Source organism: Dactylosporangium sp. NPDC000521, from assembly GCF_042898305.1.
In the GTDB taxonomy this organism is placed as follows: Bacteria; Actinomycetota; Actinomycetes; order Mycobacteriales; family Micromonosporaceae; genus Dactylosporangium.
In genome coordinates, this window is the sequence record NZ_JBIAYW010000010.1 from 1 (window position 1) to 57150 (window position 57150).

The 57150-nt window shown below is 70.8% G+C and carries 51 protein-coding genes, 3 tRNA genes and 1 pseudogene (1 of these 55 only partly in view); 30 read left to right on the forward strand and 25 right to left on the reverse strand.

Annotated elements, in window-relative coordinates:
* Nucleotides 1-635: 635 nt before the first annotated feature.
* Both ACFY3L_RS30185 and ACFY3L_RS30190 read left to right on the forward strand, forming a co-directional pair.
* On the forward strand, nt 636-1193 hold the full coding sequence (locus ACFY3L_RS30185) for a lipopolysaccharide assembly LapA domain-containing protein (RefSeq protein WP_389331413.1): 558 nt from the start codon (nt 636-638) through the stop codon (nt 1191-1193).
* 242 nt (nt 1194-1435) lie between these two features.
* Nucleotides 1436-1927, forward strand: coding sequence for a DUF5994 family protein (locus tag ACFY3L_RS30190; RefSeq protein WP_389331416.1), 492 nt, complete (start codon nt 1436-1438; stop codon nt 1925-1927).
* A 215-nt stretch (nt 1928-2142) separates the two neighbouring features.
* Here the strand turns inward: ACFY3L_RS30190 and ACFY3L_RS30195 are convergent, their stop codons facing one another.
* On the reverse strand, nt 2143-2463 hold the full coding sequence (locus tag ACFY3L_RS30195) for an ATP-binding protein (RefSeq protein ID WP_389331419.1): 321 nt from the start codon (nt 2461-2463) through the stop codon (nt 2143-2145).
* 363 nt (nt 2464-2826) lie between these two features.
* On the opposite strand from ACFY3L_RS30195, the gene ACFY3L_RS30200 reads away from it, so the two are divergent.
* The gene (locus tag ACFY3L_RS30200; protein ID WP_389331422.1) at nt 2827-3033 is read left to right on the forward strand and encodes a hypothetical protein; all 207 of its coding nucleotides are present in this window, start codon (nt 2827-2829) and stop codon (nt 3031-3033) included.
* A gap of 146 nt (nt 3034-3179) precedes the next feature.
* Here ACFY3L_RS30200 and ACFY3L_RS30205 read toward each other — a convergent pair whose 3' ends face one another.
* From ACFY3L_RS30205 to ACFY3L_RS30215, 3 genes are all read right to left on the reverse strand, one after another.
* A complete protein-coding gene (locus ACFY3L_RS30205; RefSeq protein WP_389331425.1) occupies nt 3180-3563 on the reverse strand; it encodes a DUF5994 family protein in 384 nt (127 codons plus the stop codon).
* A gap of 184 nt (nt 3564-3747) precedes the next feature.
* Entirely contained in the window at nt 3748-4878 is a 1131-nt protein-coding gene (locus ACFY3L_RS30210; protein WP_389331428.1) for a glycosyltransferase, read from the reverse strand.
* Between the two features lie 225 nt (nt 4879-5103).
* Nucleotides 5104-5385: a hypothetical protein gene (locus ACFY3L_RS30215; RefSeq protein WP_389331431.1), complete on the reverse strand. Its 282-nt coding sequence runs from the start codon at nt 5383-5385 to the stop codon at nt 5104-5106.
* 389 nt (nt 5386-5774) lie between these two features.
* Between ACFY3L_RS30215 and ACFY3L_RS30220 the strand changes: the two genes are divergently transcribed.
* Nucleotides 5775-6893, forward strand: a complete 1119-nt coding sequence (locus tag ACFY3L_RS30220) for a glycosyltransferase (RefSeq protein ID WP_389331434.1) — start codon at nt 5775-5777, stop codon at nt 6891-6893.
* A 316-nt stretch (nt 6894-7209) separates the two neighbouring features.
* On the opposite strand, the gene ACFY3L_RS30225 is transcribed toward ACFY3L_RS30220, so the two are convergent.
* Both ACFY3L_RS30225 and ACFY3L_RS30230 read right to left on the reverse strand, forming a co-directional pair.
* The gene (locus tag ACFY3L_RS30225) at nt 7210-8196 is read right to left on the reverse strand and encodes an Acg family FMN-binding oxidoreductase (RefSeq protein ID WP_389331437.1); all 987 of its coding nucleotides are present in this window, start codon (nt 8194-8196) and stop codon (nt 7210-7212) included.
* 333 nt (nt 8197-8529) lie between these two features.
* On the reverse strand, nt 8530-9561 hold the full coding sequence (locus tag ACFY3L_RS30230; protein WP_389331440.1) for a fatty acid desaturase family protein: 1032 nt from the start codon (nt 9559-9561) through the stop codon (nt 8530-8532).
* A gap of 227 nt (nt 9562-9788) precedes the next feature.
* Here ACFY3L_RS30230 and ACFY3L_RS30235 point away from each other — a divergent pair, with 227 nt between their 5' ends.
* The 9 genes from ACFY3L_RS30235 to ACFY3L_RS30275 all read left to right on the forward strand — a co-directional run bounded on the left by ACFY3L_RS30235 (nt 9789) and on the right by ACFY3L_RS30275 (nt 19528).
* The gene (locus ACFY3L_RS30235) at nt 9789-10223 is read left to right on the forward strand and encodes a hypothetical protein (protein WP_389331443.1); all 435 of its coding nucleotides are present in this window, start codon (nt 9789-9791) and stop codon (nt 10221-10223) included.
* Between the two features lie 90 nt (nt 10224-10313).
* Complete coding sequence (locus tag ACFY3L_RS30240; protein WP_389331446.1) at nt 10314-10448, forward strand: hypothetical protein; 135 nt, start codon at nt 10314-10316, stop codon at nt 10446-10448.
* Nucleotides 10449-10671: 223 nt separating this feature from the next.
* Nucleotides 10672-11313 carry a GAF and ANTAR domain-containing protein gene (locus ACFY3L_RS30245; RefSeq protein ID WP_363392625.1) on the forward strand — a complete coding sequence of 214 codons (642 nt, stop codon included), beginning with the start codon at nt 10672-10674 and terminating at the stop codon, nt 11311-11313.
* A 49-nt stretch (nt 11314-11362) separates the two neighbouring features.
* A complete protein-coding gene (locus tag ACFY3L_RS30250) occupies nt 11363-12091 on the forward strand; it encodes a GAF and ANTAR domain-containing protein (protein ID WP_363392627.1) in 729 nt (242 codons plus the stop codon).
* Nucleotides 12092-12365: 274 nt separating this feature from the next.
* A complete protein-coding gene (locus ACFY3L_RS30255) occupies nt 12366-14765 on the forward strand; it encodes a LuxR C-terminal-related transcriptional regulator (protein ID WP_389331451.1) in 2400 nt (799 codons plus the stop codon).
* A gap of 127 nt (nt 14766-14892) precedes the next feature.
* Nucleotides 14893-15102 (forward strand): hypothetical protein, encoded by a 210-nt coding sequence (locus tag ACFY3L_RS30260; protein ID WP_363392633.1) that lies wholly within the window; start codon nt 14893-14895, stop codon nt 15100-15102.
* A gap of 332 nt (nt 15103-15434) precedes the next feature.
* Nucleotides 15435-17123: a cation:proton antiporter gene (locus tag ACFY3L_RS30265; protein WP_389331454.1), complete on the forward strand. Its 1689-nt coding sequence runs from the start codon at nt 15435-15437 to the stop codon at nt 17121-17123.
* A gap of 221 nt (nt 17124-17344) precedes the next feature.
* Nucleotides 17345-18856, forward strand: coding sequence for a GAF domain-containing sensor histidine kinase (locus ACFY3L_RS30270; protein WP_389331457.1), 1512 nt, complete (start codon nt 17345-17347; stop codon nt 18854-18856).
* A gap of 120 nt (nt 18857-18976) precedes the next feature.
* On the forward strand, nt 18977-19528 hold the full coding sequence (locus tag ACFY3L_RS30275) for a hypothetical protein (protein WP_389331460.1): 552 nt from the start codon (nt 18977-18979) through the stop codon (nt 19526-19528).
* Nucleotides 19529-19838: 310 nt separating this feature from the next.
* On the opposite strand, the gene ACFY3L_RS30280 is transcribed toward ACFY3L_RS30275, so the two are convergent.
* Both ACFY3L_RS30280 and ACFY3L_RS30285 read right to left on the reverse strand, forming a co-directional pair.
* Nucleotides 19839-19911, reverse strand: a tRNA-Arg gene (locus tag ACFY3L_RS30280).
* A 44-nt stretch (nt 19912-19955) separates the two neighbouring features.
* Nucleotides 19956-20046, reverse strand: a tRNA-Ser gene (locus tag ACFY3L_RS30285).
* Between the two features lie 182 nt (nt 20047-20228).
* On the opposite strand from ACFY3L_RS30285, the gene ACFY3L_RS30290 reads away from it, so the two are divergent.
* Nucleotides 20229-21863 (forward strand): hypothetical protein, encoded by a 1635-nt coding sequence (locus tag ACFY3L_RS30290; protein ID WP_389331463.1) that lies wholly within the window; start codon nt 20229-20231, stop codon nt 21861-21863.
* A gap of 57 nt (nt 21864-21920) precedes the next feature.
* Here ACFY3L_RS30290 and ACFY3L_RS30295 read toward each other — a convergent pair whose 3' ends face one another.
* From ACFY3L_RS30295 to ACFY3L_RS30305, 3 genes are read right to left on the reverse strand one after another with little or no spacing between them, the layout of a single operon-like run.
* On the reverse strand, nt 21921-25034 hold the full coding sequence (locus ACFY3L_RS30295) for a S8 family peptidase (RefSeq protein WP_389331466.1): 3114 nt from the start codon (nt 25032-25034) through the stop codon (nt 21921-21923).
* A gap of 28 nt (nt 25035-25062) precedes the next feature.
* The gene (locus ACFY3L_RS30300) at nt 25063-25800 is read right to left on the reverse strand and encodes a CPBP family intramembrane glutamic endopeptidase (RefSeq protein WP_389331469.1); all 738 of its coding nucleotides are present in this window, start codon (nt 25798-25800) and stop codon (nt 25063-25065) included.
* A gap of 57 nt (nt 25801-25857) precedes the next feature.
* Complete coding sequence (locus tag ACFY3L_RS30305) at nt 25858-26970, reverse strand: globin domain-containing protein (protein WP_389331472.1); 1113 nt, start codon at nt 26968-26970, stop codon at nt 25858-25860.
* A 244-nt stretch (nt 26971-27214) separates the two neighbouring features.
* Between ACFY3L_RS30305 and ACFY3L_RS30310 the strand changes: the two genes are divergently transcribed.
* A complete protein-coding gene (locus tag ACFY3L_RS30310) occupies nt 27215-27661 on the forward strand; it encodes a pyridoxamine 5'-phosphate oxidase family protein (RefSeq protein ID WP_389331475.1) in 447 nt (148 codons plus the stop codon).
* A 118-nt stretch (nt 27662-27779) separates the two neighbouring features.
* Here the strand turns inward: ACFY3L_RS30310 and ACFY3L_RS30315 are convergent, their stop codons facing one another.
* Complete coding sequence (locus tag ACFY3L_RS30315; protein ID WP_389331478.1) at nt 27780-29333, reverse strand: peptide deformylase; 1554 nt, start codon at nt 29331-29333, stop codon at nt 27780-27782.
* A gap of 358 nt (nt 29334-29691) precedes the next feature.
* Between ACFY3L_RS30315 and ACFY3L_RS30320 the strand changes: the two genes are divergently transcribed.
* The 5 genes from ACFY3L_RS30320 (at nt 29692) to ACFY3L_RS30340 (ending at nt 33233) form a co-directional block, all read left to right on the forward strand.
* Entirely contained in the window at nt 29692-30483 is a 792-nt protein-coding gene (locus tag ACFY3L_RS30320; protein WP_389331481.1) for a hypothetical protein, read from the forward strand.
* A gap of 94 nt (nt 30484-30577) precedes the next feature.
* Nucleotides 30578-31387 (forward strand): MEDS domain-containing protein, encoded by an 810-nt coding sequence (locus ACFY3L_RS30325; RefSeq protein ID WP_389332518.1) that lies wholly within the window; start codon nt 30578-30580, stop codon nt 31385-31387.
* Nucleotides 31384-32307 carry an anti-sigma factor RsbA family regulatory protein gene (locus ACFY3L_RS30330; protein ID WP_389331484.1) on the forward strand — a complete coding sequence of 308 codons (924 nt, stop codon included), beginning with the start codon at nt 31384-31386 and terminating at the stop codon, nt 32305-32307. Before ACFY3L_RS30325 ends, ACFY3L_RS30330 begins: the two co-directional genes overlap by 4 nt.
* 91 nt (nt 32308-32398) lie before the next feature.
* On the forward strand, nt 32399-32905 hold the full coding sequence (locus ACFY3L_RS30335; protein ID WP_389331487.1) for an NUDIX domain-containing protein: 507 nt from the start codon (nt 32399-32401) through the stop codon (nt 32903-32905).
* A gap of 142 nt (nt 32906-33047) precedes the next feature.
* Complete coding sequence (locus ACFY3L_RS30340; protein ID WP_389331490.1) at nt 33048-33233, forward strand: hypothetical protein; 186 nt, start codon at nt 33048-33050, stop codon at nt 33231-33233.
* Between the two features lie 79 nt (nt 33234-33312).
* Here the strand turns inward: ACFY3L_RS30340 and ACFY3L_RS30345 are convergent, their stop codons facing one another.
* Nucleotides 33313-35349 (reverse strand): hypothetical protein, encoded by a 2037-nt coding sequence (locus ACFY3L_RS30345; protein ID WP_389331493.1) that lies wholly within the window; start codon nt 35347-35349, stop codon nt 33313-33315.
* A 206-nt stretch (nt 35350-35555) separates the two neighbouring features.
* Between ACFY3L_RS30345 and ACFY3L_RS30350 the strand changes: the two genes are divergently transcribed.
* The 5 genes and pseudogenes from ACFY3L_RS30350 to amcA all read left to right on the forward strand — a co-directional run bounded on the left by ACFY3L_RS30350 (nt 35556) and on the right by amcA (nt 40290).
* Complete coding sequence (locus ACFY3L_RS30350) at nt 35556-35909, forward strand: sterol carrier family protein (RefSeq protein WP_389331496.1); 354 nt, start codon at nt 35556-35558, stop codon at nt 35907-35909.
* 182 nt (nt 35910-36091) lie between these two features.
* Nucleotides 36092-37651: an amidophosphoribosyltransferase gene (gene purF / locus ACFY3L_RS30355; RefSeq protein WP_389331499.1), complete on the forward strand. Its 1560-nt coding sequence runs from the start codon at nt 36092-36094 to the stop codon at nt 37649-37651.
* A 57-nt stretch (nt 37652-37708) separates the two neighbouring features.
* Complete coding sequence (gene purM, locus ACFY3L_RS30360; RefSeq protein WP_389331502.1) at nt 37709-38863, forward strand: phosphoribosylformylglycinamidine cyclo-ligase; 1155 nt, start codon at nt 37709-37711, stop codon at nt 38861-38863.
* A gap of 154 nt (nt 38864-39017) precedes the next feature.
* Nucleotides 39018-40119 (forward strand): annotated as a pseudogene (gene amcB / locus ACFY3L_RS30365) (cyclophane-forming radical SAM peptide maturase AmcB); the annotation flags it as partial.
* A 33-nt stretch (nt 40120-40152) separates the two neighbouring features.
* A complete protein-coding gene (amcA, locus tag ACFY3L_RS30370; RefSeq protein WP_389332521.1) occupies nt 40153-40290 on the forward strand; it encodes a multiple cyclophane-containing RiPP AmcA in 138 nt (45 codons plus the stop codon).
* Nucleotides 40291-40428: 138 nt separating this feature from the next.
* Here amcA and ACFY3L_RS30375 read toward each other — a convergent pair whose 3' ends face one another.
* Both ACFY3L_RS30375 and ACFY3L_RS30380 read right to left on the reverse strand, forming a co-directional pair.
* A complete protein-coding gene (locus ACFY3L_RS30375; RefSeq protein ID WP_033365009.1) occupies nt 40429-40659 on the reverse strand; it encodes a DUF3073 domain-containing protein in 231 nt (76 codons plus the stop codon).
* A 197-nt stretch (nt 40660-40856) separates the two neighbouring features.
* A complete protein-coding gene (locus ACFY3L_RS30380) occupies nt 40857-41915 on the reverse strand; it encodes a Glu/Leu/Phe/Val dehydrogenase dimerization domain-containing protein (protein ID WP_389331505.1) in 1059 nt (352 codons plus the stop codon).
* A gap of 99 nt (nt 41916-42014) precedes the next feature.
* On the opposite strand from ACFY3L_RS30380, the gene ACFY3L_RS30385 reads away from it, so the two are divergent.
* Both ACFY3L_RS30385 and ACFY3L_RS30390 read left to right on the forward strand, forming a co-directional pair.
* A complete protein-coding gene (locus ACFY3L_RS30385) occupies nt 42015-42854 on the forward strand; it encodes a hypothetical protein (protein ID WP_389331508.1) in 840 nt (279 codons plus the stop codon).
* Between the two features lie 680 nt (nt 42855-43534).
* Complete coding sequence (locus ACFY3L_RS30390; protein WP_033365012.1) at nt 43535-43744, forward strand: BldC family transcriptional regulator; 210 nt, start codon at nt 43535-43537, stop codon at nt 43742-43744.
* Nucleotides 43745-43864: 120 nt separating this feature from the next.
* Here the strand turns inward: ACFY3L_RS30390 and ACFY3L_RS30395 are convergent, their stop codons facing one another.
* Nucleotides 43865-44245, reverse strand: coding sequence for a PPOX class F420-dependent oxidoreductase (locus tag ACFY3L_RS30395; RefSeq protein WP_389331511.1), 381 nt, complete (start codon nt 44243-44245; stop codon nt 43865-43867).
* A 102-nt stretch (nt 44246-44347) separates the two neighbouring features.
* Here ACFY3L_RS30395 and ACFY3L_RS30400 point away from each other — a divergent pair, with 102 nt between their 5' ends.
* Both ACFY3L_RS30400 and soxR read left to right on the forward strand, forming a co-directional pair.
* On the forward strand, nt 44348-45046 hold the full coding sequence (locus ACFY3L_RS30400) for a glycosyltransferase family 2 protein (RefSeq protein WP_389317454.1): 699 nt from the start codon (nt 44348-44350) through the stop codon (nt 45044-45046).
* A gap of 5 nt (nt 45047-45051) precedes the next feature.
* A complete protein-coding gene (gene soxR, locus ACFY3L_RS30405) occupies nt 45052-45507 on the forward strand; it encodes a redox-sensitive transcriptional activator SoxR (RefSeq protein ID WP_389331514.1) in 456 nt (151 codons plus the stop codon).
* Here the strand turns inward: soxR and ACFY3L_RS30410 are convergent.
* The gene (locus ACFY3L_RS30410; protein ID WP_389331517.1) at nt 45488-46438 is read right to left on the reverse strand and encodes an NAD(P)H-quinone oxidoreductase; all 951 of its coding nucleotides are present in this window, start codon (nt 46436-46438) and stop codon (nt 45488-45490) included. The two genes, soxR and ACFY3L_RS30410, sit on opposite strands and share 20 nt — an antisense overlap.
* Nucleotides 46401-47030: a hypothetical protein gene (locus ACFY3L_RS30415; protein WP_389331520.1), complete on the reverse strand. Its 630-nt coding sequence runs from the start codon at nt 47028-47030 to the stop codon at nt 46401-46403. Before ACFY3L_RS30415 ends, ACFY3L_RS30410 begins: the two co-directional genes overlap by 38 nt.
* Nucleotides 47031-47238: 208 nt before the next feature.
* On the opposite strand from ACFY3L_RS30415, the gene ACFY3L_RS30420 reads away from it, so the two are divergent.
* A tRNA-Ser gene (locus ACFY3L_RS30420) sits at nt 47239-47326 on the forward strand.
* A 1255-nt stretch (nt 47327-48581) separates the two neighbouring features.
* Here ACFY3L_RS30420 and ACFY3L_RS30425 read toward each other — a convergent pair.
* The 7 genes from ACFY3L_RS30425 to ACFY3L_RS30455 form a co-directional block, all read right to left on the reverse strand.
* Complete coding sequence (locus tag ACFY3L_RS30425) at nt 48582-49337, reverse strand: 2-phosphosulfolactate phosphatase (protein ID WP_389331523.1); 756 nt, start codon at nt 49335-49337, stop codon at nt 48582-48584.
* A 2-nt stretch (nt 49338-49339) separates the two neighbouring features.
* Nucleotides 49340-51847, reverse strand: a complete 2508-nt coding sequence (gene purL, locus ACFY3L_RS30430; RefSeq protein WP_389331526.1) for a phosphoribosylformylglycinamidine synthase subunit PurL — start codon at nt 51845-51847, stop codon at nt 49340-49342.
* Nucleotides 51844-52524, reverse strand: a complete 681-nt coding sequence (gene purQ / locus ACFY3L_RS30435) for a phosphoribosylformylglycinamidine synthase subunit PurQ (RefSeq protein WP_389331529.1) — start codon at nt 52522-52524, stop codon at nt 51844-51846. Before purQ ends, purL begins: the two co-directional genes overlap by 4 nt.
* Nucleotides 52521-52781 carry a phosphoribosylformylglycinamidine synthase subunit PurS gene (purS, locus tag ACFY3L_RS30440; protein ID WP_389331532.1) on the reverse strand — a complete coding sequence of 87 codons (261 nt, stop codon included), beginning with the start codon at nt 52779-52781 and terminating at the stop codon, nt 52521-52523. Before purS ends, purQ begins: the two co-directional genes overlap by 4 nt.
* Before the next feature lie 174 nt (nt 52782-52955).
* Nucleotides 52956-54374 carry an adenylosuccinate lyase gene (gene purB / locus ACFY3L_RS30445; RefSeq protein WP_389331535.1) on the reverse strand — a complete coding sequence of 473 codons (1419 nt, stop codon included), beginning with the start codon at nt 54372-54374 and terminating at the stop codon, nt 52956-52958.
* Nucleotides 54375-54401: 27 nt separating this feature from the next.
* On the reverse strand, nt 54402-55988 hold the full coding sequence (locus tag ACFY3L_RS30450) for a sugar ABC transporter permease (RefSeq protein WP_389331538.1): 1587 nt from the start codon (nt 55986-55988) through the stop codon (nt 54402-54404).
* Between the two features lie 33 nt (nt 55989-56021).
* Nucleotides 56022-57150: the 3' portion of an acetyl-CoA C-acetyltransferase gene (locus tag ACFY3L_RS30455; protein ID WP_389331541.1), read on the reverse strand. Its footprint extends 146 nt past the window's final position; only the last 1129 of its 1275 coding nucleotides appear in the window; the start codon falls outside the window, past its right edge — the gene reads right to left on this strand; it ends in the stop codon at nt 56022-56024.

The window sequence follows — 57150 nt, forward strand, 5'->3', positions numbered from 1 at the left end:
CCGCCCGCCCCCGCCGCCGGGGTGGTGGGGGGGGGGGGGGGGGGGGGGGGGTCCGCTTTTTTGGGGGGGGGGGGGGGGGGGGGGGGGGGGGCCCCCCCCCCCCCCCCCGACCGCATTTTCACGACGCACGACTGCCCGCGCGGCAAGGATCGCCACCGCGTCACCAGCCCCCAGGGACGAACAAACAGGGCGTCACCGGCCATGACAGCTGGTGACGCCCTGTTGATGCTGCGCGCCCGAAGGGACTCGAACCCCTAACCTTCTGATCCGTAGCCAGATGACCAGGAATTCCACTCTCCCACGAGTACCCTTCTCACCGAACATGCTGTTTCGCAAGACCTTGTACTCCAGACGCGCGGCGCGTATCCGCAAGTCCACGCGATCTCGCACCGGAGCTCCTCGCGCCGTACACACCGTGGCTTCGCCCCTGTGCTGGATCAGTGCCGGTTGTGCTCGACAGTTGCGGTACATCCGATCACCACAGGAACACAACGCGATCACCGCGCCCCGCCAGCCGGCGGACGATCTCGACACGGCCGCAGCCGCCCCAGTGAGCCATTCCGCGCAAGGACGTGATCATTGAGAGCCGGACGAAGCTCCTGCCTCAAGAACCCGACAACAGTTGTTGACCCGCGATGCGCAGGTTTCTGGCATCGCTCGCGTATGTGCTGGCTACGTTGACGGCTACGCACGGCGCGCATCGGGCGGCGACAGACAGTCGAGCACATCCGACCGAACACGAGTACGATGCAGGTATCCCGGACTCGACGACATCACTTCCTGAGGTGCCCGCCATACCGGCCCACCCCCCAAAGGGGGATGTCATGTCGAACGACTTCCATCCGGCCCGAACGGTGCCCGCCAACCCGAGCGGCACGGGCCCGTTGGCCCGCCCGGCGACTCTTACCCAGCAGGATCCCACCGACCAAGCGGCCCCGCCGGCCGGCAGTATGCCCCGCACCGGCGCCGTCTGGTTCGGCATCTGCGCCGCGGCGTTGTTCCTCGTCGTATTGATCGTCTTCATGTTGCAGAACACCCGCAGCATCGAGGTCACCTTCCTGTGGATGCACGGCAACCTGCCCTTGGCCATGGCCCTGCTGGTCGCCGCTGTCGGCGCCGCGATCGTGACCATGACCGTCGGCGCAGCCCGGATCACCCAACTCCGCCGCCTCTCCCGCCGCCAGCGACGCTGAGCACGACACGCGCGCGGCCCATTGCTCCGCAACAGCCCTGCATCGTGATCTTGCATCAACGACGGACGGACGCCTGACCGCCGGCGTTCGATCCGCATCGTCGGTCCCACCTCACCGATGCGAGCCCTCACGAGATTCAAGGTCAGCTGGTGGCGGTGAAACGTCGGCACCTGGCCGGCCCATCGCATTCGCCAGGCCCCCGCATGACGGTCCGTCGTGCATGTCGTTCAGAACGGTCGATCATGCTCACCAAAGCCCAGCGTGCCACTATCACCCCTTCCGGCCCGCCGTCGTCGCCGCGGCTCCGCCTCGCCCCCACCCGCGCCGCCAGCGCCGTCCTGGACGGCGGATGGTGGCCCCGCTCCTGGGATCCGGTGGCCGAGCTCCCCGGCCTCGTCGCCGCCCTCGACGCCCGGTACGGTCCGATCCGCCTGCTGATGCTCAACAGCGACACCTGGGACGTCCGCTTCCGGCGGCTTGCGATGCCCACACACGTCGTGCGGACCGGGTGGTTCGCCAACGTGGACCCCGGCATCGTCGTTGCCACCACCGAACGGGGCGACCAGATCGACCTGCTCGTCGTACCGCCGGACACCCTGACAGCCCTCGCCGAGGCAGCCATGACCGCAGCCGCGGATCCGAGCAACCACCTGCACCCCGCCGAGATTCTCAACGATCCGCCCGCCACACCGCAGCCCCGCCGTACCGGAGCCGAAGAAGCGCCCGCAAGCTGAGTCGAGGCGGCCACCGGCCTCAGGTACGGGCCCGTCCGCGCTGTTCGGCCATCCGACAGCGACCTCCGCCGCGCAGACCCCGAGACGCACCAGCACATAGCAGCCGTCGCGCATGGCGGGCACGACGCAGCGCGCCACGGCACGCCGATCGTGGGCCATGCGCCGCTCCATCAGGGAGTCTTCGCCGCTGCCATGACCGTCGGGCCGAAGGCGCCCTACAACGGCGCGGTGGACAGCTCCAGCCAGACGCACTTCCCGGTGACGGGGTGGCGGCGCTCGACTCCCCACCTGGTGGCGAGCGCCGTGACCAGTGCCAGACCTCGACCGTGCTCGTCATCGGGTTCGGTGTTGCGCAGGGCGGGCACGGCGGTGACATGATCGCAGACGGTGACGCGAAGGATCTCGCCGGCGAGGCGCAGCCGGATGGTAGTGACGCCGCCGGCGTGCAGGACGGCGTTGGTGACGAGTTCGGACAGCAGCAGTTCGGTGTCCTCCTGCAACCGGACGCATGAGCCGAGTTCGACAAGCCGCGGCAACGACCGACCCAACCAGTTGCGTGCCCGGGCCACGACAGCGACCCGCTCGCCATCAGCCGGCTGCCAGACGAGCTGACGCACTCGCCGCTGGTCACCCCGGCGTACGCCGGTAGCCTCAGGGCGAGCTGCGATCGCAGCGACCGCGTCGGGTCGTTCGTGGCCGGTTGCCGAGTCGTCGGTCATGATCCTCGCGCCTCCCTCGGCGTGATGCGCTCCACCTCCTGATACCCGCAGCATCAAGCCTCAAGCAGCACATGGCGACTGCATCGACGCCGAGGCTCGCGAACGTAGATCCATTGGATCGAACGTTCGCGCAGAGCCTCGATGCCGGCTCATTCCGCAGCGCTGGTTCCGGGTTCGCCGGTGACCGTGCACCAGGAACGGGGCCGCTGCAGCGCAGCGGACGCCGACGATGGGCTGCAGCCCACGATCGCGGCTGGGACCCGTGAACTCGGCGTGCTCAGCGAGATGGCCGAAGGCCGTTCCAACTCGGTCGCAATTGAGAAAGCTTTGAGCAAACACCTCAACAGCATCCTCGCCAAGCGCGACCTGCCTACCTCCTGCAGCTGAGGACGACGCCGCGTCCAGGGCTGAATGGGACTCGACGCTGAGCGAAGCGGTCAACGGCCGGAACCGGCGGCCGTAGACCCTGTGTGAACTCATCGTTCGCACGCCGGCCCGCGTGGCGAGGCGTCGCGCCTCCGCCGCTTAGCGGATCACCGGATCCGCGACCGCGTCGACCCCGCCGCTGTCGGCCGACACATCAGTTGCAGGTCGATCCGGACGCCTCGAGCGGTCGCGCCGATCACGACGGACCGGTCGAGCATCGGTATCCAGGCGATCCGGACGCTTCGATCCGCCACGTCGATCCGGTGGGGATGGCCGTGCCAACCTTGAGGATTGAGCATGAGCAGCCTGACCGGTGCCTGGCGCGCGTCCAGCGCGCCGATGAGTGCGACGAGCTCGCCCACGCTGTCCCGGCTCCGCGGCCACCACGCACCGTCGAGTGCGGCGGCCCAAGGGGCCGGGAATGTGGTGCGCAACTCCAGCCGGGAGCCGCGGCGCCCGGTGGGGGCGGGTTCGTGAATGTCATCGGTCATGCGGGCCTTCTCTCGGGAGCAGGCGCATCCCCTCAAATGACGAGAACGGGCGATCGAGATGCTGCCCTGCGGCGATCAAGACCTGCGGGACGCGTGGGTGGCGTACGCCGGAAGCGGCTCGAGCAGACCGGTGTCATCGCCGAGCCACAGCAGGTGCTCGGATGACGACGCCGGTGTCGCCCGGTCACAGCGGAACCGGCGCCCGGCTCAGCAGTGTCGCCGCGAGCGCCCGGTAGCGCTCGGCGACGGCGCTCCATTGCGTACCGTGCGCGATCTGTTTGGCCCTGTCGTGCATGTCGGCGACCAGATCAGGCTCGGTGAGCACGCGCTTGAGCGCGGCGCCGATCGCCGAAGCGTCCTGATGCGGCACGAGGATTCCGGCGCCGTCGCCGAGCAACTCCTGCGCATGGGGAAAAGCGGTGGCGATGACGGGCTTGTGCGCCGCCAGCGCCTCGACGAGCACGCCGGAAGTGGCCTGATCGGGGGAGTCGTACGGGAGCAGCACCACGTCGGCGCGCCCGATCAGCCGGTCTAGGCGGACCTGATCGAGGTAGGCGCGCTCGAACGTGACCAGGCCGGCTACGCCGAGTGCCCGGGTCCGGGCGTACAGCATGAGCCGGTATGTCTCGCCCTGCTCGATGAGCACCTTGGGGTGTGTCTGTCCGGCGATGACATATCGGGGGCGCGGCAGCAGATGCCGTACCAGTCGCAGCCCACCGATCGCCCACTCGATTCCCTTGCCCGGGCCGAGGAGCCCCCACGTCAGGATCGTCAGTTCGCTCTTGGGGTTGAGCAGACGCAGCGGCGGCCGCTCGGGCGCGCCGTGCGGAATGACGGTGACCTTGTCCGGGTCCACGCCGTACTGCAGGACCAGCCGCGCGCGGGCCGCTTCGGTCATGGTCACGGCGGCGCCGGCCAGCGCGACGACCTGCTCCAGCACCTCCCTCTGGTGCACGGTGGGCTCAGCCAGCACGGTGTGCAGTACGACGATCACCGGGGTGCGGAGCAGGCACAGCAGCGGTATCAGGTGCTCTCCGTCGGCCCCGCCGAAGATTCCGTACTCGTGCTGGACGATGACGACGTCGTGGCGATTGAGCGCGGCGGCCGCCGGACCCTCGGCCCCCGGCGCGTTCACCAGCAGGTGGCCGATGACCTCGGGGCGGTCCGCGTATGCCGTGGACTCCACCAGCCGTATCACGCCCGCGCGGTCACCGCCGACCGGCGAGGTGAGCGCGCCCAGCAGCGATGCCGTGAACGTCGCCAGGCCACACTGGGTCGGTGGATAGGTGCTCAGAAACCCGTAGGAAATCGTCATGCGACACCGTCGGGCCGGGGATCGGTGCGGACGGAGCGGTAGCCGTGCATTCCTGGCATGACCCACCCTTCATGGCGGGTGCGGCGCCGGCCGGCGAGCGCAGATGGCTTACCCGGCGCTGGTCATTCGGTGCGGACACCATCGAGACGACGATCCGCCGTCACCAACCCGGGACTTCGATCGAGGCGGGCAAGTGTTACCCACCGTAGCACGCAGCCTGACGACTCAGAACGAACCAGTTCGTGTATCGCTGTACGGCGCGAGCCGCGCGCCGACCACGTGCCGGAAGTTCAGCAGCAGCGTCGACGTCTGCTCGTCACCGAACCGTGACACCGTCAGCGGGTGCACGGACTCCTCGGTCATCCATGCCGTGAGCTCTTCCAGCGAGAGATCGGTGCCGTGTACACGAAGCACGAGCTCCTTCTCCCGGCCGACGGTGAGCAGATACAGCAAACAGGTCGGAGGCTCGACGGTCATGGCGCGTTTCCCTTCGGCGGGTCGCGGCACCGGTCTACCGTCTACAATGGACGCACCATGGCGGCGCCGGTCGGGCCACCCGATGGGCGGCACCTTTCCACGCTACATCTCCGGGCCCGGCCAGTCGATCACACTGAGTCGCCGAGCTCTTCGACGGTTACCTGTACGGGGCCGGTACCAGCTCCGGCTGCGTGGCACGGTCGGCCGAGTGGCGCTCATCGCAACGGCGTGTACGGTGGGAAGCGCTGATTCTGCCATCTCGACATATCCCGAGTGGCGGCCGCCACGATCGTCGTATCGATGGTGCTTGCACCGAATGACCAGCGCCGGGTTCGCCATCTGCGCTCGCCGGCCGGCGCCGCACCCGCCATTGGAAGGTGGGTCATGTCTGTTTTCGTCGCCGGTTCCGGCCCTCCGCAATGACTGTTCCGGACGGCTCGCCGATCTCCGCGGCGGTGCGGTCCACGGGGACTCGGCGCCCCAGCGCGTCGTACGCCCACCTGCACCGACTCAGCGACGACGTGGGCCTATTCGAACATGCCGAATACAGCACGCCCCGGACGTCGCACGGGTATTGCGTCGACGACGTCGCCCGCGGTCTGCTGATCATCTGCCGCGAGCCGGACCCGCCACCGAACCTGCTCCGTCTCGGCGAACGGTATCTGGCGTTCCTCGTCGAGGCCCAGTCGCCCGACGGCGCGTTCCGCAACCGGCTCGGCCCCGACCGGCGGTGGCGCGACGAGCCAGCGGTCGGTGACTGGTGGGGCCGGGGACTGTGGGGCCTCGGCACCGCAGCGGCCCGCAGCCCGCTACCGTCAATCCGCCAGACCGCCCTGCGGTGCTTCGAAACCGGTGCGCATCGGCGCACGCGCTGGCCACGGGCGATGGCGTTCGCGGCGCTCGGCGCCGCCGAGATCCTCGCCGTCTGGCCGGACCACGCTGCTGCCCGCTGGCTGCTGCACGACGCGGTGGTCACGATCGGCGCGATGCCGCTCGACCCGGCATGGCCGTGGCCGGAACGCCGCCTGACCTACGCCAATGCCGCTCTGGCGGAAACCTTGATCGCGGCCGGCGGCGAGGCGTCGGCCGACGGGCTGACCATGCTCGCCTGGCTGCTGGAGCGGGAGACCCACGACGGTCACCTCTCGTGCACGCCGGTCGGTGGCAGCGGCCCGAACGACGGTCCCCCGGCCTTCGACCAGCAGCCGATCGAGGCCGCCGCAATGGCCGACGCGTGCGCCCGGGCCATGACCGTCAGCGCCGACCCCCGGTGGGAGCGGGGCCTGGCCTCTGCGATCGACTGGTTCCTCGGCGCCAACGACAACGGCCTGCCGCTACACGATCCGTCGACCGGCGGCGGCTGCGACGGCCTGACCGCCTCCGGGCGCAACGAGAACCAGGGCGCCGAGTCGACGCTCGCGCTGCTGTCCGCATTGCAGCACGCGCGGCGGTTGGACTCCGCCGGCGGCCCCGTCCTCGCCGCCCCCCGATCCGGACTCAGCCACCGGCTGAGCTCGTGCCCAACCTTCGACGATTGAGAGGGTCACCATGGCGCGCAGATCCGTGCACAAGGAAGATCGCAAGAAAGAGGGCAGGACGCTCAAGGAGAAACGGACCGCGAAGAAGGCCAAGAAAGCCTCCAACCCCACCTCGTTGATCCCGCCCACCGGCCGCTGATGCTCTCGCCGCCGGACGGGCCGGCAACAGCTGTCGGCCGGCCCGTCCGGCTGGTTCGCCGCCTCGCGCAGGCGAAGATGGCACCCGACCCGCGTTTTCGCAGGCCGGACACCAGTCGATCAAGCACGCCCGAAGGACTCGAACCCCAAACCTTCTGATCCGTAGGTCCGGCATTGGTCATCTCGTCGCTACGACCTCGATGGCCTCGTCGTGCGGGCGGCGCGGTGTCAGCGGTGCCGCAGGGGCGCTCTCGTTCACCCCGAGCCGGACGGTCAGCTGTGGATACTCGGCCGGTGCGACCACCTCACGCAGGGTCGCCCGTACCTCCGGAGCCTCCACCACATCGCTCATCACCGACGACGCCAGCCCGATGGTTGTGGCGGTGAGCAGGACCGCGCTGAGCGCTTCGCCCGTGCGCAGCCAGTCCGCTCTGGTGTCGTGTGTGGTCGTAAACGCGAGGTAGGTCGTATACCGGTCGTCCCCGTGCCCGGGAGCCAGACCCGGGGACGCGCCGGGCGCGTCGTCGCCTACCGATGCGGCCCCCGTCTCCTGCACATCGTCGTCGATCGTTACGTCCGGGCAGGTCGTCCAGAGCGGCATCCCGTCCTGAAAGCCGGCGTCGTGGCGCTCGACTGTCGCCGTTGACCGTGCGGCGAGGGTGAGGAGGTCCGCCTGTGACGGGTCGAGTGCGTGCGTGCTGACCTCGAACGGTTCGGCGGCGTCGTGCAGGAGGTCGATCACCTCGTCCGGTAGCGGTCCGATGCCCAGGAACGGGCGCTGATCGTTGCAACGTGTACGCAGGGCATGGTGTAGGCGCATGTCTTCGGCTGTTACCTGGTGGGGGCCGGTCAGCGTCAGTCTGGCGAGCAGGTCGGGGTCGGCCGGGTCGTTGATTCGTTCGGCTGTGGCAGCGGCGCCGAGGACGGCGAGCACAACGGTGGCATGATGCAGGACCGCACCACAGCTGATGATCATCGACCGACCCTGGGGGTCGGCGTCGGTCAACTGGCGCGAGCGGTCCGCGTGTAGTTCGAGGGTGTCGCCGTGGATACGCCAATGCCACGGCTGGGAGTTCGCGATCGACGGGGCCAGGCAAGCGACCCGCGCCGCCTCGTACAACACATCCCGGGCCGACAACGACGCCGGTCGGTGGGTCTCACTCATGTTCGCGCCTCCGATCCCGGCGTGGCGGGGGTGTTGAGGGCCTGCCGCATGGGCAGCACCACCCGACGCAGCACGACGAGGTCTCGGCCTACCGTGCCCGCCTCATCGTCTTGGATGGAATGGCAGGAAGACATACGGCTGTCGCGTGCACGCACGACGCGACACCCTGCACTCAACAGTACGTCGCCAACCGGTCTGACCGGCGCTCGTATGGCGCGCACCGCCGGGAACGAAAGCCTCGGGCCGAGGGGTGAATGCGGTGCGGAGGTCGGCGCGGACGGCATGGGGTGCCCCTCTTCGACGTGCATGGATGTGACCGCTCGGCGCCGACGCTCAGACAGGGGCGGGTGCACTTCCAACGGTGTCGAGGTGCCGCAGCACCTCACGCCAGGACCGCCAGAGCGTCGTCTCGCAGTACTCCACGCCGTGCTCGCGGCAGAACTGGCGGATGAGCACCTGGGCCCGGCGCAGGGTCGGGCGCGGCATGCTCGGGAACAGATGATGCTCGATCTGATAATTGAGCCCGCCCAACGCCATGTCGATGAACGCGTTGCCCCGGACGTTCCGGGAGGTCAGCACCTGACGGTGGAAGAAGTCCAGGGTGCTGCCGGCCGGCAGGATCGGCATACCCTTGTGGTTCGGGGCGAACGCGCTGCCCAGGTACACGCCGAACAGCCCCTGGTGGACCCCGATGAACACCACCCCCTGCAGGGGGCTGAGCACGAGGAACACCGCCGACAGGTAGAGCGCCGCGTGCAGGCCCAGCAGGGCAACCTCGGTGCGGCGGCGCTTCATCCGGCGCCCGAACACGGCAGCCACACTGCTGAGGTGCAGGCTCAGCGCCTCCAGCGTCAGCAGCGGCAGGAAGAGGTACCCCTGCCACCTGACGATCGCGGCCCGTACCCCTCGCAGCGGGCGAGCCTGGCCGGCGGTGAACGCCAGCGGCGCCACCACGATGTCCGGATCGGCCCCCTCGGTGTTCGGGTTGGCGTGATGCCGGTTGTGCTTGTCGATCCACCACCCGAAGCTCAGCCCGATCAGCAGGTTCGCATGGAGCAGACCCGTCACGTCATTGGCGCGACGGGACCGGAAGATCTGGCGGTGGCCCGCGTCGTGGCCGAGGAAGCCGACCTGGGTGAACAGGACGGCCAGCACCACCGCCGTGCACAGCTGCCACCACGACGGACCGACGAGCACGAACACGGCCCACGTCGCCACGAAGGCGAAGCCGATGACGCCGATGCGGACGCCGTAGTAGCCGGGGCGCCGCTCCAGCAGGCCGGCCTGTTTCACCCGGCGCGACAACTGGGCGTACTGGCTGCCGGCGCGCGGCGGCGGGCCGGCAGCAGAGGCTTGAACCAGCATGATGTGCGGCTTTCAGATCGACGACAGGACGACACGATGCCGCCGAGGTCCTGGGCCGCATTTCCGACGGTACTCCGTGCGTAGGCAACATGCTCGTCACGAGTCGTTTCGCGGCCTCGGGCCCGGCGTACGCCCGAGGGTCCGACGGAGTAGCGTGACGATTGCACACGGCAGCCACCCCAGACCCCGGTGGCGAGGCGCTTACGTCTCGAACCGGGGGAATCATCGTGACATTCCGAACAAATCGCACTCAGTCTCGGCATGTCAACCACGTCAACACCAACGGACTGGCCGCCCTCATGATCCGGATCGCGCGCGCAGATCGGGCCGCGTTCGCCAGGCTGCACGCGCAACTGCGCCCAGGATTGGTCGCGTACGTCGCCACGGTGCCGCTCGATCCGGCCGACGTCGCTGCCGTCACCAACGCCGCATTCATCGAGGTCTGGCGGCTGGCCGGGCGCTCCCCCGAGCGTGAGACCGACGCCGTCGGGTGGATCTACGCCATTGCCGCCAGGCGCGCCGGGGACCGTTGGGCCGCCCGCATGGCCATAGCGCTGGAGAAGGAACAGCCGATGGACCTGCTGGCGACGTTCGATCGACAGACCCAGATAGAGTTGGACACGCTGCTCGCACGCTCCGCGGGCACCGGTCATGAACGTTGAGGAGCCAGACGGCCGGATGGACCTACCGGCTCTGGCCCCACGGCCGTCGAGGCCGAGGACACCTGGCTGCACCTTCTGACCTCCGATCAGGTGCTCGAACTGGCCGGCGACGCCCAGCGCACCGAGGCCGGCGACGCCGCCTGGCAGGCCGAACTCGCCTACTGGACCGGTGGCACCCGACCGACCGGCAGCGGCATCCGCTGCCGGCGTTGTCTCGGCGCATAGCAGGGAGTAGCGTCAGCGACACGACGTCGGCCCGGCGCCTGACTACCCTGAATGCTGGCAGTGACGATCTGCGGAAGGGTGCGGCGGATGCGTACGCGCTACCGGCACGGTTCCCGACGTTGTAAGCCGTTGCCCTGCGCCCCTGTGATCGGCGCGGTCAATGCTCATACGTCAGGCGCCACGCCGCGTCTTCGGCGCTGGACTGTTGCGCAAGTTGGTCGGCGTGGTTGAGCTGTTGGAGCGCGTCTGCGTCGACGTCGTGCATGCGCTGTCCGCTTCGGGAGCTGGGGTGAGCGTGATGGCCGGCCGCGGCGTGCACGGCATGGCCGCAGCCTCGGACCCGCGTACCGCGCGGATCGAGGAGCTGCAGTTCACCCTCGGCGAGGGCCCTTGCATCGACGCTTTCGCGGCCGGCCGGCCGGTTCTGGTGAGCGATCTGGCAGATGGAGCGACGAGTCGATGGCCGATGTACACGCCTGCGGTCCGGGACGCCGGGGTCCGGGCAGTGTTCGCGTTTCCGTTGCAGATCGGTGCGGCCCGTCTCGGCGTCCTGGACGTGTTCCGCACCCGACCCGGCTCGTTGTCCCGAGCGGAACTGGGTCAGGCGTTCACGTTCGCCGACCTGATGGTGGTGACGCTGCTGGACGGTCAGGAACGGGCCGGCGTCGGCGAGTTCGACGAGGTGTTCGAGCACCGGGCCGAGCTGTTCCAGGCTCAGGGCATGGTCATGGTCCAGCTGGGCATCCCCCTCACCGATGCCTTGGTGCGGATCAGGGCCTACGCCTACGGCACGAACCGGCCGTTGAGCGAGGTGGCCGCGGACATCGTCGCCCGCCGCCTGCAGTTCGACACCGGCCACGCATGACCCGCAAGGACCACCGCGACGACGATCGTAGGAAGGCCGGGAAGCTGTCATGACCACCGTATCCGAGCAACGCCTGGCGCGGATCTTCGTCGAGGTCGCCGACACCCTCGTCGATGAGTTCGACCTCATCGAGTTCATGCAGATGCTCGCCGACCGCGTCGCCGGGCTGGTCGAGAACGCCACCGTGGGGCTGCTGCTGGCCGACGAGAAGGGCCGGTTGCAGTTCATGGCCGCCTCGGACGAGACAACCACGTTGTTGGAGCTGCTGCAGCTGCAGTGGCAGGACGGTCCCTGCCTGGACGCGTTCCGCACCGCCGGACCGGTCGTCAACGCCGATCTCAGCGTCGCCGGGCCCCGCTGGCCGCGGTTCGCGCCCTACGCCACGGCCGCCGGGTTCCGCTCGGTGCATGCGTTTCCGCTGCGGCTGCGGAACGACGTCATCGGCGCGATGGGCGTCTTCGGCACCGGCCGTGCGAACTTCGACGACGCTGACGTCCAGATCGTGCAGGCACTGGCCGACGTCGCCGCGATCGGCCTGCTGCAGGAACGGACGATCCACCGCGGCGAGATCCTCACCGAACAACTCCAAGGGGCGTTGAACAGCCGGATCGTCATCGAGCAGGCCAAGGGTGCCGTCGCGCAGGCACACCAAATCTCCGTCGACGCCGCGTTCGAGCTGCTCCGGGCCCACGCCCGGCGGACCAACCGCCGGCTCAGCGACGTCGCCCACCTCGCGGTCACCGACCGGGGCAGCCTTGCTGACCTCACCAATACCTGACGCACCGGACAGCACCCCGATACGAAGCCTGCCCGCCGGCCGGCCTCATATCAGGCCCCGCGCAGGGCACAGCCGCGCGAACTGCAACGCCTGAAACTGCGACCGTGCCGCACCATCACCCAGCCTGCGTGACCGGGCCTGCCCGGCCGCTTCGCCGGCTGGGCTGGAACGGCCGACCGGGTTTGCGATATCGTCGGATGTCACCTCGGACCCCGGTGGCGAATTCCGTAGGTCACGGATTCGACGTCACCCAGAGGGTCATATGGTCGGTAATGTGTCCTCGCCTGCGACCGCCGTCGGTGGTCGGACCACCGCGGTGAACGCGTCACGGTCACACCATCTGCGCCGGACCCGGCTGCACGCGGCGTTGGCCGCGCCGGGGAGAAACTCGATCACGACGGTCTACGCTCCGGCCGGCGCGGGCAAGACCGACCTCGTCGTGGACTGGATCGAAGCGGTCGGCGCGGAGCACCGCTCGGTGTTCGTGGACCTCGCCGCGTCCATCGCCGCCCGATGGTGGCAGGCGCCGCTGCGGTCACCTTCATGGTGGCCGTCGTGGCCGGTCAACGCGGCCGAACTGGCCCAGGCGCTGCACGAGGGCATCCCTGAACACGCCGGCGGCCCGGTGATCGTGGCGCTGGACGGCACCGAGACGGTGGTCGGCACCGACTTCCTGACCGAGGTGCGGCAGCTTGCCGCCGGCGAGGACCGCCTGCACGTCGTACTGCTGGGCAGGCACGCTCCACCGGACGGCTCCCCGCAACCTCTGGGCCACCCCCGGGTCAGCGCGCTGCGTGGGCGTGACCTGGCCTTCACCGCCGCCGAAACGGCCAACCTCTGCGTTCGGCGAGGGCTTGACCTGCCCGCGGCCGTCAGCAGGCGCCTGTATGCCATCACCGATGGGTGGGCTGCGGGTCTCGTGGTCGCGACCGCGGCGCTGAGCGAGCAACCGCATGAGCCGGAAGGCGTCCTGGAACAGCTGCTGCGCACCGGCGCGAGCCTGTCGGAATACGTGATGCGGGACGTGTTGGGCCGGTATCCGGCCGACCTCCGCCAGGCCGTACGCGACGCCAGCGTGGTGGAATCCGTCTGCGCGGACCTGTTCACCACGCTCACCGGCCGCATCGACGCCGCCGATGTCCTGGCCGACCTTGCCCGCGACGGTATTTTCGCCACCCGCCTCGACGACACGTCCGCCTGGTACGGCTACCACCGGCTCTGGCGCATCGCCCTCTACGCCACACTCAGCGTGGAGGACCCCACCCACGCGCATCACCTGCATGCCACCGCCGCCAACTGGTACGCCGCACACGCCCAGCCCGCCGAAGCGCTGCGCCACGCGCTGGCCGCGGCGGACCGGTCGTCGGCCATCAGGATCGTGCAGCGACACGGCGCGCAGATCCGCGAGGCCACGCCGCAGGCCGCGGCCACCGCGGCGGCGCCGGGCCCCTGGTCATCGCTCGCCAACGACGCACCACTCGCCCACGCCTTCGCCGTGCACCGCGGCCTCACCGACAACACCGCAGCCCCGCCGTCCACGGTCCGGCACTCGGCGGCCGCCGTCCGGTGGGAGACGGCGGGGGTGCCCGCTGATCTGATCCAGCCCTCGGCGCAACCGATCTGGCGTGCCTTACGAAGCGGGGACCACGTAGCGGCGCAGGCCGCGCTGATCTCCGACGCGGCGACCGGCCGCAGTCTGTTGCGCCGCTCCACGATGCTGCGCCTGCGCGCCGTCATCGCCCGGATGACCGGCCGGCTGCGCGACGCCGCCCGGCATGCCGACGCCCTCGGCGATGACGTTCGCGCGAACGGCCTCGTGGGTTCCCACGACGACGGCTGGGCGCGGCTGATCCTTGCCGAGGTGGCCGTCCAACGTGGCACACCCGACGCGGCCGTGCAGCACCTCGACGCGCTCGCGGTCCAATTGTGGCAGTCGGTACCTGCGCTCGTCGCCGCACAACAGTTTCAGGCCGCGCTGCTCTGCCAGCAAGAACACGACTACGCCGCCGCGTTGGACGCCGTCCAGCGGCTCATCGTCGACGGCGACGACGCGTTGCTGGTCCCACAATGGGCCGCACGAGTGCTGCGGATCGAACTCCTCATCGCCACCGGCCGGCTCTACGACGCCCACCGGCGCTGGCGTGCCGACGCCGCCGCCGTCCCCGCGTCGACCGCCACGATCACCACCGCGAGGCTCCTGCTCGCCCGGCAACCGCAGGCTCGCATCGATCGGCTGCTGCGGCCCATACTTGACGAGCCGCACATCTCGCTGTTCGCTCAGGTCGAGCTCCGCCTGCTCATGGCACACCAGGCGAACACCGCCGGCAACACGCAGCACGCCACACACCTGCTACGCCAGGCCATGGTCCTCGCCGACCCGGAACAACTCCGGCACCCGTTCCACGCCAACCACCACCTGCTCGCCCCCACCCTCAACCAGCTCACGCTGACCGCCATCACCCTGCCAGCCGGCGGTCCGCTGAGCCCGGGTGAGATCTCGGTCATGCGACACCTGGCCGGGCATCGAACCGTCCACGAGATCGCCGCCGAACTGCGCCTCTCCCCGAACACCGTGAAGACCCACGTCGCGTCGATCTACCGCAAGCTGGCAGTCCATACCCGGCGCGACGCCGTACGCGCCGCACTCGCCCTTGGCATCTTCCCCACCCGGTGACGTCCCACCGGGCCTGTGCCGATCGGCACCGAACGCTGGGCTGCGGTATGAGCGGGTAGTATCGGTGACCGGCGGCACCCTGCGCGCCGTCCGGCGCCAGACACGCCCACGGATAGAGGCGGTCCCTGTGCAGTATCTCAGTGACGTCAATCTGCGCGCGGTCCTCAAGGTGCTGATCGGTCGGGCAGGCGGCACAATCGAGATCAGCAACACTGAGCTCTACGACGCCATGCTGCCCGACAGCGGCCAAGCGGAACGTTTCCGCGTCGAGGAACTGCGGGACGGCCTGCGCCTGACGCTGGTACTCCGTCCGGACGCAAACGGACCTCACGAATAGACGGCATCTCCGAGCTGAACCGGCATCGTCCGTAACCGCCCGGAATGTCGTCGGCGGCGCAATGCATGTGACGCTGCCACCGGCGTCGGACGCCTTGCGCCAGCCGCACCGGTGCTCGGGCCGGCGCCCGGAGGACCCAGTCACGCCGCGGCGAAGTCCGTGGCCCCGTACAGTGAGACGCGTACTGGTTCATCCTGACCATGTAGGCATCGATGACGACCCATCGGAGTCGTCGATGCCGCCGGGTGTGGCGGCGGCGCCTCGGCGGTCACACCGCGGGAAGGCCGCCCGTCTCATCTCCCCCGCAGGCCATGTCCAGGAGAATGGACGCAATGAGCGTCGAGTCGATGCTGCTGTTCGTGCTCGCCGCCGTCGCTGTCGTCGTATTGGTGCGGTGGGTCGCAAACCGGACAAGCTTGCCGGCCGCAGCACTGCTGGCGATCATCGGCATCGGTTACGCCCTCTTGCCGGGGCCCAATGTCGTTCTGCCCCCCGACATCATCATGGCGTTCGTCCTGCCACCACTGCTGTACAGCACCGCACTGGACTCGTCGCTGCTCGCGATCCGCCGCAACCTACCCACCGTGGTGAGCCTGTCGGTGCTTTTGGTCTTCCTCAATGCGGTGATGATCGGCATCGGCTTCCAATGGTTCGTCGCGGGAGCGACCCTGGCCACCGGTATTGCGGTCGGCGCGGCGGTCGCGCCGCCCGATCCGGTGGCCGCGCTCGCAGTCGGGCGCAAGGTCGGCCTTCCACCCAGAGTTCTCACGCTCATCCAGGGCGAAGGGCTGCTCAACGACGCCACGGCGCTCACGATCCTCAGTGTGGCCGTCGCCGCGGCCACCGGTGGCGGTTTCTCGGCGCCGTCCGCGCTCGGTCAGTTCTTGATCGCCGCGGTAGGTGGCGTCGCGGCCGGAGCGCTGGTCGCCTACGCTGTCCGGCTGTTGACGCGCGCGCTGAGCAGCGACCCGTTGATGGCGAACGCCGTCTCGCTGGCCACCCCGTTCGCGGCCTACCTGCTCGGCGAGAAGGCTCATGTCTCGGGCGTGCTCGCGGTGGTCGTCGCAGGGCTGATTGTCGGGCACCACCGGCCACGATCGGCCTCAGGCGCGAGCCGGCTACAGACGAACGCGGTCTGGCGGCTGGTCGACTTCCTGCTCGAAGGGTTCGTGTTCCTGCTGATAGGGCAGCAGTTGCCCGAGGTTGTACGCGGACTCGCGCAATACGATTCGGCCACGATCGTCATCGCGGTGACGATCACCGTCGGTGTGGTGTTGTTGCTGCGCCCGGTGTGGCTGGTGTTGACCCAGTCGCTGCCCCGATCGCTGTACACCTGGCTGGGTGGCTGGGCTGTCGACGACGACCGTGCCGGGGCTGACAAGACGCCGGCAGCGCCATCACACGATCGCGTATCCCAGCGGCTCACGGGCCGCGCTGTCGTGGCACTCAGCTGGTCCGGCACCCGAGGCGTGATCAGCCTCGCGGCGATCTCCGCCTTGCCGCGGGTCACCGCCGACGGTGCCCCGTTCCCGAACCGCGACCTGCTGCTGTTCTGCACGTTCGTCGTCGTGATGATCACGCTGGTGGGGCAAGGTCTCACCTTCGCGCCGCTTGTCCGGGCGCTCGGCCTGCGCGCCGACGAGGTCGACCAGGCGCGACTACGCAACGAGGCACGCTCGGCCGCTGTCGAGGCTGCCATTGCCAGGCTCGACGAGCTGGCGGCTCAGCCGCACAACGACGCCAAGACGCACGCGATCGAGACGATGCGTGGGCAACTCCGCGGCCAGTTGACCCACCATCAGGACCGACGAGATCAGCTGAGCAGCACCGACCTGGTCCACGTGCCGGCATCGCCACGACACGAAGCCGCGCTGCACGTCCGCCGGGAGGTCATCGATGCCCAGCGGGAGGAACTACTACAGTGGCGTGACGCCGGCAGACTGCCGGATGAGGGCCTCCGCGTGCTCGAACGGGAACTCGATCACGAGGAAGGGCTGCTGCCCACGAGGCCGCCGCGCTGAGTTTGGGTGGTCCGGCGCCGGTGAGGTGGCGACACCTCGCTGGTGGTTGCCTGTTCGGGCACTTCCCGTGAGACCGCTTCTTGCTCTGCCTCCGTCACGACGAGCGTTTCCGAAGCGTCGATGATTCAGGGTCGGGCCGGTCACCCGGCGCCTCACCCGGTGGTCACCCGGTGACCGGCATAGGGTGGCGCTGATACGTCTGGTCGGCGAGAGGGCTGCTGATGGAGGCATATCAGGAGGCCGATTTCCTTGCCGTGCTGAGCCGTCTCATACTGTCCGCGGACGATCCGCGGTCAGCGCTGCCGGAGGTTTCGCGCCGCCTGGCGCGGGAGCTGCGGCTGCCGTTCGCTGCGATCGAGTTCGACAGCGTTCCAGGCGACGAGTGCCGGGTTGCTTTGCCGCTGCGGTACCGCTCGCAGCCGGGCACCCTCCTCGTCCCCGCCGACCTGCCCGGGCCGACCCTGCGGCGCCTTCGCGAACGCGTGCTGCCGCAGTTGGAGATGCTGCTGGCAGTCGCGACCGAGTACAAGGCGATGGCCGAGTCCCTGCGGACGGGCCGCGACGAACTGCACGACCTCGCGTCGGAGCAGGCGGGTCTGCGGCGGGTGGCGGTGCTCGTCGCGTCCGGTGCGCCGCCGGCCGACGTGCTCGCTGGGATCGTCGCCGAGGCCGCCGCGCTGCTCGACGCGGACGCCACCAGGCTGATGCGCTACGAGTCCGCTGGCACCGTCACCGTCCTCGCCGGGTACGGCAAGCCCGGCACCGAGACCTGGTTGGGTCGGCGATTCCAGGTCGAGGGCGACGTCACGGAGCCGGTGCTGCGAGCCTTCCACCCGGCCAGGGTGGACAGCTACGACGATCGTCCCGGCGCCTTCGCCGACCTGGCGCGCCGCGAAGGCTTCAACTCGTCGGTCGCCGCACCGATCACGGTGGGGGGCCGCCTGTGGGGCTGCCTGGTGGTGCTGTGGTCCCGCCGGGAGCCACCGCCACCCGGCACCGAGGAGCGACTGGCGCAGTTCGCCGAGGGCGTCGCCACCGCGGTGGCGACGATCGAGAGCGGCGCGTCACGTGCACGCATCGTCCATGGCGTCGAGGAGGGGCGCCGCCGCTTCGAACACGACGTGCACGATGTCGTCCAGCAGCGTCTGGTGTCGCTCGGCCTGGAGCTTCGTGCGGCGGAGGCGTTGGTGCCGGACGAACTCGACGAGCTCAAGGCGCGGCTCTCCCACACGGTCGAGGGCCTGACGAGTGTCTTCGAGGTGCTGCAAGAGATGACACGCGGCATCCACCCGGCCATCCTCACCCAGTCCGGGCTCATGCCTGCGCTCAGGGCACTCGCGCGGCGCTCGGCCGTCCCGGTCACGATCAGCCCGGGTCTCGAGCACCGGCTGCCCCCCAGCGTCGAGGTGGCCGCGTACGGCGCCGTATGCGAGGTGCTCGCGAACGTCACTGAGGACGCGCCGCACACCTCCTCGATCAACGTCGACGTCGCCATCACCGTCGACGACGCGGCCAGGCGCGAGTTCCTCGTGGTCTCGGTCCGCGACGATGGTGCCGGGGGAGCCGACCTGGCCCACGGCACGGAGCTCGTAGGCCTCACCGACTGGGTGGAGGCACACGGGGGACGCCTGCAGATCTCACGTCCGGCCGGTGGGGCGACGTCACTGTGCATCATGATCCCGACCGACATCGACTCCGGGCGGTTCGACCTGGCGCTGGCAGATGTCGATTGAGTGAGCGGTCGCAGCGGCTCGCCTTGCCCTCGCAACGGCTTCGCCACCACTGGACTGGATGACATCGCCGCCGAGGCAACCCCGGCAGGGCGGCATCATCCCGCGGGCGCACACGACACCGTGCAATACGACATCCGCTACCACGACCCGGCCACGTCGTCCTCGCCGCCGCCCAGCACGCCGACCTCATCGTCGTCGGCACCCATGGCGGCGGCAGCCACGGCTCCCCACTGCTGCTCGATCACCCTCGCCACCCCGGGCGGGATCGCGTTCCCGCACGCCGAACAGGCCGTCCGGATCACCCGCACCCGCATCACCGCCGGCCGAACCAGCCGCGAAACCGCCTACCTGACCGTGTCCCTGCCCGCCGCCGACGCCCAGCCCGCCGACCTGCAGCACTGGATCCGCCGCGCCTGGCACATCGAGAACCGCCCGCACCACGTGCGAGACGTGACGTTCCGTGAAGACCAACACCAAGCCCGAACCGGCACCGGCCCCGCCGTCATCGCCACCCTGCGCAACACCGCGATCGGCTACCACCGCACCAGCAACGCCACCAACGTCGCCTGCGCCACCCGACGCGCCGGCCGCCGCTCACACGACCTCATCGACGCCGTGACCAGCAGCTACCCGACAAACGCAATGACCCTGCGGGTCAGGATGAGTACTTGATGGCGCGCACGCCGCCCTGTGTGGTGGACCGGCACTCCCGCTAACCGAACGGACCTTCGTTAGCTGATCGACTGTACTCAACTCGGCAGATCCGGATGCGTATCGGCTGCGGTGGGGTGCCCTGCGGTGGTGCAGTCAGATGGTCGGCGGCCGGCTGCGGTGAGGGCCTGGATGGGGGTCGGCTGCCGGGGACCGGGGGTGCGGCTGGCGCGATGGAGCCAACCCTTTCGGAACACAACAGGTCCACAGTGGACGAAACGCGAGAGGCGGTTGATCTACGTTTCCGCAGTTCAACCGCCTCTTGACCTTGCGCGCCCGAAGGGACTCGAACCCCTAACCTTCTGATCCGTAGTCAGATGCTCTATCCGTTGAGCTACGGGCGCTTGGTGCGTGCCTAGTGTACACACCAGGTTTTACAGGTCTTGCGCGGAGGCTCCGGGATTCGAACCCGGGATGGGCTTTAAGACCCAAACCGCATTAGCAGTGCGGCGCCATAGACCGAACTAGGCGAAGCCTCCAACAACCCCTGTCGCCAGGAGCCGCCGTCCGAGGATACAGGGACAGCAGAGGACCGGGCAAAGCGGGTGTACCCCTGGCGCGTCGGATCGGCCGGCGTGGTTCGCGTCACATCGTCCACCGGCGGACGTTTGCCTGGTCGCACGACGGGTGCCATCGTCGCTGGCGCATTACGCTCTTGCGAATGGGAGAGGATCCGAAGTCCACCGAGCCTCCGACCTCCGACGAGCCGCCCCGCCGCCCACGGGTCCTCGGTGACACGTCCCTGCGCTTCGAGCCGCCGCCGCAGGAGTCTGCCCCCGACACCGCGCCGGCGACGACGGCTTCTCCGCGTCCGGCGACCACGCCGTTCGGCGCCCCGCTGCCGCCCGTCGTGGAGGCGCCACGCCCGGCGGCCCCGCAGCCTCGCACGGCACGCCCGACGGCGAAGCCGGCGACGCCGTTCGCCCCGCCGCCGGCGGCCGAGCCCGCGAGCCAGGCCGCCGCTCCCCCACCGGTCACGCAGGCAGGCCCGGCCGAGCAGCCGCCACCTGTGAAGAAGGCCGCGCCCGCGAAGAAGGCGGCACCTGAGAAGGTCGCGGCGAAGAAGGTCCCGGCAGCGCGGAAGCCCGAGCCACCGGCGCCCGTCGAGCCGGCACCCGTCGAGCCGGCACCCGTCGAGCCGGCACCTACGCCGGAGGCAGCGGCTCCTGTGAAGAAGGCGGCCAAGAAGGCGGTGGCCAAGAAGGCACCGGCGAAGAAGGCCGCGGTGAAGAAGGCTGCCGCGCCCGCAGCTGAGGTCGAGGTCACGCCTGCGACGAAGGCTCCCGTCAAGAAGGCCGTTGCGAAGAAGGCGGCGGCGGTGAAGGCGACCTCGACGCAGGAGGTCCTCTTCCCGGCGCCCGCAACACCGGCACCCGCGACCGCGGGCGCGGTGCCCGAAGCAGAGCCGGCACCATCACCCGCAGCGGTCGTGGTCCCCGAGCCAGAGCCCGCACCCGCCACCACGGCGGTCGTGGCGCCCGAGCCGGAGCCGACGCCCTCCCCCGCAGCGGAGGTGGCGCCCCAGCCGGAGCCCGCACCCGCCCCCGTGGCGGTCGTGGCGCCCGAGCCGGAGCCGCCTGTGGAAGAAGTGCCGCTCGCCGAGGGGCGGGTGGAGGTGGTCGAGGCCGATCCGACCGACCTCGGGGTCCCGGAGAAGGAGCAGGTGCCGGCGGGGCTGGGGATCAATCCCGCGTACCTGCCGGAGCTGCTCGCCCTCGCCGCGGTCGCGCGGCTCGGGGAGGCGGCGCGGGAGCGGGCCGCCTGGTACGCGGCGAACTACCCCGGCGTCGACGGTGACGCGATCGGGCGGGCGGTGACGCGGGAGTTCGTGCGGCGGGCCAGGAGGCTCGGCATCGTGGCGGGGGCGGCCGGGTCGCTGGGGCTGGTGGTCGAGGCGGCCGGGGTCAACTGGCTGCACGCCAAGCTCGTCCTGCACCTGGCCGCGGCGCACGGGCACGATCCGCTCGACCGGGTGCGGGCGGCTGAGCTGCTCGTCCTGCAGCGGGTGTACGCGGAGGTCGCCACCGCCGAGGCCGCCATCATGGCCGCGGAGCAGGCGCAGCGGTCGCGGCGGGCCGGGACCGGCGTGGGGGTCGCCAGGCTGGCGGGCCCGCTCGGCCGGACGCTCGGCGGCGGGCTGCTGCAGGCCGCCGGGGTCAGGGTCGCCCGGCGGGCGCTGCCCGGGATCGGGCCGGTGATCGGAGCGGTCGCCGCGGTCAGGTCGACCGAGGCGATCGCCATGCGCGCCACCCGCTACTACAGGCGCAAGCCGGTCACCGCCCCCGACGGGCGCTAGAAGGTCACCGGGCGCCAAAGGTCACCGGGCGCTAGAAGGTCACCGGGCGGCAGAAGGTCACCGCCGCGGCGGGGTGACCCGCGGCGACGGCACCGAGGCGGACGGCGATGCGACCGGCGGCCGCCCGGAGACCGAAGCAGACGGCCGAACAGCAACGGAACCCGACGGCGACGGCCGAACAGCAACGGAACCCGACGGCGACGGCCGGACAGCAACGGAACCCGACGGCGACACACCAGGCGACGGCGACACACCAGGCGCCGAAGCCGAAGCCGACGGCGCGGGCGGCAGGGCGGTCGGGCCGACGGCGACCGTGGTCCAGGCCCGGGCCGCGGTACCGTCGCCGAACTCCACCATGCCCAGGTAGCGCTTCGCGGGGTCGAGATCGTGCCAGGCGGCGGTGAAGGCCACCGGCCGGTCGGGCCGCACCGCGGCGACCGGGGGCGTGACCGTGAAGTTGCCGGCGGGATCGTCACCGACGAGGAAGGTGTGCGCCACGACCGGACGGCTGTCGGCGTCGGGCGGCCCGGCGAAGCGCACCACGTACACCTCGAACACCCCCATGGACGTGAGCGGGATCTCCTCGTCGGCGGTGGTGCCGTCGCTGCGGTCCACGAGCTGCCCGTCCTGGTAGAGGTAGAGGTCGACGTCGGTGCCCGGGAGGTGGTCGGCGGAGAACGTGGCCAGGCGGCCGAACTCGGTGCCGGGCGGCACGGTCACGGTGAACTTGAAGACGGCCGGGCCGGTGGCGGGCGCCGTGGGCACGAAGGCGGCCGTGCTGCCGACGAGGTTCTGCTGGTGCACGGCCGACGGGGTGAGGCCGAAGAGCTTCGTGGTGACGCTGCCGGTGTACCCGCCGGTGAGCTCGATCGTGGCGGTGCCGGTGGCGCCGGAGCCGGTGACCTCGCCCGGGCCGGCGAGCGCGACGGGGCGGGCGCCGATGGGGCTGCGCACGGTGTGGCCGCGCAGGTCGGTCCAGGTGAGGGAGCCGAAGGTCCAGACGCGGTACGCGGCATCGGTGCGCCGGATAGTGACCTTGAAGGTGGCGGACTCGCCGGGTGCGACGGTCAGCGTGCTCGGCGTGACGGTGACGGCCAGGCCCTGCGGGTCGGTGACGGAGGCGACGTAGACGCTCGGCTGGCTGGAGACGTTGGTGACGGTGCGGGTGACCGTCTGCGTCCCGGGCAGCGAGGCGACGGCGATCGACGGGTAGTTGAGGTCGCTGGGGTCGATGGTGCCGACGGTGGGGCACCAGTCGCTGACGAGCTGCAGCTGGCCGAGGGCACACCCGTACCGGGCCCAGTCCTGCGGCCCCGACTCGTAGACCAGTCCCGGGTCGAAGGCACGCGAAGGGCGGACGTGGCCGGAGCCGTAGTCGAGCGGGCTCGCGATCTTCCCGGCCCGCTGGATCATGCCGTCGGTGTTGTCGAAGACGCCGGCGGTGGTCATGAGCGCCGACTTGACGGCGGACGGCGACCAGTCCGGGTGTTCGGCGCGGACCAGGGCGGCGATGCCGGCGATGTGCGGGCTGGACATCGAGGTGCCGGACTCGCCGTCGTACAGGTTGCCGTGGTGGCCGGCCGGGGACACGCCGGCGACGATGTCGACGCCCGGGGCGGTGATGTCGGGCTTGATCAGGTCGCCGCCGCCGGCGAGGGCCGGGCCGGCGGAGGAGAAGGCGGCCATGGCGGGCGCCCGCGGCATCACCTGCGACACGGCCGAGAGGGACGCGGTCGGGTCCGGGATCGCCAGGTACGCCTTGATCGCCGCCCCGGCGACGTGGTCGACGTGCACGGTGGGGATGACGTGGTAGTCGGCGTTGAGCGAGTTCTCGCTCGGGTTGTAGAGGACCATGCCGGCCCCGCCGGCGTCGCGGACGGCGATGCTCTTGTCGGTGCGCGGGTTGACGCCCCGCTTGCAGAGCACGATCTTGCCCTTGACCCGCGCCGGGTCGAGCGTGCCGGGGTAGCACAGCTCGACCTTGCCGGGTTCGGCGGTCTTGAGGCCGGCGTCGACGGCGTCGACGAGCGGCGCGGACGGCACCGCGGGGCCCTGGCCGGCGCCGGTGTAGGTCTTGCCGTTGCCGAGGGTGACCGACTTGTCGGCGCCGCGGTCGTGCGAGCTGGCGGCGACGGTGGTCACCCAGGGCGAGTTGTGCGCGACGGTGGACTCGTCGGGGCCGCTGTTGCCGGCGGACGTGGCGACGAAGACGCCGGCCGCGGCCGCATTGTAGAAGGCCACCTCGATCGGGTCGACGATGAGCGACTCGGAGCCGGAGACCGAGTAGTTGATAACGTCGACGCCGTCGCTGACCGCGTCGTCGACCGCGTCGAGCAGGTCGACGGTGCCGCCGGAGCCCTCGCCGTCGGACTGCCGCCACAGCGCCTTGTAGACGGCGATGCGGGCGGCGGGCGCCATGCCGGAGACGGTGCCGACGGGGTCGCCGTTGATGGTGGCGGGGATGTCGTGGAGGCCGGCGGCGGTGGTCGCGGTGTGGGTGCCGTGGCCGTCGTAGTCGCGCGGGGAGTGGAACTCCGACTCCCAGCCGCCGAAGCCGCTGCCGTCGTAGAAGCGGGCCCCGATGACCTTGTTGTTGCAGGTGATCTTCTGCTGGGCGGTGCCGGTGCCCTCGTCGCACTTGTCGGTGCCGCCCCTGGCCCACTTCTTGTCGATGACGGCCTGGTCGGGGCGGGGCTCGGGGAGCGGGGCGAGGCTGGGGCTCTCCGGCCAGAAGCCCGTGTCGACGACGCCGATGATCATGCCCTCGCCGGCGCGGGACGGGTCGCCGAAGTGGCTGGCCCACGCCCCGCCGGGGCCGTCCAGGCCGAGGAAGCCGGTGGTGGAGACCGTGTCGACGGTGCGCCGCTCGTTGGGCCAGACGTGGCGCACGCCGGGGGTCCGCTCCACGCGGGCCTTCTGCTCGGGGGTGAGGGCGGCGGCGAAACCGTTGAAGGCCGACTCGTACACCGCGACCGTCCTGCGGATCCCGGCGCGGCGCAGGACGTCCGCGCGGCCGGTCCGGATCGTGGCGCGGGCGCTCTCCTGGCGTCCGGCCGGGTCGCCCTCCAGCTGCACGATGTAGAGCCCGGTGTCGGCACGACCGTGGGCCGCGATCGGCAGCGCGAAGAGGGATGAGGCGACGAGGGTGATGGCGAGAAGGATTCGGCCCACGAAGCCAGACTAATTGTGGCTATTTGCCCTATCTCAGGAACGCCAAATGATCCTTGAGCAGGGCGTACCCCACGAAGGACACGATGTCGAGGATCGTGTGCGCCACGATGAGCGGCATGACCCGGTTCGTCCGCCGGTAGAACCAGCCGAAGACCAGCCCCATGACGAAGTTGCCGATGAACCCGCCGAAGCCCTGGTAGAGGTGGTACGACCCGCGGATCGCCGCGCTGGTCGCGATCGCCACCCAGGGGCTCCACCCCAGGTCCCGCAGCCTGGTCAGCAGGTAGGCGATCATGACGATCTCTTCGAGGACGCCGTTCTGCAGGGCGGCGAGGATCAGCACCGGCACCGACCACCAGTGCGTGCCGAGCGCCTCGGGCACGATCTGCGCGCTGATGCCCAGCTCCCGCGCCGCCCACACCAGGGCGAGGCCCGGCAGGCCGATCAGGGCGGCGAGGCCCACGCCGTAGCCGAGGTCGGAGCCCGGCCGCACGCCGAGGCGCCAGTCCTCATGGTCGCGGCGCAGCAGGTACACCGCGAGCAACGGCGCGACGAAGCCCAGACCGGTGTAGACCAGCTGGTATGCCAGGTCGAGCCAGGGGCGGTCCGGGGTGATCGACGGGTTGAGCGTCGCGGTCTGCTCGGAGAGCGGCTTCACGTACGTGAGCCGGTCGATGATCGCCAGGATCGAGAGGATCGCGGACCGGCCGAGCGACACGCCGAGCAGCAGGATCACCTCGACGCGGACGGCACGCTTGTCGATCACGCGCGAAACTCTAGTTCGGCAGGGGCGCCGCCCGCACGAACGGCGCCCCTGCCGGTGTTACGAGTCCCCGAAGGCGTCGTATTTGATCCGGATTGCGGGGACCTGCATCTCCGCGAGGGTGCGCAGGGTCGAACGCACCATCTGCGGCGAGCCGGAGACGAAGAAGTCGTGGTCGTTCCACGGGCCGTAGCGGGCGACCACGTCGGAGATGTTGCCGTGCTCTCCGGGGAAGTCGGGATCGTCGGTGGTCGCGGCCACCACCGACAGCCACGGGTAGCGGGCGGCGAGCCGGTTGAGGCAGGCCAGGTCGTACAGGTCGTCGCGGGTCCTGCCGCCGACGAACACGTGCACCCAGCGGGTCCGGTTGGCCCGGGTCATCTCCTCGATCAGCGCCTTGATCGGGGCGAAGCCGGTGCCGCCGGCGACGCAGACGATGTCGCGGGTCGAGCGGCGGTCCATGACCATCGAGCCCATCGGGGCGCCGAGCCGGAGCATGTCGCCGGGCTGGACCTTCCGGACCAGCGCGGAGGACACCCAGCCGGCGCCGACGGCCCGAACGTGGAAGTCGATGGAGCCGTCCTTGCGTGGCGCGTTCGCGGCGGAGTACACGCGCCACAGCCGTGGCTGGTATTTGCATTCGACGCTGATGTACTGGCCGGCGCGGTACTCCAGCGGCTGCAGCGGACGGCACGTCATGACGGCGATGTCCTGGTTGCGCCGCTCGTGGTGGAGGACCTCGGCGTGCCAGTAGGGCGGGTTCGTGGAGTCGGCCTCGGCGCCGGCGATCATCTTCTCGGCGATCACCGCGTAGGCGTCCCGCCAGGCCTGGTCGAACTCGTAGGTCCACTCGTCACCGACGAACGTGCGCATGCCCTCCAACAGCGCATCGCCGACGATCTGGTAGTGCTCGGGCCGCACGTGGAACTTGCGGTGATCGCGGCCGAGCGAGCGCAGGTACTCGTCGAACGTGTCGGGGTCGTCGACGGTCTGCACGGCGGTCACGATCGCGCCGAGAAGCCGGGAGCGCTGCACGTCCATCTGGACCGGGAAGAGGTCCCTCAGCTGTGGGTTGTTCAGGAACATACGCGCGTAGAAGTAGCTGGCGAGCTTGTCCTGCTGCTCCTCGACGAGGCTCCAACTCTCCTTCAGTAAACGCGACAGATCGCTCATCGGTGCCCTTCGCGGTCAAACGTAGGTGCCGTCGGACAGCCAGCGTCTCCACCAGGGACGACCACGCATCGCACTGAATGTGCGACGTCGTGTGTTCACCGCTTGTTTCCACTCGACGCGCCGGTGCGGGCACTGGACAGGCAGGGCCGTCCGGCTCAGTCGCACTGACTGTCCGGCCGTCCCACACGGTCGGTGTTTGGCTGGGGACAGAGCCAGCCGTCCATGGAGGTGCACCGTGCCGACCGTGTCCGACCTATCGCGCGACGTGTCCAAGGAGCTCGACGACCGGATGCAGAACTTCATCCGCCGCCAGGAGATGCTGTTCGTGGCGACGGGCGAGCCTGAGGACGGCCACGACTGCACATTCGTCACCGGCGGCGCCGGCTTCGTGCGGGTCCTGTCGGAGGACCGGCTCGCGTGGCCCGAGTTCGGCGACGCGGGCCTGTCGGAGGCGATCACCGACATCGAGCGCGACCCGCGGGTCAGCCTGCTCTTCGTCGACTTCGCCCGCGGCGCGATCGGGCTGCACGTCAACGGCAAGGCGAAGGTGCTGGACGACGACGCGATGCGGCGCGCGTACCGCTCGCTCAATCTGGATCCCACGCTGGACCTGGTCGCCGACCGCCGCCCGGCGCGCTGGATCACGGTCTTCGTCGAGTCGGCCTACATCTCCGCCGCGGGCGAGCTGTAGCGTTCCGGCATTCCGGCCTGCTTCGGCCTGTTGCAGGCTTTCCCGGGCGCCCGCTCTACGGGCGCCCGGCCTTTCGCGCGACCGGCTCTCGGGCTCCGGGGCTCAGGCGCCCCGGAGCTCAGGCGTAATGCCAGGGCTTGCCCGTCTGGCGGTACTCCGTCGTCGGCACGAGCGGCGCGTCGTGCTCCATCCGGTCCAGGTAGAGCCGCCCGTCCAGGTGGTCGATCTCGTGGGCCACCAGACGGGCCAGCGCCCGCTCGTACACCGTCGTCACCGTCGAACCGTCGAGCAGCTCGCTCTCCACGGTGATCCGCAGCGGCCGCCGCACCAGCCCGCGCACGTCGAAGAACGACAGGCAGCCCTCGAACTGCTCGTCGGCCTCGGCCGACTCCGCCACGACCTTCGGGTTGATCAGCACGATCTGGTCCGCGTCAGGGTCGGCCGCCCGGATCACCGCCACCGCCAGCCCCGCACCGAGCTGCGGAGCGGCGAGCCCCACGCCCTTCACGAACGGGTGCAGCGCCTCGATCCGGTCCAGCGCCGTGGCCAGCTGCTCGATGACGTCCTCGGCCCGCGCCGACTCCCCGGGCAGGTCCAGCCGCCGCACCGGCCGGTCGAGGCCCGCCTCGCCGCGTTGGATCACGCCGGCCGCGCGCATGGCGTCACTCGAGGCCGGCTGCACGAAAGGGGGCTCCTCCCAGTCGTCCGGCTGCTCGACCGCCCCCTCGGGCCGGGTGCCCCGGAAGCGCCACTCCAGCCGGTAGCGGTCGTGCAGGGTCGCCTGCTCGGTGTGCCACGAGAAGACCGCCCGCCCGTCGACGGACAGCTCCTGCGTGATGGGGGTGCGCAGCGGCACCTCCTCCGCCGACAGCGACGTCTGCACGCCCCAGACGACCGGCCGCATCCGCGCCGGGAACTCGACCTCGATGGTGAGCTGCCGGGTGGGCAGGCGGACGGTGCGCTGGAACCAGTGGCCCCACTTCTCGACGCTGATGTGCCACGAGTACGCGATGGTGGTCCGCTGCCCCGGGTACAGGGGGAAGCGGCCCTGCGCGTTCTCGAACAGCAGCCACGCCTCCTTGAGCGCGTCCCGGTCGGTCTTGGACCGCCAGTCCATGGGCTCGCCGGCGCACGACGCGACCATCGCCAGCTCTTCCCACGACATGGGGTGGTCGCGGTGATGGCGGTTGGAGCGCGCCGGGTCGTCCGGGTAGCGGTCCACGGAGATCCGCACCAGGTAGCGCGTGACCGGCTCGGTGCCGGCGTTGTACAGCGCACGGCGGACCGTGCACCGGTATTTGCCGTCGACGTAGGACAGCCGGGCGGTCTCCCGCTCGACGACCAGTCCCGTGCCGGGCGGCAGCCACTGGTCGGGCACCGGCGGGTCGCGGCCGGGGAGGCCGACCCGGCTGCGGGCGGTCGCGCGCAGCTCGTCGTACTCCTTGTAGCGCTGCCAGATGGCGCCGCCGCTCTGCAGGATCGCCTCGGCGCGCCGGGCGAAGTCCTCGGTGGGGCGGTGGCGGCGGGCCTCGACGTGGCTCACGTAGGAGGCGTCGAACCCCATCGCGGCGGCCAGCTGCTTCTTGGACATACCGCGGTCGATGCGCCACCGCGCGAACTCCGCGACGAACGCCTCTGACGCCCGCTGTACGGGAGAGTCGCTCGTAGTCATGTCCGTCCCAGCCCCGCAGGGAGACTGCCCCTGCCCGACTCAGTGTCCCTGGGGTCGGCGGCCGAACAGGTCAAGCGGACAATTTACCGACAAAAAGGTTGACAACGCCTCCCCATCGGGGTTGATCAACGCACGGGCATCAGCAGCCTGTCTACGTAAAGTTACACAAAGTGACATCGGATAGCGGACAATGTTGGAGTGGTTAGGCTTACCTAATCGAGGTATCGTGTGCGCTTGGCATGCATGTCTGGGGGTATTCGACGGTGGTGAGCACCGCACACACGCATAGGACGAGCGCCGCGCCGCGGCGTCCTCGCAGTGTGTCCCCCTGCCCGCCCGGGACCATCGGCGACCCAACGTGACCGCCCTCATCAGCCGGACCGCCGCCGACCCGCTGGCTCCGGTGATCGCCGGGCTGGCGCGGATGGGGCTGCGGCACGGCAAAGAATCACTCCAAGGGCTGTCCACCGGACTGGTCCCGCCCCACGGCCCCGGCTGGCGCGCCGCCGGCGAGCTGCTCACCGCCGAGGGCGTCCGGGAGTGGCTCGACGCCGCCGCCCAGCGCTGGGACGCGCAGCCGCACGCCGCCGCGGCCCTCGCCTGGAAGTGCTACTCCTACTGGCTGGCCCTGCCGGCTGTGATCGGATTCACCGGCTCGCGGCGGGTGCCGCTGATGACGCCGGACCACGTGCTGGTCCGGTTCTCCGACCGGCAGCCCTTCCTCACCCTCGCGCTGCGCCGGCCCGTCACCGCGGTCCTCGCCACCGACCCCATCGTCGCCACCGACACGCCCGGGCTGCTCATCGTCGACGACGAGGACGAGCTGCTGGGCGTCATGCGGCGCTCGCTCGTCGACGCCCACCTCGACCCGATGCTCGACGAGGTGCGCAAGCAGGCCCGCCTGGGCCGGCGGACGCTGTGGGGCTCGGTCGCCTCCGGGGTCTCCTACGCGATCTCCCGCGGCTACGTCGCGCCCGGCGCCACGATGCTGGACACCGCCCACCGCGTGCTGGCCGCGCTCGGCGCCGACGACCTCGTCGACCTCAGCGTCCGCGAGCAGGGCGGCCTCGACATCAAGCGGCGCACCTGCTGCCTCGCCTTCACCCTGCCCACCCCGAAGGTCTGCACCACCTGCTGCATCAGGGCCTGACATCAATTTCGGCGCCGGTGGGTAAGTTGAGGGCATCAACGACAGCGTCTCGACCAAACACACCCGGCACGTCCGCCTGGGCGACCACCTCTGCCTGCCGTTCGCGAGCGATCAGGAGCAGCGCGAAGTGGTCTCCGCCTACATCGCCGACGGCCTCGTCCGTGGTGAGCGGGTCCTGTACTACTCGGACCGGACCGCACCCGGCGCCATCGACGCGTGGCTGGACCCGCGCGGCGTCGACGGCGCCCTCGCGATCGCCCGCGGCCAGCTCGAGGTCCGCCCGGCCGCCGACGACCGCTTCGACCCCGGCGTCCTCGTCGACGGCATCCGGCACGCCGTCCGCGACGCCCGCGCCGCGGGCTTCCAGGGCCTGCGCCTCACCGGCGAGATGAGCTGGGCCCTGCCCGACACCGTCCGCCTGCACGAGTACGAGTCGGGGGTCGCCTCGACCGTCACCGGCTCCGACGGTGTCGCGGCGGTCTGCCAGTACGACGAACGCCTCTTCGACAAGGCGGACATCTCCGGTCTCGTCGCCCGGCACCCCGGGGTGATGACCATCGATCCGCTGCACGACGACCGCCGGCTCCGCATCGTCCCCACCTTCGCGCCCCGCGGCCTGCGCATCATCGGCACCGTCGACGACTCGACCGCCGGGCCGTTCGCCGAGGCGCTCGCCCACACCGCGGGGTGGCCCGAGCCGATCGTCGTGATCGACCTCGCCGAGCTGCGCTTCATCGACGTCCGCGGCATCCGCGCCCTGGTCCGCGCCGCCGAGGCGCTGCCACCGGACCGGACCCTGCAGGTGCGCCACCTCGCACCGACCCTGCGCAACGTGCTGCGCATCGTCGGCTGGGACGCCACCCCGGGCCTCACCATCGGGGATGCGGGGGTGCGGACGTCGTGACCCTGATCCACCAGGCGCTGCTGTTCGACTCGCCCGAGCAGTTCCTCGCGGCGGCCGTGCCGTTCATCATCGAGGGCGTGCACCGCGGTGACACGGTCCTGGCCGTCACCTCCACCCGCAACACCGGCCTCCTGCGCGAGCGGCTCAACGGCGCCACCGACCGGGTCACGTTCCTGGAGCCGGCCGGCTGGTTCGACTCCCCCGGGCGCACCCTCGCCGCCCACCACCGCCGCATCGACGCCCTCGCCGGCGACAGTGCCTGCCTGCGGGTCATCGGCGAGCCCGTCTGGGCCGGCCGTGACGACCTCGAGACGTCGGAATGGGGCCGGTACGAGTCGGTGGTCAATGTCGCGCTCGCCGACTCCCGCGCCTGGGTCATGTGCGGCTACGACAGCAGCACCCTCGCCAGCACCATCGTCGACGACGCCCGCCGCACCCACCCGCGGCTCGCCGTCGGCACCGCCAGCGAGGTCAGCGCCGACTTCACCGAGCCCGCCTCCTACTACGCCGCCCGCAACACGCCGCTCACGCCGTACCCGCCCGCCGGCGTCGAATGGATCCCGGTCTACGCCGACCTGGCTCCGGTCCGGCAGTTCGTCGCCGACCACGCCCCGCGCCTCGGCGTCGCGGGCGACCGGGTCGACGACTACGTGCTCGCCATCAACGAGATCGCCACCAACGTCCTGCGGCACGGCGGCGGCACGGGCGAGGCCCGCATGTGGGCGACCGACCGCCGGGTCGTCTGCGAGATCACCGACGCCGGCACCGCCACCGGCAACTTCCTGGGCTTCCTGCGCGCCGACCCGCACTCCGAGCGCGGCCACGGGCTGTGGATCGCCCGGCAGATCTGCGACCTGCTGGAGATGCGCACCGGCACCACCGGCACCACGGTCCGCCTCCACATGCGGCGGGCGGTCTGAGCTCCCGGCCCTTCTTGACGCGCCGTCACCTGTGCACTACGCAAGACGCGTTCACCATCAGCAAACCGGCGTACCCCATTGGACGGACACCGTGACCGCTTCCTTCTTCGCCTCGGAAGGCCCGCCGGAGGCGGAGTTCCACCCCGGCATCGCCCGGCGGATGGCCCACAAGACGGTCGCCGCGGGCGCCCTGATCAGGGATCCCGCCGGCCGGATCCTCTTCGTGGTGCCCAACTACAAGCCGTACCTCGACCTGCCGGGCGGCATCGTGGAGACCGGCGAGCCGCCGAGCGCCGCCTGCCGCCGTGAGGTCCTCGAGGAACTCGGCCTCGACCGGCCCACCGGCCGCCTGCTGGTCGTCGACTGGACGCCCGGCCGCGGCCCCTGGAGCGACCAGGTCCAGTTCGTCTTCGACGGCGGCGTCCTCGACCCCGCCACCGATCTGCGCCCCGCGGCCGACGAGCTCACCGGCGTCCGGTGGCTCCCGCTTGAGGACGCCACCATCCGCGCCTCCCTGCACCGCCGCCTGTCATTGGCATTGACGGCGCTCACCACCGGCGAACCGATCCACGCCGAGATGGGCCACCGCTACCAGTAGCGTCACTCGGTCCCCGGCGCCGCCCACCCGCCCCCGAACGGGGGAAGCTGACCAGCGCGGGACCAGGACCGTTCGCATGCTGACGAGTCCGTGCCCGCCACCGCACACTCTGTGACGTGACAAGGATCATTGAGGAAGCGGCATGATCGGCCACGCGCCCCGCCACCGGGAGCTCGGCCCGACCGCCAAGCTGCTGCGCAAGGTGCGCTGGCTCCGGGTGATGCACCCGCGCCTGTCTACGTCGCCGGTGGTCGCCACGGACGCGGGTCCGGACCCGGCCTGTGTCTCCCGCACGTCGGCAGTCGCGCTCCCCACCCACATCACATGACCCGCCGGCCGGCGACGAGTTCCGGCAGACACGCGAACGGCGCCCCTGGGTGTGTTCAGGGGCGCCGTTCGCGGGTGCGTCAGTCGTCGAGCCAGTCCAGCGAGCGGCGGTTGTTGCCGTTGGCGCCGCCGCGAGGGGCGCCCTGGGGGTCGCCGTAGCCGCCGCGCTGCTCGTAGTTGTCGTTGCCGGCCCGCGGGGGCTCGGGGACGCGCTCGTAGCCGTCACGCTCGTAGCCGGCGGCGGGCTCGTAGCCGCCGCGCTGCTCGTAGCCGCCCCGGCCGGCGTACGGGCCGTCGTAGTCGGCCTGGCCGTTGTAGCCGTTGCCGGCGCTCGGGCCGTAGCCGCCGCCCGCGCTCGGGTAGCCGTCGCCGCCGCCGGGGCCGTAGCCGCCCTGGCCGCCGCCGGCCGGCGGGCCGTAGCCACCGGCACCGCCGCCCGGGCCATAGCCGCCGCCCTGGTCGCCGCTGTACCCGTTGGCGCCGTACCCGTTGGCGCCGTTGGCACCGTTGTAGCCGCCGCCCGAGGGGCCGTAGCCGTTCTGGCCGCCGTCGGCGCCGTAGCCGTTCTGACCACCGTCGGCACCGTAGCCGTTGGCACCGCCCGAGCCGCCGGGGCCGTAGCCGCCGCCCTGGCCGCCGGCGTAGCCGTTGCCGGCGCTCGGCTCCCAGCGCTGGGTGGAGTCCGCGTACCCGCCGCCACCACCGCCGCCACCGGCCGGGGGGGCGTAGCCGCCCTGGTCGTTGTAGCCGTTGCCGCCGCCCGCGCCGTACTCGGGGCTGTACGGGTCGACCGCCGGGCGGGACGAGGGGCCGTAGCCCGCCGAGGGGGCGCCCTGCGCGTAACCGGCCTGGTCGTTGTATCCGCCGCCGTTCGCCGCGCCGTATCCGGCACCGGCACCCGCGGCGCCGTAACCGGAGCCCGCCCGCGGCAGGGGCGCGCCGTACGGGTCCGGCGGCACGTCGTCGTAGCCGGCGCGGCCCGGGCGCACGATCGCGGTCGCGTCGTTCGCGGAGGCACGGTTGATCATCGTGGGCGCGCCGCCCACCGCGGCGACCATCGTCGGGTCGGCCTGGGCCTGGCGGTACCCGGGGCGCTGGGCCGCGCCTCCGCCGCCGCGCCGCGGGGCCGGCTCCTCCTCGATGTCCTCTTCGTCGTCGTCACCACGGCGGCGCAGGAGCAGCACGATCGCGACGATGCCGAAGATGACCAGGAGCGCGCCGAGCGCGATCAGGATGTACGAGGAAAGGCCGCTGCCGCCCTCGCTGGACGTGTTGGTCGTGTTCACCGGACCGGGCGCCGCGGCCGACTGCGAGTCCTCGCCTGCGGGCGTGGACTCCTCCATGGTCGGCGGCGCCACCGGTGAGGCGGTCGAGCCGATCGGCACCAGGGCGATCCGGTTGCCGGTGCTCCCCTTGCCCGCCTGCACATTGAGGTTCTTCGACCCGGCGTCGTACCCGTTCATGGTGACCGAGATCGAGATGCCGCCCGGGGCGATGGGGTTGCTCTCGGTGCCGAGCCAGCGGTAGACGCCGGCGTCGTTGGTGTTCATCGACCGGCTCTTGCCGGCGCCGTCCTCCATGGTGACGGTCGCGCCCTTGAGCGCCTTGCCGGTGGTCGAGTCGTTGACCGTGCCTGAGACCTCGGTCACCGTCTGCGTCGCCGGCGCGGTCTGCGCGGGGCCCTTGGCGGTGATGTTGACCTTGCTGTTCCCCGACAGGCCAGGCGCCGTCACATTGGCCTCGGCCGCCTGGGTCTGGCCGGCCGGAACCGTGCCGGGGCTCTTGGCCTGGACCTGGAACGTCACCGTCTTGTTGCCGTTGGCCGGGACCACCACGGCCGCGCACTCCGCCGACGCACCGCCGGAGTCACACCCGCTGTTGTCGTTGATGCCCTTGACAGTCAGCGTGCCGTTGTTCACGGCCACCTTCACGGTGACCGTCTCAGGCTGCCCGTCGCTGTTGTTCAGCGTGACGCTGATGTTCTTGGTCTCGCCCGGGCTGATTTCGAACGAGTTCGTGGACACGCTCGAGGTGACCGCTGCGAGGGCAGGCGTCACCGCCGTGCCGATGAGAGCGCCCGTCACCAGTACGGCCGCCGCCCCTGCGCGGAGCAGCAAGGCTCGTCGGTGGGTAGTCACGTCCACACCCCTCCGGATCTTGACTTTCACCCGAGCGTCTCTGCCGAGCATGTCTGTCGATGGTCCATCATGCGAGCGGGGCTCGCTTTGCATGGTGCGCCGCAGCAAACTATGCCTTGTCCACAGGGGTCGGCGAAAGGCGCAGGGTGTTGCGACCGGCCCACAGGCGGTCGTATCGTCCCGTCATGTCCACTCCGCACCGATATTCCGACACGGTGCAGACCGTCCTTGATGCGATGGATGCCGGACTCGTTCCGGACCGGTTCGCGCTGCGTGACGCCGTGCGTGAGCTTCTGGCTGACCTCCGGTCCCGCGTTCCCGGCCGTTCGGTGGAGGTGCGGGTTCCCCCATACGGTGCGATTCAATGCATCGAGGGTCCGCGGCACACGAGAGGTACGCCACCCAACGTCGTCGAGACCGACCCCGCCACCTGGCTGGAGATCGCCACGGGTCGGAAATCGTGGCATGAAGCAGTCACCGCGGGGAAGATCCGCGCGAGTGGAGTTCGGGCTGATTTATCGGCCTATCTACCCTTGTAACTGCGCAATTCGTACGGGACACTGGTTACGAACCGCGCGTGAACTGTGGCTGTGCGTCATGCCAAATTCCTCGCGTACACTTTGGTACGCGAAGGCGACCGAATTACGGCGCCTATCAGGTCGGATTCCCTCGACCCACACCGCCGACGAACCCCGACAACTGCGACGACAGGAGCGGCAACGTGCCCCGAGGCGATGGCCGGTTGAGCCACGAGCTCGACCCCCAGCGTCCAGGTCCCCAGGACAAGTGCGGTGTGTTCGGCGTCTGGGCGCCGGGCGAAGAGGTCGCGAAGATGACCTACTACGGGCTGTATGCATTGCAGCACCGTGGGCAGGAGGCGGCCGGCATCGCGGTGTCCGACGGCTCAGGCGTGGTGGTGTACAAGGATCTCGGCCTCGTGTCGCAGGTCTTCGACGAGCCCACCCTGGCGAGCCTGCGCGGCCACATCGCGATCGGCCACGCGCGCTATTCGACCACCGGCGGCTCCAACTGGGAGAACGCGCAGCCCACGCTGCGCTCCACCGCCGCCGGCGAGGACCGCGGCGGCACCACGATCGCCCTGGCGCACAACGGCAACCTGGTCAACACCGCCGAGCTGGCCCGGCGCGTCGCCGAGCTCGGCGATCGCGACCAGATGAACTCGACCAACGACACCGCCCTGGTGACGGCGCTGCTCGCGGCCCGGCCCGACCTGTCGGTGGAGGCCGCGGCGCTGGAGGTGCTGCCGACCCTGCGCGGCGCGTTCAGCTTCGTGTTCATGGACGAGGACACCCTGTATGCCGCCCGCGACGTCAACGGTGTCCGCCCGCTGGTGCTCGGCCGCCTGGAGCGCGGCTGGGTGGTGGCCAGCGAGACCGCCGCGCTGGACATCGTCGGCGCCAGCATCGTGCGCGAGATCGAGCCCGGCGAGCTGATCGCCATCGACGAGCACGGCCTGCGCTCCACCCGCTTCGGCACCCCCGACCCCAAGGGCTGCCTGTTCGAGTACGTCTACCTGGCCCGCCCCGACACCACGATCGTCGGGCGCAACGTGCACGCCGCACGCGTGGCGATCGGCCGCACGCTCGCCAGGGAGCACCCGGTCGAGGCCGACATGGTCATGCCGGTGCCGGAGTCGGGCACGCCGGCCGCGATCGGCTACGCGACGGAGTCGGGCATCCCGTTCGGCCACGGCCTGGTCAAGAACGCCTACGTCGGGCGCACCTTCATCCAGCCGTCCCAGACGATCCGCCAGCTGGGCATCCGGCTCAAGCTCAACCCGCTGCGCGACAACGTGCGGGGCAAGCGCCTCGTCGTCGTCGACGATTCCGTCGTGCGCGGCAACACCCAACGTGCGATCGTACGTATGCTGCGAGAAGCTGGTGCGGTCGAAGTACACGTCCGCATCTCGTCGCCGCCGGTCAAATGGCCATGCTTCTACGGCATCGACTTCGCCACCCGGGCGGAGCTGCTCGCCAACGGGCTCGACCTGGAGGGGATCCGCCGGTCGATCGGCGCCGACTCACTCGGCTACGTGTCGCTGCCCGGCCTGATCGCGGCGACCGAGCAGCCGGCCAACCGGCTGTGCAGCGCGTGCTTCGACGGCCAGTACCCGATCGAACTGCCGGCCGACAACGTGATCGGCAAGCACGTCCTGGAAGGTGTGGCGCGCGCTGCGGGGGCCGCTTCCACCACGACCGACGGTGGCGCGGTCAGCGTCGCCGCCAGCCCGGGCGGCTCGGGCGCACTGCTGCGCCCGTGACCCGCCCACCCGTAGCACCATGCGGTGGCCGCCGCCAAGGCAATCAAAGGGGAGAAAGTGACGCACGTGGATGAGCGCGCCGAGAAGGCCGGTGAGACCGGCCAGGGCAGCACCCCCGAGCGGCAGTTGTGGACCGCCGGTAACGGCAGGAGCCGCAGGCGCACCGTGACGTACGCCGACGCGGGCGTGTCGATCCACGCCGGCGAGAAGGCCGTCGAGCTGCTCCGCACCAAGGTGCACCGCACGCACCGGCCCGAGGTCATGGGTGACATCGGCGGGTTCGCGGGCCTGTTCCGGCTCGACCTCAAGAAGTACAAGAGCCCGATCCTCGCCTCGTCCACCGACGGCGTCGGCACGAAGCTCGCCATCGCCCAGGCCATGGGCATCCACGACACGGTCGGCATCGACCTCGTCGCGATGGTCGTCGACGACCTGGTGGCCTGTGGCGCCGAGCCGCTGTTCCTGCTCGACTACATCGCCTGCGGCGAGGTCGTGCCGGACCGGGTCGCCGAGATCGGCGCCGGTATCGCCGACGGCTGCCGCTACGCGGGCTGCGCACTGCTCGGCGGCGAGACGGCAGAGCACCCGGGCGTGATGCGCCCGGACGAGTACGACATCTCCGGCACCGGCGTCGGCGTCGTCGAGGAGGACAAGATCCTCGGCCGCGACCGGGTCGAGGTCGGCGACGTCGTCATCGCCCTGCGCTCCTCGGGCCTGCACTCCAACGGCTACTCCCTGGTCCGGCACGTGCTGCTCGGCGCGGGCCGCATGCGCCTGGACAGCGTCATCGACGAGTTCGGCTCGCAGCGCACCCTCGGCGAGGAGCTGCTCACGCCGACCCGGATCTACGCGAAGGACTGCCTCGACCTCATCACCGAGAGCGACGTCCACGCGTATGCCCACGTCACCGGTGGCGGCATCCCGGGCAACCTGGTCCGCGTCCTGCCGGAGAACGTGGACGCCGTCGTCGACCGCGCCACCTGGCGGCCGCAGCCCATCTTCGACCTCGTGCGCACCAAGGGGCGCATCGAGGACATGGAGATGGAGAGCACGTTCAACATGGGCATCGGCATGCTGACCGTCGTCTCCGCCGAGGACGCGGACCGCACCCTGGCGTTCCTCGCCGGTCGCGGCCTGGACGCCTGGCAGGTCGGCGAGGTCATCGAGGGCACCGGCCAGGTGCAGATGGTCGGCTCGCACACGCGAGGCTGACCGTCCCCCTGCGGGAAGGCTGTCGGAATAGGCGGGATCGGGAAAGTCTCGCCTATTCCGATCTCCAGGTCTTACCGCAATGAGGCAAGAGACCTAGGCTGAAGCGACACGTCCCTACACCCAAAAGGAGGACGGGGCGGTGTCGTGGAGCGGCATGCGGGGCATCTCGCCGGTGCCAGGCTACGTCGTGATGCAGCCCACGACGTTGTGCAACCTTGACTGCACGTATTGCTACCTGCCGTTCCGGTCCCGCAACGACCGGATGAGCCCCGCCGTCGCGAGCGCGGTCGCAGCGTCGGTCAACGAGTGGGCCGCGGGCAACGACCGCTTCTCCGTGGTGTGGCACGGCGGTGAGCCGCTGACCGCCGGGCGGGCCGCGCTCGCCGAGCTGATGGCCCCCTTCGAGGGTGTCGAGCACCATGTGCAGACGAACGCGACGCTCATCGACGACGAGTGGTGCGAGTTCTTCACCGAGCACCGGATGCACGTCAGTGTCAGTGTCGACGGGCCACCCGAGCTGAACGACCAGCGGATCGACCGGGCGGGTGCCCCCTCGTACGGGCGGATCCGGCGCGGCATCGAGACGCTGCGGCGGCACGAGATCCCCTTCTCGGCGCTCTGCGTCGTCAGCGCGCCCGGCCCGGGCCTCGCCAGCCGGCTCTACGACTACTTCCTCGGCCTCGGCTGCGACGTCCTCGGGATCAACATCGAGGAGCAGGAGGGCGTCAACGCCCGCGCGAACGATCACGGCGCCGGCGCGGTCCGCGGCTTCTGGGCCGAGCTCGTCGCGGCGTGGCGGCGCGACCCGCGCATCCACGTGCGGGAGATCGAGTGGACGCTGCGCTACGCGGGCGCGGTCCTGGCCGGCGGCGCCGACGACGTGCTGCCCGCCGCGCTCGACCCGATCCCGACGATCGCCGCCGACGGGCGCGTCTTCCTGCTCTCACCCGAGCTGGCGGGTTTCACGGACGTGCGGTACGGCGACTTCTCCTCCGGCAGCGTCCTGCGGACACCTCTGGCCGAGATCCTGGCCGGTGCGGCGGGCTCGGCCGGATGGGTGCCGGAGTACCTGCGCGGCGTCGAGGCGTGCCGCTCGACGTGCGCGTACTTCGGCTTCTGCGGCGGCGCCCACGCGGCGAACCGCTACTTCGAGCACGGCAGGTTCGACGGCACCGAGACGAATCACTGCCGCAACAGCAAGATTTGCCTTCTGGAGGGAGTGCTGGACCATGCCGGAGCACGCTGACCCGGTCACCGAGCGGGTGCACGGAGCCGCTGACGGCCTTCGTGTGCTGCTCGACGAGGCCGCCGTGGCAAGGGCCGCCCGCTCGGAGGCGAGTGGTCAGGACGGCGCGAGCGCCGTCTGCGCCTGGAACCACTTCGAGAACATCCCGACCTTCTACAACTGGAACAACCGTCCCCGTTGAGGGCTGGTCCAGCAGCGTCAGGCTATGACCAGACACCCACGCGGTGTGCCGTCGAGAGAACGGCCACCGCGCGGGTGTCTCGGACATGACGCGGGCACGTGGGGTCGCCACGTGCCCGTCAGCCGGGTAGACCGATGATCAACGACTCCGTGAGCGCCAATCGCTGTCGCTGGAGGAGTCGTCGTAGTTACCGTCGTCCTCGTCGTCGGCCTCATCGTCGACTTGATCGCCGGATCCGGCGTAGTCGTCGTAAGACTTCGGGCTGCCCGCGAGCTCGCGCTGCAACGCGTCGAGGTCGGTGTTTGGGGAGTGATACTTCAACTCCCTGGCCACCCTAGTCTGCTTGGCCTTCGCACGGCCGCGCCCCATGGCTCGACCCCCTCGCACAGAATTACGGGGCAGCCATTACCGGCAGGCCCCGACAACGTCAGGCATCTCTCGTGGCTCTTACGGTACATGTCGAGGGCACCTTTCGGCATCTCGCCCCTACTGACCAATTCGGTGGCGTTGCTTACCCGACCGGACCGGTTGGGTAAGCACCACCGTCGTGCCGTGGTCGTCACGTCCTACAAGAGGATCGTACGGAGCCTTCCGACGTCGGCCATCCGCCGTTCGGCGAGTCGGTCCGCGGCGGCCGCCGGCGAGACCCCCTCAGCCTCCGCGAGCTGCAGGATCTCCCGGGTGGTGTGGAAGATCCGGGCGGCCCGCTGCTGCGCCCGGGCGAAGTTGAAGCCTTCGATCTCGTCGGCCACCTGGATGACCCCGCCGGAGTTGACGACGTAGTCGGGGGCGTAGAGCACGTCGCGCTCGGCGAGCAGCTTCTCCACCCCCGGGTGAGCCAGCTGGTTGTTCGCCGCGCCGGCGACGATCTTCGCGCGCAGCACGGCCGCGGTCTCGTCGTTGAGGGCCCCGCCGAGCGCGCACGGCGCATACACGTCGAGGTCGGCCGCGACGAGGTCATCGCTGCTGCCGACCACGTCCACCTGCGGATACGTGGTGCGGACCCACTCCAGGGCGCGCTCGTTGACGTCGGTGGCGACGATCGACGCGCCGTCTTCGATGAGGTGCTCGGTGAGGTGCTTGCCGACCTTGCCGAGCCCGGCGATGCCGACCCGCCGGCCGGCGAGCGTCGGGCTGCCCCAGCGGTGCTCCGCCGCAGCCCGCATGCCCTGGAAGACCCCATAGGCGGTAAGGACCGACGAGTCGCCCGCGCCGCCGTGCGATTCGGAGCGCCCCGTGACGAACCTGGTCTCCTTCGCCACGACGTCCATGTCCTGCACGTAGGTGCCCACGTCGCACGCCGTGTAGTACCGCCCACCCAGCGACTGCACGAACCTGCCGTAGGCCCGCAGCAGCGCCTCGCTCTTGTCCTTGTCCGGGTCGCCCCAGATGACGGCCTTGCCGCCGCCGAGGTCGAGGCCCGCGAGCGCGTTCTTGTACGCCATGCCGCGGGACAGGTCGAGGACGTCGTGCAGGGCGTCGTCCTCCGTCGCGTACGGGTAGAAGCGGGTCCCGCCCAGCGCCGGTCCGAGCGCCGTCGAGTAGATGGCGATGATCGCGCGCAGGCCGGACGGCCGGTCGTGACAGTAGACGACCTGCTCGTGGCTGGTGGTGAAGACACCCATGGATGCTCCTGTGTCGGTGGGGGGCCCGATCCTCGTGAGACGGCGCCTGTACACCGACCCTAATACCGGCGGCCGACACTTTCGTGCGACGATCGGCCCGTGCCGTCGCTGTTCGCGTCATATCTGCGGGTGTACGAGCCGCTGGCCGCCTTCGATCGCGACCACCAGCTGTACTGGCGTCGCTACGTCAAGGAGGGCAGGGCGGTCGCACTGTCCGACGGCCCTGGGCGGCAGCGGACGGCGGTCATCGAGGCGCTCGGCGCCGGCTGGACGCGCCTGCCCGACCTCCCCGAGGAGGCCTACGTCCTGGAGGCCGACGACACCCTGCTCGTCTGCCCGTGGAACCTGCGCATCCGCGTCGCCGAGGCGGCGCTCACCGCCCGCGACGGCGTGCCGAGCGTGATCGCCGACGCCTTCGTCCCGCCGGTGCTCGCCGGCCTCGCGCAGACCGTCGTCGACGACTGGCGCAGCGGCGACAACGTCCTGGAGCGCGGCATGCCGCGGGTGCACGAGCAGGTCGCCACGTGGGGGGTGCCCCTGCGCTGGTTCGTCTTCGTGGACCTGGAGGAGCGCGAGCTGTCGCTGCGCCCCGGGCGGCGGGTCCTGCGCTACCGCACCGAGATCTCCAAGGCCCGCCGGCGGGCGCACCGGGCCTATGCGGTGCTGCGCCGGGCCATCGGCGACGCGCCGATCACGGTCGCGGTCGAGGAGACGGCGCGCTGGCTGGAGGAGTTCCACTCCCGCTCGATCGTCGAGCTGGACTACGGCGGCCTGGTCAGCCTGCTGTCCGACGAGACGCTCATCGAGGACGACTCGCCGGGGCTGGTGTCGGCGGGCCTGTCCAGCGTGGCCCGTGGCGACGCCGACGAGGCGACCGAGGTGTACGAGAAGCTGGTCGAGCGCTGGCGCGCCGTGCAGCTCCTGGAGCGCTGCAACTAGCCCCGCACCGACCTCCGCCCCCGCCCACAGATCACCCCGACGTCCACCCGTTTGATCCAAGTCGCCGCACGGCCGCCACTCCGCCAGCGGAAGCCCCGCCGCCCCGCGCGTTGATCCAAGTCGCGAAATGGCTGCCCGAACGGCCAGCCCGCGACTTCGATCAGCTCAGGCAGCCGCCGGCACGCCGTCCGGCAGCCGGCCTCCGCGGCGTGGACACGGATCGTCACCGTGCCGCGACCAGGACCGCGGAGCGACCGCTCGGCCGGCGGCGTCCGGGAGTCACGGGAAGGCGGGGGCGGGTCACCGGCACGGCACAAACCGGTCATAGTCCAGCTTGAATGTCCGGATCCCAACAGCCACGAACGGGTGTCACCCTTCGCAACCGAATCGCTCCGAAGTGGTGTCCGTTATGGGTTATTGGGAGGACTTTGTAGGCTACCGCTCACCCGGTCGGGTGAGCTAGATTCGTATCGGCTCACCCACAGAGCGTCACATCCGGTCCCGCTTTATCCCATTTCGTGTCACCAAATTGGGAAAATTCACTTATTCATCATCCGTCCATACAGGGACCTTCAGCCGTTCGGCCCATGTCGGACATCGGGGACTAGCCGGACCATAGGAAACGCGTCGGCCGGCGGGACCCCGTCCGACGTTCCTGGGTACCTGTGGAGGAGTGACCGATGCCATCTCGCACGCATGAGCCTGAGCCGTTGCTAACACCGGCTGAGGTCGCGTCGATGTTCCGCGTCGACCCGAAGACCGTCACCCGATGGGCGAAGGCGGGCAAGCTGAGCGCCATCCGCACCCTCGGAGGCCACCGCCGCTATCGCGAATCCGAGGTGCGCGCCCTGCTCCAGGGACAGATCCCGCAGCAGCGCCAGGGCGACTGAGGCGCAACCCTACCTCGCGCCACCCTCCGGTGCCAAAACGACATGCTTGTTCCCCGCGACGCGCTCGGATCGTCACCCCCCGGTGATCCGGGCGCGTTGCTTTGTGCGGAGAACAGCCGTTCAGACCAGCGTGATCCGCACCCCCACCGTGCCGTCCTCGCCGCGCCGCCGGACGCTCATCCAGACGAACAGGCGGCCGCGCAGGCCGTACTTGCGCCTGATGAGCTCGCGCGCGGTGCGGCCGCCCTCCGGGCCGAGGATCGTGGCGTGCCCCGGCACCGCCTCGCCGGTCGGCACTCCCCGGACCGTGCACGGCGCCACCGTCACCGCGCCGTCCCGGCGGATCCGTTTCACCTTGCCGGAGTCGGCGACGGTCCAGATCACCAGATCGTCACCGTCGGGTGCCACCCACACCGGGGTCGGCACCGGGGTGCCGTCGCGCCGGAACGTCGTGACCGCGATGTACGCTTCGTCGCCCAACCGCTTCGCCGCACTTGTCATAGGCGACACCGTACGAGGGTGCAACCGCTCGCGGGGACATCACACGCGCGGGTGACGAAAGGCTAGTCTGATGGTCCCAACCAGAACTCTTCGGAGATCGTGATGAAGCTGTCGATCCTGATGCCGGTCTACAACGAGGAGGTCCGCGTCGCCGACGCCGTCAAACAGGCGCTCGACGTGGACTACCCGACGGAGACCGAGCTTGTCATCGTCGACGACGGCAGCCGGGACCGCACCGCCGAGATCCTCAACGGGCTGCACGACGAGCGCCTCCGCGTCGTCATCCACCCGCGGAACAAGGGCAAGGGCGCGGCCATCCGCACCGCGGTCGAGCACGCCACCGGCGACTACATGGTCATCCTCGACGCGGACCTCGAATACGACCCGCAGGACATCCCCAAGCTGCTCGAGCCGGTCCTCGACGGCCGCGCCACCGTCGTCTACGGCAACCGCACCTTCGGCAGCCACAGCTCCTTCTCGTTCTGGTACGTCATGGGCAACAAGGCCGTCACCACCGCCGCCAACATGCTGTACAACTGCTACCTCGGCGACCTCGAGACCTGCTTCAAGCTCATGCCCGTCGAGCTGTACCGGTCGCTGCAGATCAAGTCCGCCGGCTTCGGCATGGAGGCCGAGGTCACCGGCAAGCTGCTGCGCAACCGGCACCGCCCCTACGAGGTGCCGATCAGCTACCGCGCCCGCACCCGCGAAGAGGGCAAGAAGATCACCTGGAAGGACGGCGTCGAGGCGCTGTGGATCCTCTCCCGTGAGCGCGTCCGTAAGCCGTCGCACAAGCGCTGAGCCGCATGGCTGAGCTGCTCACGATCGGCGAGCTCGCGGCGCGCAGCGGGGTCGCGCCGTCCGCGCTGCGGTTCTACGAGAAGCTCGGCCTGATCCACTCCACCCGCACCGGCGGCAACCAGCGCCGTTACGAGCGCTCCGAGCTCCGCCGGGTCTCGTTCATCAGGATCTCCGCGCAGGTCGGCATCCCCTTGGAGACGATCAAGGAGGCGCTGGCGTCGCTGCCGGCCAACCGCACGCCGACCCGCGCCGACTGGGCCCGGCTGTCGCGCAACTGGCGCAGCCACCTCGACGAGCAGATCGCGCTCCTGGAGCGGCTGCGCGACACCCTGACCGGCTGCATCGGATGCGGCTGCCTCTCCCTGCGCAGCTGCACGCTCGCCAACACGGCCGACCGCCTCGCCTCCCGCGGCCCGGGCCCGGTGATCCTCACAGCCGCTCCTACGGCCGAGTCAGAATGATCTTGCCGAAGTGCTCACTGGACTCCATCAGCCGGTGTGCCTCCGCGGCGTCCGGCAGCGGGATCCTGCTGTGCACGACCGGCCCGATGAGGCCCTCGTCCACCAGGGGCCAGACCTCCTCCCGTACACCTCGGACGATCGCCGCCTTCTGCGCCTTCGGCCTGGAGCGCAACGCCGTCGCGAACACGCTCCCCCGCTTCGCCAGCAGCGCACCGAGGTCGAGCTCCGCCTTGCGGCCGCCCTGCATGCCGATCACCACCAGGCGGCCGCCCTCGTTGAGCGCCTTCACGTTGCCCTTGAGGTACGCGCCGCCGATGATGTCGAGGATGACGTCGGCCTTCACCGTCTCGCTGAAATCCTCGGCCGTGTAGTCGATCACCCGATCCGCGCCGAGCTCGCGCAACGCGTCGTGCTTGCCCTCGCGGGCCGTCGTCACCACGTGCGCGCCGAGCGCCTTGCCCAGCTGCACCGCGAACGTGCCGATCCCGCTGCCGCCGCCGTGCACCAGCAGCGTCTCGCCCGGCTTGATCCCCGCGACCTCGACGACGTTGGAGAAGACCGTCGCCGCCACCTCGGGCAGCGCCGCGGCGTCCTCGAGACTCACGTGCCGCGGCACCGGCAGCACCTGCCCCGCCGACGCCACCACCAGCTCCGCGTAGCCGCCACCCTCGATGAGGGCGCAGACCTCCTGCCCGGCCTGCCACTGCGGCGACCGGCTCGCCACGACCCGCCCCGACACCTCCATGCCCGGATACGGCGGCGCCCCCTCGGGCGGCGGATAGAGCCCCTGCCGCTGCAGCATGTCGGCGCGGTTGACCCCCGCCGCGCGCACCTCGATCAGCACCTCACCGTCCGCCGGCACCGGATCGGGCACCTCGCTCCAGCGCAGTACCTCAGGACCACCAGCCTGCTCGATCGTGACCGCGTGCATGCCACCCATTCTGCGCCCCGCGGTGATCGCGCATCCACGGCGCCCACATCGGCGCCGGCGTCGCGGGCCGCACGGTCGGCTCCGTCGTGGGCTGCGCGGCCGGCTCGCCGGTCGGCTCCGCGGTCGGACCGGCTGTCGGCTCCGCGCCCGGTCCTGTGGTCGGTTCGGTCGTCGGCTCCGGTCCCGTCGTGGGCTCTGTCGTCGTTTGCGGCGTCTGTACGGCGGGAGCTCCGGCCCTCTCGACGCGCTTCGCCGGCTTCTTCGCCGCCTGCACCGGCCGCTGCGGCTGCACGGCCCCCGGCAGCGACCGCGCCGGCGGCGTGCCGAGGTCCAGGACCGGCTGGGGCGCGGCGGGCACCCCGAACAGGTTGACGTCCACCACCGGCTCGGGCATCGCCACCCCCTGCTCGGCCCGCTGCGCCTGGGGCGCCGGCGTGCCCTGCTGTGGCGGCTCCCATCCCGCCGCACCGATCACCACCCCCAGCGCCGCCACCCCGACCCCACCCGCGACCAGCGCCACCAACGGATGCCTGACGATCCGCCGGTGCCTGGTGACGTACGCCGCCCGTGGATCGTTGAAGAAGAGATGCATCCCTGCTGGCCCCCGCCCGTAGTCTGCGTTGTCGCTCTTCCGAGTCTGCGCAGCCCCAGCTTCTGAGATGCGACATTTGGTGCAAAGTGCCACAATGTCATCTGGTCGCGGTCGTCCGGTCCGCCACCGCCCCCCGACGTCCGGCCTCCCTCACACGGGTGACCACCACCGCCCCGGGGCGATCTGGCAGACTGTTCGACGTTCCGCTGGAGGGCTCGCCTAGTGGCCGATGGCGCCGGTCTTGAAAACCGGTGAGGCGTTCCGCGTCTCCGTGGGTTCGAATCCCACGCCCTCCGCAGTGCCTCTGCGGCCTCACGGCCGCGGTGGGGGATTCTCACCCCACACCCCCAATGCTCGCTGCCGCTCGCACTGCCAGCCCTGCGGGCGGCAGCCTCATGCGCCTGCGCGCGGCATCCCGTGGTTGCTGCCTGTGACACCGGCGACGTGGACCGCTCCCGGTGAGCGGGGTAGGTAGGGACGGACTGCCGGACGGCGTGCCGGCGGACAGCGGTGGGCAGGGCGCCAGCGGCCGCTTGAACTGATCGAAGTCGTGTCGTGGCCGTCCGGGCAGCCGTTTCGCGACTTGGATCACGAGCGCGGCGCGGGATTGCTCGACGGCCCGCCCCGGCGAGTGGGGCGAGCGCGGGCGGCGGCGCCTTCAGATCGAAGTCGTATGCGGCGGCGGGCAGAGCAGCGCAGCGGCCACGGCCGCTTGAGGTGATCCAAGTCGCGTGGCGGCGGTCCGCACGACCGCGCCGCGACTTGGATCAACGCGCAGGCAACGGATCGCCCGCCGGCAGGTGGACGAGGCGTCCACAGGCGAAGTGGTGACGGCTGCCTCCTTGAGGTGATCGAAGTCGTGTCGTGGCCGTCCGGGCAGCCGTTTCGCGACTTGGATCACGAGCGCGGGGCGGAATTGCTCGACGGCCCGCCCCGGCGAGTGGGACGGGCGCGGGGTGGCGGCGCCTTCAGATCGAAGTCGTATGCGGCGGCGGGCAGAGCAGCGCAGCGGCCACGGCCGCTTGAGGTGATCCAAGTCGCGTGGCGGTCGTCCGGACGACCGCGCCGCGACTTGAATCAACGCGCAGGCAACGGATCGCCCGCCGGCAGGTGGACGAGGCGTCCACAGGCGAAGTGGTGACGGCTGCCTCCTTGAGGTGATCGAAGTCGTGTCGTGGCCGTCCGGGCAGCCGTTTCGCGACTTGGATCACGAGCGCGGGACGGGATCGCTCGACGGCCGGCCCCGGCGAGTGGGACGGGCGCGCGGTGGCGGCGCCTTAAGATCGAAGTCGTATGCGGCGGCGGGCAGAGCAGCGCAGCGGCCACGGCCGCTTGAGGTGATCCAAGTCGTGTGGCGGCTGTCCGGACGACCGCGCCGCGACTTGGATCACGAGTGCGGATGGTGGGGTTGCCCCGTGGCTGGATGCGGCGCGCACGTGCGTGAGGCTGCCGCGCGGCAGCGCTGGCAGTGCGAGCGCAGCGAGCATGGGGGTGCGGGTGGGAACCCCCGCCGGGCCCCGCCGCGGAGCGGTGGGGGGAATTACAGCCGGCTCAGGCGGGGGCGAAGGACTGGCCGGTGAGGACCGGGACGGTCTGAGAGGCGTCGGACTGGATGGCCAGGGCCACGTCCTTGGTGAAGCCTCGGGAGATGAGCTCCTGGCCGCTGACGCAGCGGCGGACCGCGGCGGGGACGTCGCGGACCGCGGCCAGGGCGGCGAGGGTGACCGCGGCCTCCACCGAGAGGGGGGCGCCGAGCATGGAGAGGCCGTCCAGGACGGCGGCGGCGCCCAGGAGGTCCTCGACGCAGGGGCGGAGGGTGCCGTCGGGCCAGAGTTCGCCGGCGGCGACGACGCCGATGGGGGCGGTGGGGGTGCCGTGGCCCTGCGAGTGGAGCCAGCGGGCCACGGCGGGGGCGTTGCGCAGGCAGGCGGCAATGACCGGGACGCCGGTGGAGGCGGCGGCGGAGCAGATGGAGGCACCGTTGGGCGACGGCAGGACCAGCTCGGCCACGAACGGGGCGGCCTGCAGGGCGGCCGGGGAGAGCGACCACGGGGAGGCGTCGGAGACCTGCCCGCGGCCCACGGCGACCGCCGCGCCGATGCGGTCGGCGTAGGCGCGGGCCTGGTCGCTCCAGGGGAACGGGTGGACCCTGATGCCGCGGCCGACGGCGATGTCGACCGCGGTGGAGAAGGACAGGACGTCGACGACGACCAGGGCCGAGCAGACGCGCGCCAGTTCAGCGGCGCCTGCTGGGCCCCAATCGAAACGGGCGCCCGAGCCGGGCTGACTGTGGACGCCCTCGGTCATCGTCAGGCGTCGGGGTCGTCCGGCGCGGCGTCCGTGGAGGATGCCTCATCCCGGGAGGACGCGGACGGCACCTCGGGCACCTCCGGCGCGTCCACCGCATCGAAGATCCCGCCGCCCGAGACACCCGAAGAATCCGAGTCGCCCGAAGAGGACGAAGGGGACGAAGTGGACGGAGCGGACGAAGAGGCGGAGGAAGTCGAAGCCGAAGCCGGCGGCACGTACTCGGGAGCCTCCGTCGACACCTCACCGAAGAGCGACGGCAGCGTGCCCTTCCACGCGGAGCGCAGCTCGTCGAGGGAGATCGTGAACTGCCCCCGCACGTCCAGCGCCCGGCTGCGGCCGTCGACCGTGCCGATGGCGGTCACCGGCAGGCCGTGCTGGGCGCAGAGCGCCGTGAACGCCTTCTCGTGGCCGCGCGGCACCGAGACCAGCGCCCGGGCCGTCGACTCGGAGAAGAGCGCGACGAACGGGTTCAGCCCCTCCGGCAGCGTGATGTTGGCGCCGTGGTCGTAGCGCAGCGTCGTCTCGACGAGGGCCTGGGCCAGGCCGCCGTCGGAGAGGTCGTGCGCCGAGGAGAGGTGACCGCGCTCGCCCGCCTCGGTGAGGACGGAGGCGAGGATGCGCTCGCGGACCAGGTTGACCCTGGGCGGCTGGCCGCCGAGGTGGTTGTGCGTCACCCAGGCCCACTCGGAGCCGGACAGCTCCTCCTGCGTCTCGCCGAGCAGCATGATCACGTCGCTGTCGCCGCCGAAGCCCATCGGGACGCGGCTGCCGACGTTGGAGAGCACGCCGAGGACGCCGACGACCGGGGTCGGGTGGATGGCCTGGGAGCCGGTGGAGTTGTAGAAGCTGACGTTGCCGCCGGTGACGGGGATGCCGAGCTCGGCACAGCCGTCGGCGAGGCCACGGACCGCTTCGGCGAACTGCCACATGACCTGCGGGTCCTCCGGCGAGCCGAAGTTGAGGCAGTTGGTGACGGCGAGCGGCGTCGCGCCGGAGGCGGCGACGTTGCGGTAGGACTCGGCCAGGGCGAGCTTGGCGCCGTTGTACGGGTCGAGCCGGGCGAAGCGGGCGTTGCCGTCGACGGACAGGGCGATGCCGAGGCCGGTCTGCTCGTCGATGCGGATGATGCCCGAGTTCTCCGGCTGGGCGAGGATCGTGTTGCCCTGCACGTAGCGGTCGTACTGCTCGGTGACCCAGCTCTTGTCGCACAGGTTGGGGCTGGCGGCCAGGCGCAGCAGCGTCTCGCGCAGCTCCACGCCCGTCCGCGGCCGGGGCAGCGTCTCGGCCCGGTCCGCCTGCAGCAGGATCAGGTCGGCGGGCTCGCGCATCGGCCGGGCGTAGACCGGGCCGTCGTCCACGAGGGAGCCGGGCGGGACGTCGACGACGACCTCGCCGTGCCAGGTGATGACCAGGCGGCCACCCTCGGTGACCCGGCCGATCGCGGTGGCGATGACGCCCCAGCGCTCGGCGACGCGGAGCACCTCGTCGAGCTTCGACGGCTCGACGATGAGGAGCATGCGCTCCTGCGACTCGCTGGCGAGGACCTCCTGCGGGTCCATCGAGGCCTCGCGGAGGGGCACCAGGTTGAGGTCGATGTCCATGCCGGTGCCGGCCGACGCGCTCGTCTCGGTCAGCGCGCACGTGAGGCCCGCGCCGCCGAGGTCCTGCACGCCGACGATGAGCTCCCGCTCGTACAACTCGAGACAGCTCTCGATGAGCAGCTTCTCGATGAACGGGTCACCCACCTGCACGGACGGGCGCCGGGCCGGGCCGTCGCTGTTGAAGGTGGCGCTGGCCAGCACCGACACGCCGCCGATGCCGTCACGGCCGGTCTTGGCGCCGAGCAGGACGACGACGTTGCCGGGGCCGTGCGCCTCTTTGTTCTGCAGCCGGTTGACCGGCAGCACGCCGACGCACAGCGCGTTGACCAGCGGGTTGCCCTGGTAGCAGGGGTCGAAGACGACCTCGCCACCGATGTTGGGCAGGCCGAGGCAGTTGCCGTAGCCGCCGACGCCCGCGACGACCCCGGGCAGGACACGCTTGGTGTCCTCGTGGTCGGCGGCGCCGAAGCGCAGCGGGTCCATCACGGCGACCGGGCGGGCGCCCATGGCGAGGATGTCGCGGACGATGCCGCCGACGCCGGTCGCCGCACCCTGGTAGGGCTCGACGAAGCTCGGGTGGTTGTGCGACTCGACCTTGAACGTGACCGCGATGTCGTCGGAGATCCGGATGACCCCGGCGTTCTCGCCGATGCCGGCCAGCATCAGGTCCGACTTCGGCGCCTTCTCGCTGAACTGCCTCAGGTGGACCTTGCTGCTCTTGTACGAGCAGTGCTCGCTCCACATGATCGAGTACATCGCGAGCTCGGACGACGTGGGGCGGCGGCCGAGGATCTGCTTGATCCGCTCGTACTCGTCCTCGCGGAGCCCGAGCTCCTCGTAGGGCTGCTCCTCGTCAGAGGTCTCCGCGGCGTGCGGGACGGTGTCGAAACCCGTTGTGGCGGTCATACACGAGCTCCCAGGTGTGCGAGCACGGACGTGAAGATGCCCAGCCCGTCGATCGACGGGCCGGTCAGCACCTCGACCGCGTGCTCCGGGTGGGGCATGATCCCGACGACGTTGCCGGCAGCGTTGGTGATGGCGGCGATGTCGTGCAGCGAGCCGTTGGGGTTGCCGCGGATGTACCGCGCGACGACCCGCCCCTCGCCTTCGAGCTCGTCGAGCGTGCGCTCGTCGGCCATGTAGCAGCCTTCGCCGTTCTTGACCGGGATGACGATCTCCTGGCCGTGCTGGAACCCGCCCGTCCAGGCGGTCGTGGTGCTCTCCACGCGCAGCGACTGGTCCCGGTTGCGGAAGTGCAGGTGCTGGTTGCGGGTCAGCGCACCCGGCAGCAGGTGGGCCTCGCACAGCACCTGGAAGCCGTTGCAGATGCCGAGCACGGGCAGGCCGTCGCCGGCCGCCTTGACGATCGAGTCCATCACCGCGGAGAACCGGGCGATCGCGCCGGCGCGCAGGTAGTCGCCGTACGAGAAGCCACCCGGAAGGATGACGGCGTCCACACCGTACAACTCGGCGTCCGCGTGCCAGAGCGAGATCGGCACGGCGCCGGTCAGGTGCACGGCACGGGCGGCGTCGCGGTCGTCGAGCGAGCCGGGGAACGTGACGACACCGATCCTGGCGGTCACTGCTGCTCGCCCCCGGCCGGCGTCTCCTCGACCCGCAGGGTGAAGTCTTCGATCACCGGGTTGGCGAGGAGTTTGTCGGCGATCTCGCGGGCCCGGTCGAGGTCGGCGGCGCCGTCGAACTCGATCTCGATCCGCTTGCCGATGCGCACGGATGCCACGTCGGCGACGCCGAGACGTGGCAGCGCGTTCGCGACCGCCTGGCCCTGGGGGTCCAGGATCTCCGGTTTGAGCATGACGTCCACCACGACGCGGGCCACGGGGCACTCCTGACAGTTGAGTCGGGCGCTCGAGGGCGAGCGACACGAGCCTACCGGGCGGGGCAACGCCGCAGATCACCGGCCGTGTCACGGTCAGGTTGGTCACGCGGCGTGGCCCGAACACATCGCCCGATACGCATCTTAGCGGCCCGCTCCGATGTCAAGATCTTCCGCTCACAGGATGGGCGGCGGCACGTACGCTCCGGCGTCGGGGTGCTCCGCCAGCACCGCCTGGATCTGCTCGATCACGGCTCTGACCTGGGCGGATGCCGCCCCGACGAACTGCCGCGGGTCGGCCACCAGGGCCTCGATCTCGTCCTGGGTCAGCCGCAGCCGCTCGTCGCCGGCCAGCCGCCGCAGGAGGTCGTTGTCCTGGATGCCCTTTTCGCGCATGGCGAGCGCCACCGCGACGGCGTGCTCCTTGATCGCTTCGTGAGCATCCTCACGGCCCACGCCGCGTGAGACGGCCGCCACCAGGACCCGCGTGGTCGCCAGGAACGGCAGGTAGCGGTCCAGCTCGCGGGCGACAACCGCCGGATACGCCCCGAACTCGTCCAACACGGTCAGGAACGTGGCGAACAGCCCGTCGACGGCGAAGAACGCGTCCGGCAGCGCCACCCGGCGGACCACCGAGCACGACACGTCGCCCTCGTTCCACTGGTCGCCGGCCAGCTCGCCGACCATCGACAGGTAGCCCCTGGTGATCACGGCGAGCCCGTTGACCCGCTCGCAGGAGCGCGTGTTCATCTTGTGCGGCATCGCCGACGACCCGACCTGGCCCTGCTTGAAGCCCTCGGTCGCGAGTTCGTAGCCGGCCATGAGCCGGATCGTGGTCGCCAGGCTCGACGGCCCCGCGACCGCCTGCGCGAGCGCCGACACCACGTCGAAGTCCAGTGAGCGCGGGTACACCTGGCCGACGCTGGTCAGCACGGTGCCGAACCCGAGGTGCTCCGCCACCCGCCACTCCAGCTCCGCGGCCTTCTCCGCGTCGCCGCCGAGCAGGTCCAGCTGGTCCGCCGCCGTGCCGACCGGGCCCTTGATCCCGCGCAGCGGATAGCGCCGCAGGAGGTCGTCGATCCGCCGGTACGCGATGAGCAGCTCCTCGGCGGCGCTCGCGAACCGCTTCCCGAGGGTGGTCGCCTGCGCCGCAACGTTGTGCGACCGGCCGACCATGACCAGGTCGTCGTACTGCCCGGCCCGCGCCGCGAGCCGGGCGAGCGCCGCCACCATCCGGTCCCGGACCAGCTCCAGCGACCTGCGGATCTGCAGCTGCTCGACGTTCTCCGTCAGGTCGCGCGAGGTCATGCCCTTGTGGATGTGCTCGTGCCCGGCGAGCGCGGAGAACTCCTCGATCCGCGCCTTCACGTCGTGCCGGGTGACCCGCTCCCGGTCCGCGATGCTGGGCAGGTCGACGTCGTCGAGCACCCGCTGGTAGTCCTCGACCACCCCGTCCGGCACCGCCACCCCGAGGTCCCGCTGCGCGGTGAGCACGGCCAGCCACAGCCGCCGCTCCAACCGCACCTTCTCCTCAGGCGACCAGATCGCCACGAGCTCCGGCGACGCATACCGACCAGCAAGCACATTAGGAATCACGTGCCCTATTCTCTCGCGTCCGGTGCCCTAGGTGCGGGGTGGGTGGTCGCGTTCGGGGAGGCCGACGCGCAGGGCGACGCGGTCCAGGTACAGCAGCTGCGCGGCGACCACGGCCAGGAAGAGCAGGACGAGCAGCCACAGCGGGAGCAGCTGCGCGTAGGGCAGGGCGTCGGGGGTGCGGCGGACGAACAGGGTCTGCACGAGGGCGTTCTGCGCGGTCGGGTGGTCGCCGGCGGCGGTGACCAGCGGCCAGATGAGGTCCTGGGCCTGGACCAGCCACGTCGCCACGTACGCCAGACCCAGCATCGGCAGCGCGGGCAGCAGGACGCCGGTCCAGGTGGCGCGGTGGCCCTCCTGCAGCAGGACCTCGCGGCGCTGGGCCTGGCCGCGGAAGAGCAGGGCCAGGATGAACAGCGCCGGGATCGCGACCCGGGACGGCGGGATCAGGCCGATGAAGGAGTCGAGGCGGTCGGCGGTGACGCCGGCGGCGAAGTTGCGCAGGGCGAGCGGGGCGGAGCCGACGAAGAGGAACAGGCCGAAGGGCAGCAGCAGCCACTCGCTGTGCCGGCCGAAGGGGCGCAGGCCGCTGATGCCGAACGCGGCCAGGGCGGCGACGGTGACCCCGACGAGGGTGGAGACGACCGGCGGCAGCCAGGTGTTGACCCAGGTGGAGGGGGCGCCGGGGCGGCCGGTCTCGGTGATGTGCGACAGCCAGGGGCTCAGGCCGGAGATGATCGTGCCGAGCGTGAAGAGCAGCAGGACGCCGACGACGATCCAGGGCACGAGCGGCGGGTTCTTCTGGACCCGGGGGGTGGCGGGGTCCACCTCCAGGCGGGTGCCGGGCAGGATCACCAGCAGCGTGGCGGCGAGGCCGAGCAGGATCAGCGGCACGAGGAGGGTCACGGAGGCGGCCGCGCCGACGCCGAAGGTCATCGTGCGGAAGGACGTCTCGTACATGAGGCGGGCCGGGCTGAGGTCGCCCCTGGTGCCGAAGCCGCCGATGAAGGAGAACGTGAAGTCCTGCAGCGCGACCGCGACGACGGTGAGCACGGCCAGGCCGGCGACGACGAGCGCGGCGGGGATCGGGCTGCGGGTGGAGTCGAGGGTACGGCGGCGCAGCGCGGCCAGGTAGGCGGTCGCGGCGAGCGCGACGACCAGGCCGAAGGTGCCCAGCCAGAACGACGCCCGGGTGGACGACTCGCGCAGCCCGACGGCGATCGCCACGGGGGCGAAGGCCACGAGGGGGAGGGCGAGTGCGACCCGCGTGACCCACCGCGCCCACGTGCCGCCGGCGTGCGCGGCCCAGGCGATGGCCGGCGCCAGCAGCAGGACGAGCAGGATCGGCACCACGGCGAGGCTCAGGGTGAACCAGTGCGCGTCGGCGAGCCCGCGCGAGTACGCGGTGTCGTAGTTGTCCCAGCCGACGCTTTCGCCGCCCTCCGCCAGCCGCAGCCCGTTGAACTTGCGGAAGCTGGACGTGACCGTCCAGTACAGCGGCTCGACGTAGGACGTCAGGAGCAGGACGAACGCGGGCAGGGTGAGGATCAGGCCGACGGCGACCTGCCAGCCGGGTCGGGGCGTCGGCGGCCGGAGCATCGTCGGCTGGATCGTCATGCGTCAACGATATGGGTGAATCAGGCCCGCCGCTCATCTGGAGAGGATCGCGGTCACCCCCTGCCCGCCGGCGGCGCAGATGGAGATCAGGCCACGCCCGGAGCCGCGCTCCGCGAGGAGTTTGGCCAGCGTCGCCATGATCCGGCCGCCGGTCGCGGCGAACGGGTGGCCGGCGGCGAGGGAGGAGCCGTTGACGTTGAGCCGGGAGCGGTCGACGGCGCCGAGCGGCTCGTCGAGGCCGAGGCGCTCCTTGCAGAACGCCGGGTCCTCCCACGCCTTCAGGGTGGCGAGGACCTGCGACGCGAAGGCCTCGTGGATCTCGTAGAAGTCGAAGTCCTGCAGCTTGAGCCCCGTGCGGGCGAGCATGCGCGGCACCGCGTAGGTCGGCGCCATCAGCAGGCCGTCGCCGCCGTGCACGAAGTCGACCGCCGCCGTCTCCGCCGTGTCGAACCACGCGAGCACCGGAAGCTTCCGCTCACGAGCCCACTGCTCGGAGGCCAGCAGCACCACGGCCGCGCCGTCGGTCAGCGGTGACGAGTTGCCGGCGGTCATGGTCGCCGACGCCCCGCGGCCGAAGACGGGCTTGAGCGCGCCGAGGCGCTCCAGCGACGTGTCGGGGCGCAGGTTCTGGTCGCGTTGGAGGCCGAGGTACGGCGTGACCAGGTCGTCGAAGAAGCCGCGCTCGTAGGCGGCGGCGAGCTGCAGGTGCGACGCGAGCGCCAGCTCGTCCTGGGCGGCCCGGGTGATCCCGAACTCCCGCGCGGTCAGCGCGGCGGAGTCGCCCATCGACAGCCCGGTGCGGGGCTCGGCGTTGCGCGGGATGTCGGGCTTGAGCTGGGTCGGGCGCAGCTTGCCGACCGCGCGGAGCCGCGCGCCGAGCGACCGGGCCCGGTTGAGCTCCATGAAGACCCGCCGCATGTCCTCGTTGACGCCGAGGGGCGCGTCGGAGGTGGTGTCGACGCCGCCGGCGATGCCGGACTCGATCTGGCCGAGCGCGATCTTGTTGGCGACGAGGATGGCGGCCTCGAGTCCGGTTCCGCACGCCTGCTGGACGTCGTACGCGGGAGTCCGTGGGTCGAGGCGGGACCCGAGCACGGATTCACGCGTCAGGTTGAAATCGCGGCTGTGCTTGAGGACCGCACCCGCCGCGACCTCGCCGAGT

What these genes read in the sequence shown, in the direction of transcription:
- ACFY3L_RS30315 (WP_389331478.1), bottom strand. Translation starts at nt 29,333, where the DNA reads ATGACTACGAGCGACTCTCCCGTACAGCGGGCGTCAGAGGCGTTCGTC.
- ACFY3L_RS30220 (WP_389331434.1), top strand. Translation starts at nt 5,775, where the DNA reads ATGACTGTTCCGGACGGCTCGCCGATCTCCGCGGCGGTGCGGTCCACG.
- ACFY3L_RS30350 (WP_389331496.1), top strand. Translation starts at nt 35,556, where the DNA reads ATGTCCACTCCGCACCGATATTCCGACACGGTGCAGACCGTCCTTGAT.
- ACFY3L_RS30290 (WP_389331463.1), top strand. Translation starts at nt 20,229, where the DNA reads ATGGGAGAGGATCCGAAGTCCACCGAGCCTCCGACCTCCGACGAGCCG.
- ACFY3L_RS30390 (WP_033365012.1), top strand. Translation starts at nt 43,535, where the DNA reads ATGCCATCTCGCACGCATGAGCCTGAGCCGTTGCTAACACCGGCTGAG.
- ACFY3L_RS30450 (WP_389331538.1), bottom strand. Translation starts at nt 55,988, where the DNA reads ATGACGATCCAGCCGACGATGCTCCGGCCGCCGACGCCCCGACCCGGC.
- ACFY3L_RS30265 (WP_389331454.1), top strand. Translation starts at nt 15,435, where the DNA reads ATGAGCGTCGAGTCGATGCTGCTGTTCGTGCTCGCCGCCGTCGCTGTC.
- ACFY3L_RS30185 (WP_389331413.1), top strand. Translation starts at nt 636, where the DNA reads ATGCGCAGGTTTCTGGCATCGCTCGCGTATGTGCTGGCTACGTTGACG.
- ACFY3L_RS30400 (WP_389317454.1), top strand. Translation starts at nt 44,348, where the DNA reads ATGAAGCTGTCGATCCTGATGCCGGTCTACAACGAGGAGGTCCGCGTC.
- ACFY3L_RS30305 (WP_389331472.1), bottom strand. Translation starts at nt 26,970, where the DNA reads ATGAGCGATCTGTCGCGTTTACTGAAGGAGAGTTGGAGCCTCGTCGAG.
- ACFY3L_RS30415 (WP_389331520.1), bottom strand. Translation starts at nt 47,030, where the DNA reads ATGCATCTCTTCTTCAACGATCCACGGGCGGCGTACGTCACCAGGCAC.
- ACFY3L_RS30410 (WP_389331517.1), bottom strand. Translation starts at nt 46,438, where the DNA reads ATGCACGCGGTCACGATCGAGCAGGCTGGTGGTCCTGAGGTACTGCGC.
- ACFY3L_RS30210 (WP_389331428.1), bottom strand. Translation starts at nt 4,878, where the DNA reads ATGACGATTTCCTACGGGTTTCTGAGCACCTATCCACCGACCCAGTGT.
- soxR (WP_389331514.1), top strand. Translation starts at nt 45,052, where the DNA reads ATGGCTGAGCTGCTCACGATCGGCGAGCTCGCGGCGCGCAGCGGGGTC.
- ACFY3L_RS30395 (WP_389331511.1), bottom strand. Translation starts at nt 44,245, where the DNA reads ATGACAAGTGCGGCGAAGCGGTTGGGCGACGAAGCGTACATCGCGGTC.
- ACFY3L_RS30205 (WP_389331425.1), bottom strand. Translation starts at nt 3,563, where the DNA reads ATGACCGATGACATTCACGAACCCGCCCCCACCGGGCGCCGCGGCTCC.
- ACFY3L_RS30250 (WP_363392627.1), top strand. Translation starts at nt 11,363, where the DNA reads ATGACCACCGTATCCGAGCAACGCCTGGCGCGGATCTTCGTCGAGGTC.
- ACFY3L_RS30425 (WP_389331523.1), bottom strand. Translation starts at nt 49,337, where the DNA reads ATGACCGAGGGCGTCCACAGTCAGCCCGGCTCGGGCGCCCGTTTCGAT.
- ACFY3L_RS30380 (WP_389331505.1), bottom strand. Translation starts at nt 41,915, where the DNA reads ATGGGTGTCTTCACCACCAGCCACGAGCAGGTCGTCTACTGTCACGAC.
- ACFY3L_RS30270 (WP_389331457.1), top strand. Translation starts at nt 17,345, where the DNA reads ATGGAGGCATATCAGGAGGCCGATTTCCTTGCCGTGCTGAGCCGTCTC.
- ACFY3L_RS30190 (WP_389331416.1), top strand. Translation starts at nt 1,436, where the DNA reads ATGCTCACCAAAGCCCAGCGTGCCACTATCACCCCTTCCGGCCCGCCG.
- ACFY3L_RS30230 (WP_389331440.1), bottom strand. Translation starts at nt 9,561, where the DNA reads ATGCTGGTTCAAGCCTCTGCTGCCGGCCCGCCGCCGCGCGCCGGCAGC.
- purL (WP_389331526.1), bottom strand. Translation starts at nt 51,847, where the DNA reads ATGACCGCCACAACGGGTTTCGACACCGTCCCGCACGCCGCGGAGACC.
- ACFY3L_RS30225 (WP_389331437.1), bottom strand. Translation starts at nt 8,196, where the DNA reads ATGAGTGAGACCCACCGACCGGCGTCGTTGTCGGCCCGGGATGTGTTG.
- ACFY3L_RS30340 (WP_389331490.1), top strand. Translation starts at nt 33,048, where the DNA reads ATGATCGGCCACGCGCCCCGCCACCGGGAGCTCGGCCCGACCGCCAAG.
- ACFY3L_RS30375 (WP_033365009.1), bottom strand. Translation starts at nt 40,659, where the DNA reads ATGGGGCGCGGCCGTGCGAAGGCCAAGCAGACTAGGGTGGCCAGGGAG.